Source organism: Actinoplanes aureus (genome assembly GCF_015704865.1).
Lineage (GTDB): Bacteria > Actinomycetota > Actinomycetes > Mycobacteriales > Micromonosporaceae > Actinoplanes > Actinoplanes aureus.
The window spans coordinates 284,348-340,554 of the sequence record NZ_JADQTO010000003.1; the positions used below are offsets into that span (position 1 = coordinate 284,348).

55 protein-coding genes and 1 riboswitch (2 of these 56 running past the window's edge) are annotated in these 56,207 nt (G+C 72.6%); of the genes, 41 read left to right on the forward strand and 14 right to left on the reverse strand.

Features of this window, described 5'->3' with window-relative positions; all coding sequences use genetic code 11:
- Together I4J89_RS07170 and I4J89_RS07175 are read left to right on the forward strand one after the other, a co-directional pair.
- A protein-coding gene (locus I4J89_RS07170; protein ID WP_196413043.1) for a LamG domain-containing protein crosses the window boundary here: on the forward strand, positions 1 to 492 show its end. The gene continues 1,326 nt to the left of window position 1, outside the view; 492 of the gene's 1,818 nt are visible here — the last part of the coding sequence; the start codon falls outside the window, past its left edge; the stop codon is at positions 490 to 492.
- A gap of 107 nt (positions 493 to 599) precedes the next feature.
- Positions 600 to 1,142 carry a hypothetical protein gene (locus tag I4J89_RS07175; RefSeq protein WP_230858484.1) on the forward strand — a complete coding sequence of 181 codons (543 nt, stop codon included), beginning with the start codon at positions 600 to 602 and terminating at the stop codon, positions 1,140 to 1,142.
- 319 nt (positions 1,143 to 1,461) lie between these two features.
- Here the strand turns inward: I4J89_RS07175 and I4J89_RS07180 are convergent, their stop codons facing one another.
- Together I4J89_RS07180 and I4J89_RS07185 are read right to left on the reverse strand one after the other, a co-directional pair.
- Positions 1,462 to 1,734 (reverse strand): hypothetical protein, encoded by a 273-nt coding sequence (locus I4J89_RS07180; RefSeq protein ID WP_196413044.1) that lies wholly within the window; start codon positions 1,732 to 1,734, stop codon positions 1,462 to 1,464.
- Between the two features lie 258 nt (positions 1,735 to 1,992).
- Complete coding sequence (locus I4J89_RS07185) at positions 1,993 to 3,384, reverse strand: MFS transporter (RefSeq protein ID WP_309238219.1); 1,392 nt, start codon at positions 3,382 to 3,384, stop codon at positions 1,993 to 1,995.
- Between the two features lie 67 nt (positions 3,385 to 3,451).
- On the opposite strand from I4J89_RS07185, the gene I4J89_RS07190 reads away from it, so the two are divergent.
- Positions 3,452 to 3,997, forward strand: coding sequence for a TetR/AcrR family transcriptional regulator (locus tag I4J89_RS07190; RefSeq protein WP_196413046.1), 546 nt, complete (start codon positions 3,452 to 3,454; stop codon positions 3,995 to 3,997).
- Here the strand turns inward: I4J89_RS07190 and folP are convergent, their stop codons facing one another.
- On the reverse strand, positions 3,998 to 4,798 hold the full coding sequence (gene folP, locus I4J89_RS07195; protein WP_196413358.1) for a dihydropteroate synthase: 801 nt from the start codon (positions 4,796 to 4,798) through the stop codon (positions 3,998 to 4,000).
- A gap of 262 nt (positions 4,799 to 5,060) precedes the next feature.
- Between folP and I4J89_RS07200 the strand changes: the two genes are divergently transcribed.
- The 5 genes from I4J89_RS07200 (at position 5,061) to I4J89_RS07220 (ending at position 8,801) form a co-directional block, all read left to right on the forward strand.
- Positions 5,061 to 5,903, forward strand: a complete 843-nt coding sequence (locus I4J89_RS07200; RefSeq protein WP_230858485.1) for a hypothetical protein — start codon at positions 5,061 to 5,063, stop codon at positions 5,901 to 5,903.
- Complete coding sequence (locus I4J89_RS07205; protein ID WP_196413047.1) at positions 5,900 to 6,316, forward strand: phage holin family protein; 417 nt, start codon at positions 5,900 to 5,902, stop codon at positions 6,314 to 6,316. The genes I4J89_RS07200 and I4J89_RS07205 overlap by 4 nt, the downstream gene beginning before the upstream one ends.
- Positions 6,292 to 6,921, forward strand: a complete 630-nt coding sequence (locus I4J89_RS07210; RefSeq protein WP_196413048.1) for a DUF3618 domain-containing protein — start codon at positions 6,292 to 6,294, stop codon at positions 6,919 to 6,921. Before I4J89_RS07205 ends, I4J89_RS07210 begins: the two co-directional genes overlap by 25 nt.
- An 84-nt stretch (positions 6,922 to 7,005) precedes the next feature.
- Positions 7,006 to 7,962, forward strand: coding sequence for a TIGR03557 family F420-dependent LLM class oxidoreductase (locus tag I4J89_RS07215; RefSeq protein WP_196413049.1), 957 nt, complete (start codon positions 7,006 to 7,008; stop codon positions 7,960 to 7,962).
- An 8-nt stretch (positions 7,963 to 7,970) separates the two neighbouring features.
- Positions 7,971 to 8,801: a glycosyltransferase family 2 protein gene (locus tag I4J89_RS07220; protein WP_309238221.1), complete on the forward strand. Its 831-nt coding sequence runs from the start codon at positions 7,971 to 7,973 to the stop codon at positions 8,799 to 8,801.
- Here the strand turns inward: I4J89_RS07220 and I4J89_RS07225 are convergent.
- Genes I4J89_RS07225 through I4J89_RS07235 form a run of 3 tightly spaced genes read right to left on the reverse strand, consistent with a single transcriptional unit; the run spans position 8,786 to position 10,281 of the window.
- Positions 8,786 to 9,079 (reverse strand): hypothetical protein, encoded by a 294-nt coding sequence (locus I4J89_RS07225; protein ID WP_196413051.1) that lies wholly within the window; start codon positions 9,077 to 9,079, stop codon positions 8,786 to 8,788. The two genes, I4J89_RS07220 and I4J89_RS07225, sit on opposite strands and share 16 nt — an antisense overlap.
- Before the next feature lie 34 nt (positions 9,080 to 9,113).
- Complete coding sequence (locus I4J89_RS07230; RefSeq protein ID WP_196413052.1) at positions 9,114 to 9,590, reverse strand: DinB family protein; 477 nt, start codon at positions 9,588 to 9,590, stop codon at positions 9,114 to 9,116.
- Positions 9,574 to 10,281: a nucleotidyltransferase domain-containing protein gene (locus tag I4J89_RS07235; protein ID WP_196413053.1), complete on the reverse strand. Its 708-nt coding sequence runs from the start codon at positions 10,279 to 10,281 to the stop codon at positions 9,574 to 9,576. The genes I4J89_RS07230 and I4J89_RS07235 overlap by 17 nt, the downstream gene beginning before the upstream one ends.
- Positions 10,282 to 10,507: 226 nt before the next feature.
- Between I4J89_RS07235 and I4J89_RS07240 the strand changes: the two genes are divergently transcribed.
- Entirely contained in the window at positions 10,508 to 10,717 is a 210-nt protein-coding gene (locus I4J89_RS07240) for a hypothetical protein (RefSeq protein WP_196413054.1), read from the forward strand.
- A 282-nt stretch (positions 10,718 to 10,999) separates the two neighbouring features.
- Here the strand turns inward: I4J89_RS07240 and I4J89_RS07245 are convergent, their stop codons facing one another.
- Entirely contained in the window at positions 11,000 to 12,406 is a 1,407-nt protein-coding gene (locus I4J89_RS07245) for an aldehyde dehydrogenase family protein (RefSeq protein ID WP_196413055.1), read from the reverse strand.
- Positions 12,407 to 12,578: 172 nt separating this feature from the next.
- Here I4J89_RS07245 and I4J89_RS07250 point away from each other — a divergent pair, with 172 nt between their 5' ends.
- From I4J89_RS07250 to I4J89_RS07295, 10 genes are read left to right on the forward strand one after another with little or no spacing between them, the layout of a single operon-like run.
- A complete protein-coding gene (locus I4J89_RS07250) occupies positions 12,579 to 14,213 on the forward strand; it encodes a carbamoyltransferase family protein (protein WP_196413056.1) in 1,635 nt (544 codons plus the stop codon).
- Positions 14,210 to 15,346 (forward strand): glycosyltransferase family 2 protein, encoded by a 1,137-nt coding sequence (locus tag I4J89_RS07255; protein WP_196413057.1) that lies wholly within the window; start codon positions 14,210 to 14,212, stop codon positions 15,344 to 15,346. Before I4J89_RS07250 ends, I4J89_RS07255 begins: the two co-directional genes overlap by 4 nt.
- Complete coding sequence (locus I4J89_RS07260) at positions 15,343 to 16,947, forward strand: HAD-IIIA family hydrolase (protein ID WP_196413058.1); 1,605 nt, start codon at positions 15,343 to 15,345, stop codon at positions 16,945 to 16,947. Before I4J89_RS07255 ends, I4J89_RS07260 begins: the two co-directional genes overlap by 4 nt.
- The gene (locus tag I4J89_RS07265) at positions 16,944 to 17,864 is read left to right on the forward strand and encodes a glycosyltransferase (protein WP_196413059.1); all 921 of its coding nucleotides are present in this window, start codon (positions 16,944 to 16,946) and stop codon (positions 17,862 to 17,864) included. Before I4J89_RS07260 ends, I4J89_RS07265 begins: the two co-directional genes overlap by 4 nt.
- Positions 17,849 to 19,051, forward strand: a complete 1,203-nt coding sequence (locus I4J89_RS07270; RefSeq protein ID WP_196413060.1) for a glycosyltransferase — start codon at positions 17,849 to 17,851, stop codon at positions 19,049 to 19,051. Before I4J89_RS07265 ends, I4J89_RS07270 begins: the two co-directional genes overlap by 16 nt.
- A 56-nt stretch (positions 19,052 to 19,107) precedes the next feature.
- Positions 19,108 to 19,713, forward strand: coding sequence for a D-sedoheptulose-7-phosphate isomerase (locus I4J89_RS07275; RefSeq protein ID WP_309238222.1), 606 nt, complete (start codon positions 19,108 to 19,110; stop codon positions 19,711 to 19,713).
- Complete coding sequence (locus I4J89_RS07280; protein WP_196413062.1) at positions 19,710 to 21,077, forward strand: PfkB family carbohydrate kinase; 1,368 nt, start codon at positions 19,710 to 19,712, stop codon at positions 21,075 to 21,077. Before I4J89_RS07275 ends, I4J89_RS07280 begins: the two co-directional genes overlap by 4 nt.
- A complete protein-coding gene (locus I4J89_RS07285; protein WP_196413063.1) occupies positions 21,078 to 21,758 on the forward strand; it encodes an SDR family oxidoreductase in 681 nt (226 codons plus the stop codon). It abuts the gene before it with no gap.
- Positions 21,755 to 22,684, forward strand: coding sequence for a glycosyltransferase family 9 protein (locus tag I4J89_RS07290; protein WP_196413064.1), 930 nt, complete (start codon positions 21,755 to 21,757; stop codon positions 22,682 to 22,684). Before I4J89_RS07285 ends, I4J89_RS07290 begins: the two co-directional genes overlap by 4 nt.
- A complete protein-coding gene (locus I4J89_RS07295; RefSeq protein WP_196413065.1) occupies positions 22,665 to 23,663 on the forward strand; it encodes a DNA topoisomerase IB in 999 nt (332 codons plus the stop codon). The genes I4J89_RS07290 and I4J89_RS07295 overlap by 20 nt, the downstream gene beginning before the upstream one ends.
- A 155-nt stretch (positions 23,664 to 23,818) precedes the next feature.
- On the opposite strand, the gene I4J89_RS07300 is transcribed toward I4J89_RS07295, so the two are convergent.
- The gene (locus I4J89_RS07300; RefSeq protein WP_196413066.1) at positions 23,819 to 24,367 is read right to left on the reverse strand and encodes a TetR/AcrR family transcriptional regulator; all 549 of its coding nucleotides are present in this window, start codon (positions 24,365 to 24,367) and stop codon (positions 23,819 to 23,821) included.
- An 83-nt stretch (positions 24,368 to 24,450) separates the two neighbouring features.
- Between I4J89_RS07300 and I4J89_RS07305 the strand changes: the two genes are divergently transcribed.
- The gene (locus I4J89_RS07305; RefSeq protein WP_196413067.1) at positions 24,451 to 25,620 is read left to right on the forward strand and encodes an acetyl-CoA C-acyltransferase; all 1,170 of its coding nucleotides are present in this window, start codon (positions 24,451 to 24,453) and stop codon (positions 25,618 to 25,620) included.
- On the opposite strand, the gene cydC is transcribed toward I4J89_RS07305, so the two are convergent.
- Genes cydC through I4J89_RS07320 form a run of 3 tightly spaced genes read right to left on the reverse strand, consistent with a single transcriptional unit; the run spans position 25,604 to position 31,674 of the window.
- A complete protein-coding gene (cydC, locus tag I4J89_RS07310) occupies positions 25,604 to 29,251 on the reverse strand; it encodes a thiol reductant ABC exporter subunit CydC (protein ID WP_309238223.1) in 3,648 nt (1,215 codons plus the stop codon). The genes I4J89_RS07305 and cydC overlap by 17 nt on opposite strands.
- Positions 29,248 to 30,228 (reverse strand): cytochrome d ubiquinol oxidase subunit II, encoded by a 981-nt coding sequence (gene cydB, locus I4J89_RS07315; RefSeq protein WP_196413068.1) that lies wholly within the window; start codon positions 30,226 to 30,228, stop codon positions 29,248 to 29,250. The genes cydC and cydB overlap by 4 nt, the downstream gene beginning before the upstream one ends.
- Before the next feature lie 9 nt (positions 30,229 to 30,237).
- The gene (locus tag I4J89_RS07320; protein WP_196413069.1) at positions 30,238 to 31,674 is read right to left on the reverse strand and encodes a cytochrome ubiquinol oxidase subunit I; all 1,437 of its coding nucleotides are present in this window, start codon (positions 31,672 to 31,674) and stop codon (positions 30,238 to 30,240) included.
- 90 nt (positions 31,675 to 31,764) lie between these two features.
- On the opposite strand from I4J89_RS07320, the gene I4J89_RS07325 reads away from it, so the two are divergent.
- The 3 genes from I4J89_RS07325 to I4J89_RS07335 all read left to right on the forward strand — a co-directional run bounded on the left by I4J89_RS07325 (position 31,765) and on the right by I4J89_RS07335 (position 34,281).
- Positions 31,765 to 32,118 carry a BlaI/MecI/CopY family transcriptional regulator gene (locus tag I4J89_RS07325; RefSeq protein WP_196413070.1) on the forward strand — a complete coding sequence of 118 codons (354 nt, stop codon included), beginning with the start codon at positions 31,765 to 31,767 and terminating at the stop codon, positions 32,116 to 32,118.
- Positions 32,115 to 33,026 carry a M56 family metallopeptidase gene (locus I4J89_RS07330; protein WP_196413071.1) on the forward strand — a complete coding sequence of 304 codons (912 nt, stop codon included), beginning with the start codon at positions 32,115 to 32,117 and terminating at the stop codon, positions 33,024 to 33,026. The genes I4J89_RS07325 and I4J89_RS07330 overlap by 4 nt, the downstream gene beginning before the upstream one ends.
- Positions 33,027 to 33,145: 119 nt before the next feature.
- Positions 33,146 to 33,276: riboswitch (cyclic di-AMP (ydaO/yuaA leader) on the forward strand.
- Positions 33,277 to 33,294: 18 nt separating this feature from the next.
- Positions 33,295 to 34,281: a C40 family peptidase gene (locus I4J89_RS07335; RefSeq protein ID WP_309238224.1), complete on the forward strand. Its 987-nt coding sequence runs from the start codon at positions 33,295 to 33,297 to the stop codon at positions 34,279 to 34,281.
- A gap of 92 nt (positions 34,282 to 34,373) precedes the next feature.
- On the opposite strand, the gene I4J89_RS07340 is transcribed toward I4J89_RS07335, so the two are convergent.
- Positions 34,374 to 34,832 carry a MarR family winged helix-turn-helix transcriptional regulator gene (locus I4J89_RS07340; protein WP_196413072.1) on the reverse strand — a complete coding sequence of 153 codons (459 nt, stop codon included), beginning with the start codon at positions 34,830 to 34,832 and terminating at the stop codon, positions 34,374 to 34,376.
- Positions 34,833 to 34,885: 53 nt separating this feature from the next.
- On the opposite strand from I4J89_RS07340, the gene I4J89_RS07345 reads away from it, so the two are divergent.
- The 5 genes from I4J89_RS07345 (at position 34,886) to I4J89_RS07365 (ending at position 39,856) form a co-directional block, all read left to right on the forward strand.
- Entirely contained in the window at positions 34,886 to 35,962 is a 1,077-nt protein-coding gene (locus I4J89_RS07345; RefSeq protein ID WP_196413073.1) for an epoxide hydrolase family protein, read from the forward strand.
- A 69-nt stretch (positions 35,963 to 36,031) separates the two neighbouring features.
- The gene (locus I4J89_RS07350) at positions 36,032 to 37,258 is read left to right on the forward strand and encodes an ATP-binding protein (protein WP_196413074.1); all 1,227 of its coding nucleotides are present in this window, start codon (positions 36,032 to 36,034) and stop codon (positions 37,256 to 37,258) included.
- Entirely contained in the window at positions 37,255 to 38,298 is a 1,044-nt protein-coding gene (locus tag I4J89_RS07355; RefSeq protein ID WP_196413075.1) for a tetratricopeptide repeat protein, read from the forward strand. Before I4J89_RS07350 ends, I4J89_RS07355 begins: the two co-directional genes overlap by 4 nt.
- Before the next feature lie 125 nt (positions 38,299 to 38,423).
- Entirely contained in the window at positions 38,424 to 39,218 is a 795-nt protein-coding gene (locus I4J89_RS07360; RefSeq protein WP_230858486.1) for a phosphatase PAP2 family protein, read from the forward strand.
- A 23-nt stretch (positions 39,219 to 39,241) separates the two neighbouring features.
- On the forward strand, positions 39,242 to 39,856 hold the full coding sequence (locus I4J89_RS07365; RefSeq protein ID WP_196413077.1) for a tyrosine-protein phosphatase: 615 nt from the start codon (positions 39,242 to 39,244) through the stop codon (positions 39,854 to 39,856).
- A 55-nt stretch (positions 39,857 to 39,911) separates the two neighbouring features.
- Here the strand turns inward: I4J89_RS07365 and I4J89_RS07370 are convergent, their stop codons facing one another.
- Positions 39,912 to 41,054, reverse strand: a complete 1,143-nt coding sequence (locus I4J89_RS07370) for a LolA family protein (RefSeq protein ID WP_196413078.1) — start codon at positions 41,052 to 41,054, stop codon at positions 39,912 to 39,914.
- Between the two features lie 135 nt (positions 41,055 to 41,189).
- Here I4J89_RS07370 and I4J89_RS49345 point away from each other — a divergent pair, with 135 nt between their 5' ends.
- From I4J89_RS49345 to I4J89_RS07390, 5 genes are read left to right on the forward strand one after another with little or no spacing between them, the layout of a single operon-like run.
- Positions 41,190 to 41,585, forward strand: a complete 396-nt coding sequence (locus I4J89_RS49345) for a dioxygenase family protein (protein WP_230858488.1) — start codon at positions 41,190 to 41,192, stop codon at positions 41,583 to 41,585.
- Complete coding sequence (locus I4J89_RS49350) at positions 41,582 to 41,836, forward strand: hypothetical protein (protein ID WP_230858489.1); 255 nt, start codon at positions 41,582 to 41,584, stop codon at positions 41,834 to 41,836. Before I4J89_RS49345 ends, I4J89_RS49350 begins: the two co-directional genes overlap by 4 nt.
- A 43-nt stretch (positions 41,837 to 41,879) precedes the next feature.
- Complete coding sequence (locus tag I4J89_RS07380; RefSeq protein WP_196413079.1) at positions 41,880 to 42,548, forward strand: response regulator transcription factor; 669 nt, start codon at positions 41,880 to 41,882, stop codon at positions 42,546 to 42,548.
- Positions 42,549 to 43,913 carry a sensor histidine kinase gene (locus I4J89_RS07385; protein WP_196413080.1) on the forward strand — a complete coding sequence of 455 codons (1,365 nt, stop codon included), beginning with the start codon at positions 42,549 to 42,551 and terminating at the stop codon, positions 43,911 to 43,913.
- 37 nt (positions 43,914 to 43,950) lie between these two features.
- A complete protein-coding gene (locus I4J89_RS07390) occupies positions 43,951 to 44,418 on the forward strand; it encodes a peroxiredoxin (protein WP_196413081.1) in 468 nt (155 codons plus the stop codon).
- Between the two features lie 19 nt (positions 44,419 to 44,437).
- Here the strand turns inward: I4J89_RS07390 and I4J89_RS07395 are convergent, their stop codons facing one another.
- Positions 44,438 to 44,908 (reverse strand): GNAT family N-acetyltransferase, encoded by a 471-nt coding sequence (locus I4J89_RS07395; protein ID WP_196413082.1) that lies wholly within the window; start codon positions 44,906 to 44,908, stop codon positions 44,438 to 44,440.
- Positions 44,909 to 45,125: 217 nt separating this feature from the next.
- Here I4J89_RS07395 and I4J89_RS07400 point away from each other — a divergent pair, with 217 nt between their 5' ends.
- The 8 genes from I4J89_RS07400 to I4J89_RS07435 form a co-directional block, all read left to right on the forward strand.
- Positions 45,126 to 46,355 (forward strand): L,D-transpeptidase, encoded by a 1,230-nt coding sequence (locus tag I4J89_RS07400; RefSeq protein ID WP_196413083.1) that lies wholly within the window; start codon positions 45,126 to 45,128, stop codon positions 46,353 to 46,355.
- A 106-nt stretch (positions 46,356 to 46,461) separates the two neighbouring features.
- Positions 46,462 to 47,601 (forward strand): sensor histidine kinase, encoded by a 1,140-nt coding sequence (locus tag I4J89_RS07405; RefSeq protein ID WP_196413084.1) that lies wholly within the window; start codon positions 46,462 to 46,464, stop codon positions 47,599 to 47,601.
- Positions 47,588 to 49,300 (forward strand): sensor histidine kinase, encoded by a 1,713-nt coding sequence (locus I4J89_RS07410; RefSeq protein ID WP_196413085.1) that lies wholly within the window; start codon positions 47,588 to 47,590, stop codon positions 49,298 to 49,300. Before I4J89_RS07405 ends, I4J89_RS07410 begins: the two co-directional genes overlap by 14 nt.
- Positions 49,288 to 49,935: a response regulator transcription factor gene (locus I4J89_RS07415; protein ID WP_196413086.1), complete on the forward strand. Its 648-nt coding sequence runs from the start codon at positions 49,288 to 49,290 to the stop codon at positions 49,933 to 49,935. The genes I4J89_RS07410 and I4J89_RS07415 overlap by 13 nt, the downstream gene beginning before the upstream one ends.
- Before the next feature lie 109 nt (positions 49,936 to 50,044).
- The gene (locus tag I4J89_RS07420; protein ID WP_196413087.1) at positions 50,045 to 51,607 is read left to right on the forward strand and encodes an FG-GAP repeat protein; all 1,563 of its coding nucleotides are present in this window, start codon (positions 50,045 to 50,047) and stop codon (positions 51,605 to 51,607) included.
- Positions 51,608 to 51,706: 99 nt separating this feature from the next.
- A complete protein-coding gene (locus I4J89_RS07425; RefSeq protein ID WP_196413088.1) occupies positions 51,707 to 52,891 on the forward strand; it encodes a helix-turn-helix domain-containing protein in 1,185 nt (394 codons plus the stop codon).
- Between the two features lie 43 nt (positions 52,892 to 52,934).
- Positions 52,935 to 53,423, forward strand: coding sequence for an ATP-binding protein (locus I4J89_RS07430; RefSeq protein ID WP_196413089.1), 489 nt, complete (start codon positions 52,935 to 52,937; stop codon positions 53,421 to 53,423).
- 103 nt (positions 53,424 to 53,526) lie between these two features.
- On the forward strand, positions 53,527 to 56,207 hold the 5' portion of the coding sequence (locus I4J89_RS07435; RefSeq protein ID WP_196413090.1) for a PQQ-dependent sugar dehydrogenase. Its footprint extends 118 nt past the window's final position; only the first 2,681 of its 2,799 coding nucleotides appear in the window; the start codon lies at positions 53,527 to 53,529; the stop codon falls past the right edge of the window.

The window sequence follows — 56,207 nt, forward strand, 5'->3', positions numbered from 1 at the left end:
GCCCTCCGCTTCCCGGAGAAGTGTGGCGGCGCGGAGTGCCCGCGGCTCATCCTCCAGGCCGGTGACACCGCCGACCTCAACCCCGGCGACCGGCCGCTGCGGTACGGGGCCGGGGTGCTGCTGTCCCCGGCGGAGACCGGCCGGGGCGAGAACATCCTCCAGAAGGGGTACTCGACCGGGGGCGGGCAGTACAAGCTGCAGGTCGACGGGCTGTCCGGCAAGCCGAGCTGCGGGATGGGCGACCAGGCCGGGGCGTACGTGGCGCGTAGCCGTACCTCGGTGGCGGACGGCAAGTGGCACTCGCTGGAATGCCGCCGCACCGGGCCGACCCTCGCCATCGTGGTCGACGACCGTCTCGAGGCGAGTGTCGCGGTGCCGGCGAGTCTGGCGGTGCAGACCACCCAGCCGTTCACCGTGGGCGGGAAGGGCGTCGGCGCCAACAACGACCAGTTCCACGGCACCCTGGACGACGTCTGGGTGGAGGTCGGCTGATGCGGGGCTTGACCTGTTTTCTGCTGACTTGAGCTGTCTTTCGCGGGCGGGGACTGTCCAATCCGGGGTGAGCTGGCCGGTCCGGGTGCGCGCTACCGTCGGTCGCCGTGAGGTATCGATACGTGGGCCCGGCGGACGTGGCGGCTGCCGCGACCACCGGGCCGGGCCGCGCCGTCCGCTCGGCAGCCGACTTCACCTCGTGGGCGAGTGCGGGTCCGGGGCCGTTCACCTATGTGGTGGATCTGTCCGGGGTGCTCCGGCTGGCGCCCCGGGAGAGCGAGCACGTGGCCTGCGCCGAGGGTGGCGAGGTGCTCGCGGCCGGGGAGGTCTCGTTCACCAGGGACGGCGGTGGCTGGCGGATCAGCGAGGTGAGCAATCAGTCGACGGGGTACTGCCCGGACCCGTCCTGCTGGCCCGCGGTGGCCGCGGCCGCTGAGCGCGCCGGCTTCGGGCATCCGGGTGGGTTCACCGCGGAGTTCGTGTTCCGGCGGTGCCCGGGGTGCGGCCAGATCTGTGTGGTCAAGGAGGGCGACTTCACCTGCGCCGTCTGCGGGAGCCCACTGCCGGTGTGGGTGAAGCCCCGGCTATGGGTGAAGCCCCGTTTGGGTGGGGAGTCGTCGGCTCTGAACGAGGCGCTTCATCGGGAGTGAAGCCCCCGGCGGCCGGTGCGGACGGCGGCAGGCCGCCGGGGCGGAATCGCGTGTGCCGGTCGGAGGTCCGGCACACGCCGCTTCTCGAGCCGCCGGGGTGCCCGCCGGCCGCACTCCGCCGCCGCCGGCAACAGGCCCGGCGCGGTGGATCTGACCGGCGAGGACGGTGCCGGCAGCCCCGCCGTGTCCCGGACGGTGCGGAATTGAAGGTCATCGTTGCAGTCATGTTGCGGGAGTGCAACAGGCGTTTTGCGGATCGTCGGCGGAGCCCGATCGCGGCCGGACCTGCCTACCGAGGCGGAGCTTGCGGAGGCGGTCGTCAGGATGCCGGCGGGCGTCGCCGGATGCTCCAGACGACCGCGCCTACCAGGGACAGGAGGGCGACGCCGCCGAGGGCCAGCAGCCCGGCCACCGGGCCGCTGCCCTCCTGTTCGTCGTCGGCGTCCGCGGGCTTCTCGGAGGCGAGGATCCGGCCGGAGTCGCTCTCGACAGCCGCGCTGAGGGTTCCCGGGGGCCGGGCGTTGTCGCCGGGTCCTGCGATCGCCGGCCCTGGTGCCGCCGAGAGGGCCAGAACCAGGGCCGCGACGGCCACGACATGTCTTCCTGCTACCGCGAATGAATACCTCACGTCCTATTAGAACGGTGAGAATCGTCGATCGGATCGGTCTGGATCACTGCGGAACCAGGATGGCGGGGGGATGGTGGCGGGTGACCAGCGCGCCTGCCGGAGGATGGCCGCACCGGCCAGGATCGCCGGGCGTGGGACGACCGGCGTGCCGGCCGGGGCGGTGCTGGTCAGGGCCGCGGAGGGGCGTAGGGCGACCGGCGCGCCGGCCGGGGGTGGTGCTGGTCAGGGCCGCTGGGGGAGGCGGAGGGCGACCAGCGCCCCGGCCGCGAGGATGGCCGCGCCGGTCAGGACGGCCGGGGTCACGCCGTCGACGAAGTCCTGGTGGGAGGCGAAACCGCCGTAGGTGCTGAAGATGGAGGAGAGGGCGGCGACGCCGGCCGCGACGCCGAACTCGCGGATCGTGTTGTTGGCGCCGGATGCGACGCCACGCTGGGCCTCCGTGACGCTGGCCAGGGTGACCGTGCTGATCGGGGCGAAGGTGAGGCCCATGCCGACGCCGGCCAGGACGAAGGCGCCGACCAGCCGGCCGTAGCTCACCTCCGTCGAGGTGACGAGGCCGATCCAGAGCAGGCCGGCGGCGAGGAAGAGCTGGCCCGCGAAGATCAGGTTGCGCATGCCGATCCGGGCGCCGAAGATGCCGGCGAGCGGGGCGACCACCATCGGCGCGGCGGTCCACGGCAGGGTGCGCAGGCCCGACTCGAGCGGGCTGAGGCCCTGCACCACCTGGAAGAACTGGGCGAGCAGGAAGACCGAGCCGAAGGCGCCCGCCGAGAAGGTCAGTGTGACGACGTTGACGAGGCTGAACGAGCGGGACTTGAAGAGGCTGAGCGGCAGCATCGGCGTACGGTTGCGGCTCTGCCAGAAGAGGAACCCGGTGATCAGCGCGACGCCCGCGCCCAGCATGACCGGCACCCGGCCGGTGGTCCAGCCTTTCTCCGGGCCGTCGACGACGCCCCAGACCAGCAGCAGCATGCCGCCGGCGGACAGCACCAGGCCGAACGGGTCGAGGCGGCGGGCACCGCCGCGCGACTCGCCGAGGACGATCGCCGCCAGGATCAGGGCGCCGACGCCGATCGGGACGTTGACCCAGAAGATCCAGTTCCAGGCGAGGCCCTCGGTGACGGCGCCGCCGATGACCGGGCCGAGGGCGACCCCGAGGCCGGTGATGCCGCCCCAGATGCCGATCGCGGCATTGCGCAGGCGGTCGGGGACGGCCTGGGCGAGCAGGGTCAGTGACAGCGGTGCGATGGCCGCGCCGCCGAGGCCCTGCACGGCGCGGGCCGCGGTGAGCTGCCACGGCTCGGTGGCCAGCGCGGCGGCGGCCGAGGCGGCGGTGAAGACCACGATGCCGGCCAGGTACATCCGGCGGCGGCCGATCCGGTCGCCCAGCGCGGCCGCGGTGAGCAGGAAGGCGGCGAACGGCAGCGTGTACGCGTTCACGAACCACTGCAGGTCCGAGATGGACGCCCCGAGCTCGGTGCGGATGACCGGGAGCGCGGTGCTGACGACCAGGTTGTCCAGGGCTCCCATGAAGGCCGGGATGCCGACCGCGGCGATCACCAGTCCGAACGGTCGGGTCCGGGCCGGTGGCCGGCTGGGCGCGAGGGTGGTCACTGGTTCTCCCTTAGTTGTTATCGACTGATAACTAAGCACGGTATGCATCGACTGATAACCTGTCAACGTGACCCGGACCCGTCTCACCGCCCAGGAGCGCCACGTTCAGCTCGTGGCGGCTGCCCTGCAAGCCTTCGCCCAGGGCGGTTACGCGGGAACCACCACCGATCAGGTGGCCCGGATCGCCGGCGTCTCCCAGCCGTACGTGGTGCGCCTCTTCGGTTCCAAGCAGGAGCTGTTCCTCGCGACGCTGCGCTACGCGGGGGACCGCATCGAGGCGAAATGGCGGGCCGCCGCCGCCGACGACCCGACCCTGGAGAGGCTCGGCGCGGCGTACGAGGACCTGCTCGCCGAACGGGAACTGCTCGTCGTGCTGCTGCACGGCTACGCGGCGGCCGGCGACCCGGTCATCGGCGACGCGGTGCGCGACTGCTACGGGCGGCTGTACTGGGTGGTCCGCGAGCTGACCGGCGCCGATCCGGACCAGACCCGCGGCTTCTTCGCGATGGGCATGCTGATCACCGTGCTCGGCTCGATGCGGGTGCTCGGCCCCGATCCGGTGCCGCTGCCGCCGTGGGCGACCGAACTGCTCAGCGCCTTCCCGGGGGACTGATCACTCCATGTTGTGCCGGGTGTAGGCGGGCTCCCGCCAGCCCAGCATCGCCTCGGTCATCCGGATCGCGTCGACCGCGGCGCGCACGTCGTGCACGCGCATGATCCGGGCGCCGCGCAGGATGCAGAAGACCACCGTGGCCAGGGTTCCGGCCAGCCGTTCCTGCTGCGGGCGGTCCAGGGTCTCGCCGATGAAGTCCTTGTTGCTGAGTGCCGCCAGCATCGGATAGCCGATCGCGGCGATCTCGTCCAGCCGGCGGGTGATCTCCAGCGAGTGGTGGGTGTTCTTGTTCAGGTCGTGGCCCGGGTCGATGATGATCTGGTCCGGGCGTACCCCGCGGGACAGCGCCAGCTCGACCCGCTCCCGCAGGAAGGTGCCCACCTCGGCGGTCACGTCCTGATACTGCGGCCGGGGGCAGAGGGTGCGCGGCGCGGCCAGGCTGTGACAGATCACCAGCTGGGCGTCGGTGCCGGCCACCGCGTCGGCCATCGCCGGGTCGCGCAGGCCGGACGTGTCGTTGACGACGCCGGCGCCGGCCTTGATCACCTCGCGGGCCACCTCGGGGCGGAACGTGTCCACCGAGACCACGGCGAGATCGCGGGCCGCCTCGACGACGGGCAGCACCCGGTCCAGTTCCTCGGCGACGGTCACCTCCGGGCCCGGCGCGAACGGCACCCCGCCGATGTCGATCCAGTCGGCGCCGTCGGCGGCCGCGGCGCGGACCGCCTCGGTGGCCTTCTCCAGCGCGAACGTGCGACCGCGGTCGTGGAACGAGTCCGGCGTGCGGTTCACGATCGCCATCACCGCGACCCGGCGCGAGAAGTCGAAGGTCCGGCCGCCGATGACCCGCGTACCGCTGTGCTCGCTCACGGAACGGACCCTAACAGGCGGCCTCCGGAGCCCTAACGTGAAAGTGACTCAGGAGTAGGACCTACCCCTGAACTGGGATTTTATAGATGTGCGAAGTTGCGCCATTTATCACATCCGGAGGGGAATCGACGGACCGAACTGAGGGTAGTCCCGGGGCGTGGGCACAACGGCCAACACCCCTTACGGAGGAACCATGAGTGACCGTGCGTCTGACCCGGTCGGCGTGCCGCCGCAGCCGGGCTACGATCCCGAGTACCCGACGACGCCGGCCTACCCGGTGACCGAGCCGCGGCACACCGCCGGCTACGAGACCGGTACCCCGACCGGCTACCAGACCGGCGAGGAGCCGTCGAAGCCGCGCCAGGTCGCCGAGCAGGCTCGTGAGTCGGCCGGACAGGCCGCCTCGGACGTCAAGGACACCGCCAAGGAGCAGGTGCAGCGGGTCGGCGCGGAAGCGCGCGACCAGGCTCGCGGCGTCGCCTCCGAGGTGCGCGGCAAGCTCGGCGAGCAGGCCCGCAGCCAGAACGAGCGCCTGGTCGGGAGCATCCGGCAGACCGCCGACCAGCTCGACGAGATGCGTGCGGAGCGGCAGGACTCGCCGGCCGCCGCGGTCGTCGCCAGGGTTGCCGAGGGCGGCCGCCAGTTCGCCGACTACCTGGACCGCAACGGCCCGGATGGCGTACTCCGCGAGGTCGAGGACTTCGCCCGCCGCCGCCCCGGTGCCTTCCTGGCCACCGCCCTGGCCGCCGGCTTCGTGGTGGGCCGGCTCGGCAAGAGCGTCGCCAAGGCCGACGCCGACGCCGGCAAGCCGGACACGGACACCTTCAGCTCGGGCTCCGGCTACGGCTCCGAGGCGAGCGGCTACCAGGCCCGTCCGGCCACGGAGGCCTATGCGGGCGACACGGCCGCCGGCTACGAGACCGGCTCCGTCGGGTACGTGACCCCGGCGACCACCGAGTACGCCGCCACCGGCACCGGAACCCCGGCCGTGGTGGAGGAGAACTACCTGCCGGGTAGCCCGGAGCGCCGGTCATGACGGCGCCGTACCGCAACGATCACGACGAGCAGGTCGCCGAGACCTCGATCGGCGACATCATCGGCAATATCAGCAACGACCTGTCGCAGCTGTTCCGGCAGGAGGTGGCCCTCGCCAAGGCGGAGATCCAGCAGGAGGCGACCAAGGCCGGCAAGGCCGCCGGGATGCTCGGCGGTGCCGCGTTCGCCGGCTACCTGTCCGTGGTCCTGCTGAGCTTCGCGCTGGTCTTCGCCCTCGGCAGCGTCATGCCGGACGGCTGGGCCGCGCTCATCGTCGCCGCCATCTGGGCGGCCATCGGTGCCGTTCTCTTCGTCAACGGCCGCAAGAAGATCAAGACCGTCGACCCGGTGCCGCGCCGCACCGCCGAAACTCTGAAGGAGGACGCCCAATGGCTGAAGAACCCGACCGGCTGAAGCAGGACATCGAGAACACCCGGGCCACGCTGACGCGCGACGTCGACCTGCTGGCCGAGAAGACGAGTCCGCGGCAGGCCGCCCGGCGGCGCTGGAGCGCGGTGAAGGAGAAGGTCATGGGCACCACCGAGCAGGCTCGGTACACCACACAGGAGCAGACGTCCCGCCTGAGCGACAAGGCGTCGGAGCTGACCGGCGCGGCTAGCGACAAGGCGTCGCAGCTCTCCGACGCGGCGAGCGACAAGGCCGGAGCGGCCGCCCAGAAGGTCCGCCAGGCCCCGCGTGCAGTGGCCAGCCAGACCCAGGGCAACCCGCTGGCCGCCGGCATCATCGCCTTCGGCGTGGGCCTGCTGGCCTCCAGCCTGATCCCGGTCACCGACGCCGAGCGCCGCGCCGGGCAGCAGCTGAAGGACCACAGTGGCGACCTCACCGACAAGGTGAAGGACGTGGCGAGCGACCTCAAGGACGACATCGGCGGCACCGTGCAGCAGGCCGCCGGGCAGGTCAAGGAGACCGCTCGCGACGCCGCGCAGACCACCAAGGAGACGGCGACCTCCAACGCGCAGGACGTCCGCGACCAGACCAAGCAGGCCGCGACCTCCTGATCGAACCGCTTCATCGAGGACGGGCCGGCGCGAGCCGGCCCGTCCTGGCGTTTGTGGCGGTGGCACGCGGGAATCGCCAGCATCATGAGAATCGGATACAAACTCGCCGCCGAGGCGTTCGGCCCCAAGGAGCTCATCCGGCAGGGCATCCGCGCCGAACAGGCCGGCTTCGACTTCGTCGAGATCAGTGACCACTACCATCCGTGGCTCGACGTGCAGGGCCACTCCCCGTACGCGTGGAACGTGCTCAGCGCTCTCGCCGTGCAGACCCGTACGCTCGGCCTCGCGACCGGGGTGACCTGCCCCAGCGTGCGCTATCACCCGGCGATCATCGCGCAGGCCGCGGCCACCCTGGCGATCATCTCGGACGACCGGTTCACGCTCGGCGTCGGCTCCGGCGAGCGGCTCAACGAGCACGTCGTCGGACAGGGCTTCGGAAGCGTCCGGGAACGGCAGGAGCGGCTGCGCGAGGCCCTGGAGATCATCAAACTGCTCTGGCAGGGCGGCTACCAGTCCTACGAGGGCAAGTACCTGCGGCTCGAGGACGCGCGGGTGTTCGACCTGCCGGACCGGCTGCCGGACATCGCGGTCGCCGCCGGTGGCAAGGCCGCCGCCGAACTGGCCGCCACCCACGGCAGCGGCCTGTTCGCCACCGAGCCCCGCGCCGACCTGGTCGAGACCTTCCAGGACAACGGCGGCTCCGGCCCGAAGTACGCCGAGGTGCCGGTCGCCTGGGCGCCCACCGAGGAGGCGGCGATCGCCGAGGCGCACCGCACCGCGCGCTGGTCGGTCACCGGCTGGAAGGTGATGGCCGAGCTGCCGAACCCGGCCAACTTCGAGGCCGCGTCCGCCACGGTCACCCTCGACGACGTACGCGAGCAGTTCACCGCAGGCCCGGACCCGGCGAGGTACGTGCAGGCCGTGCGCGAGTACACCGACGCGGGATACGACCACGTGGTGCTGATGAACGTGGGACCGGACCCGGACGGGTTCTTCGACTTCTTCGACAAGGAACTGCGTGAACGGCTGACCTCCCGGTGAGCGACCAGGTGACCGTAGTGGTGGCGACCCGCAACCGGCGGGACCGGCTGTTCGAGACTCTCCCGGAGCACACCGCGCCGGTAATTCTGGTGGACAACGGCTCCGACGACGGCGGGCCCGAGGCGATCGCGACGGCCTTTCCCGCCGTCGAGGTGGTGCGGCTCCCCGAGAACCGGGGAGCCGCCGCCCGCAACGAGGGGGTGCGGCGGGCCACCACCCCGTACGTCGCCTTCGCCGACGACGACTCGTACTGGTCACCGGGGTCGCTGGCCCGGGCGACCGCCTTGCTGGACCGGCACGACAGGCTCGGGCTGGTCACCGCGAAGGTCCTCATCGGCCCGGAGGGCCGCCTCGATCCGATCTCGGCGGCCATGGCCGCCGGACCGATCGGCACCCCACCCGGCGCGCCGGGTCCGTCCGTGCTGGGCTTCCTCTCCTGCGCGGTGGTGGTCCGGCGCGAGGCGTTCCTCGCGGTGGGCGGATTCGAGCCACGCCTTTTCGTGTACGGGGAGGAAGCGCTCCTGGCGATGGACATGGCCGCCGCGGGCTGGTGGCTCTGCTACGAACCGTCCCTGGTCGTCCGGCACTTCCCGCGGTCCGCGGGACGCGACGACGGCACCCGGCGGCGGATCGAGGCCCGCAACCGGATGCTGACCGCGCTGCTGCGCCGCCCGCCCGCCGTCGTGGCCCGCACGCTGGCATCGTCGGTGCGCGAGTCGCCGGCGGCGGGCTGGGACGTGCTGCGGTCGCTGCCCTGGACGCTGCGCCACCGGCGGCGGCTGCCCGCCCCGGTGGAGGCGGGCCTGGTCCGGCTGGCGGCCGGTCAGCCGCGGCTGTAACCGGGGATCTGGTTGCGCTGGGTGGCGCCGGCCGCCCAGTGCGCCAGGTCGAGCAGCCCCGCGAGGACCACCCAGAACCAGTCCCAGCTGTTCAGGCCGACGCCCGGCGTCCAGAGGACCACGTAGATCAGGGTCGCGAACGGGAAGAAGATGATGCCCAGCAGCGGGAAGATCCACGTGTCGAACGCGGAATTGACCATCGCCGGCCGGGCGATCCAGATGATGAACAGCGCAAGCCGCGGGAAGACCCCGGCGAAAAGTGCGAACAAGCAGCCCATCGCCGGATTGTCGAACGGGTCGGGCGGCGGCGAATCATTCCTGGTGGATGATCTGCTCGCGCAGGATGTCGGCGTGCCCGCAGTGCTGGGCCAGCTCGCGCAGCACGTGCAGGTAGACCCAGCGCAGCGGCAACGGGCCGCGCCGGTTGCCGGGCAGCACGTCGTCGAGCCCGAGCGGCGCGGTCGCCGTCCGGGAGTCCGCACAGGCCTCCAGGTACGCCCGCCGGACCGTGTCGATCGTGTCGCCGTCATCGAGAACGAAGCTGGTGTCCGGGTCCGCCGGGATGCCGATCTCGGCGCGGGAGCGGCCGGTGACCGCCTCGTCGAACCAGACCCGCTCCACGAAGGTGGCGTGCTTGACCAGGCCGAGCAGGGTGGTCCGGGACGGCACCAGCCGGCGGCGGGCCTGCTCCTCGGTCAGGCCGTCCAGACAGGCGGCGAGCGCCGCCCGGTGCTCGTCGAGGAACGCGTCGAACTGGGCACGCAGCGGTTGATCAAAGAGGTCGGGCATCAGCGCAGCATGCCAGGATCAGGCCGATGTCATCACCCCAGGCGTCGAGGACGTCGCCGTGGCCACACCGGCGGGCCAGGCCGGCGACGGCCGGGAAGAGTGGCAGCGCGCCGGTGGGCAGCCGGGCCGGGGTGAGGGCGGCGTTCCAGTCCTCCGGGAGCGGGTGGGTGGCCAGCTCCCAGGGCAGGTACTTGTTGTAGGGGCGCAGCCGGCCGTGCAGCGCGAAGACCGTCTCCAGGAGCCACGGGACGGCCTCGATCTCGTCCAGCTGTGCGAGCTCCGGATGGCCGTCGCGCCGGCTCTTGGCCGCCCGGTAGAGCTGGTTGACGTAGGTGTCCAGCATCTCGCGGGCCAGCCGCTCGGCCTCCTCGGCGGTGGGGACGGCCTGCCGGTCGACCAGGGTGGCGATGCCGCCGTCGAGCCGGTCGAGCAGAACCCGCGCGCCGCGGAAGCCGTAGCGGCGCCAGTGGACCGAGGTGTCGGCGAGACCGTCGACGGTGCAGACGGTCTCGTCGAGTTCCGTGGTGCGGAGCCGGTGTCGCCAGGGCACCTCCTGCTCGGTGACCACGACGGTGACGTCGAGGTCCGAGCGCGAGGTGGCCAGCCCGCGTGCGTGCGAGCCGGTCAGCACGACGCCGCGGACCGTGGGATCGGCGGCGGCCTCGGCGAGAACCTTGTCCAGCATGTCCATGCCGAAGGCATACTCGGCGCGGCGTGACCCGGCAAACCCATTACGGTAGCGGACCGACATTTTTGCGTGTCCGTTCCTGTCCGGTGAATCGGCAGTAGGATCAGCCGGAGCTACGTTCTGAGTGCGACTTCCGGCGTCGCGGCGTTTTCCGAAATAGCGGTATGAACGCTGGATCAATCGCGTCCAAAAATGGAATCGGGGAATCATGAAAAGGACCATCTGCGCGGTGTCCGCGATCGCCACCGCGCTGGCAATGCCGGTGCCGGCAGTCGCCAGCGACACCGGATCGAATGCCCGCACATCGGATGCCGCAATCAGCAGTACTACCTGGCAGGCCAGCGATGACCCGGTAGAAGAGGAAGAGGCCGAGGAGGAAGAGGTCGAGGAGGAGGACACCCAGGCCAACATGCCGGCGCAGATCTCCGGCGCCTTCTGAAAGTAGTCGAGAGGCGTCCTCGGCTGCGCATCGCTGAGGGCGCCCTTCATTTGTCGCCGGAGGGCCGTCATGAAATTGCATTTTCTCGTCACGCTCACGCTGGCCGCTTCCGGCGCGATTGTGGCCGGGCCGGCGCCCGCTTCCGCTCTGGACGCCGTTGCGAAAGGCGGGACGTTCACCCTTCTCTAAACTACGACCCGGCAACGATCAGCCAGTCGTCCCTCAACGTGCCGGGTTTGATGTTCCGCCGCTCTTCGCGAGACGGGCGGAGCGGCGGGGCGGTCACCAGCCGGACGGGGGCGCCTCGATGTGCACGGCCTTGGTCACCGTCATCTCGTCGAGCAGCTCCGGGCCGTACCCGAATCCATGGCCGGAACCGCGCCGCGGATGCGCGGCGCCGCCCGGTGCGCCACCGAAGACCGCGTTGATCTTCACGGTGCCGACCGGCAGTTCGCGCCAGGCCCGCTGGGCGTGGCTCATCGAGGGGGTGAGCACGGTCGCGGCGAGACCGTACGGTGAGTCCGCCGCCCGGGCCAGCGCCGAGGAGAACGAGTCCACCGTGACCACCGGTGCGACCGGCCCGAAGGTCTCCTCGCGGACCACCGCCATGTCGTCGGTGCAGTCGGCGAGGACGGTCGGCGGATAGTAGGCGCCCGGCGTGGACGGTGCCGTTCCGCCGCAGAGCAGCCGTGCCCCGTCGCGGACCGCGGCCTGCACCTGCTCGTCCACCGCGTCCCGCAGCCGCCGGTCGACGAGCGGGCCGATCTGGAACGCCCACTGCGCGGCCTCGGCGGTCAGGGCGTCGAGGAACGGCTCGGCCACGTCCCGGAGCACGTAGATCCGCTCGACGGCGACGCAGATCTGCCCGGAGTTCACGAACGCGCCGAGCGCCACCTGCTGCGCCGCCCACTTCGGGTCGACGCCGGAGTCGACGATCACCGGGTCGCTGCCGCCGTTCTCCAGCAGAGCCTTCGCCCCGGACACCGCGCAGGCCGCGGCGATGGCCCGGCCGGTGGCGGTGGCGCCGACGTGGGCGACCACGTCCACCTCGGCGGCGGCGAGGGCGGCGCCGACCGGCCCGTCGCCGTTGACCAGGGTCAGCACCCCTTCCGGGAAGTGCGGTGCGAGCAGCTGAGCCAGCCGCCAGCCGGTGGCCGGGGTACGTTCGCTCGGCTTGTGCACCACGGTGTTGCCGGTGACCAGGGCGGCGCCGAGCAGTCCGCAGGAGACGGCGACCGGGTCGTTCCAGGGGGTGATCACCGCGACCACGCCGCGCGGGCCGTACGCCATCAGGTCGATCGCCTCGTCGTTGCCGGCCAGCGCGCGGCCACGGTGGACCGGGCCGAGCTCGGCGTACTGGCGCAGGGTGCCGACGCCGGCCGCGATGGAGTCCCGGGCGCCGTCGACCGGCTTGCCCATCTCGGCGGACATGATCTCGGCGAGTTCGTCGGCGGCGGCCTCCACCTCGGCCGCGGCGGCGTGCAGGGCGGCGGCGCGGGCGGCGGGTGCGGTCCGGGCCCAGCCGGGGGCGGCGGCGCGGGCGGACTTCACCGCCGCGGCCACGTCGGCGCCGGAGGAGACCGGTACGCGCGTGACCGGGGCGTCGTCACGCGGGTTCGAAACGGTGAGTTCCCGGCCTTCGTTCCCGGGCGTCCACGTACCGTCGATGAGCTGCTCAACCTCGTACATGGAGGCAGACTGCCCATACTGCATCGCATGAAACCGTGACTCACAGCAAAGATCCCCTGCCAGACGGTAGCGATCAGTGCAGGTAACGGGGCAAAAACCCAGGGAGTTCGGCCGTTTGGTAGAAGTCGATGATCATGTGAGTAAGTGAAAATATCCGGGGTAAGCGCTCGCCATGCGAGTACTCGGGATCAACGCGATCTTTCATGATCCGTCAGCGGCCGTGATCGTCGACGGTCGCGTGATCGCCGCCGCGGAGGAGGAGCGGTTCAGCCGCCGTAAGCACGGCAAACGGCCGGTTCCGTTCTCCGCCTGGGAGTTGCCGGAGCTCTCCGCCGCCTGGTGCCTGGCCGAGGCCGGTCTGCGTCCGGGTGACCTCGACGCGGTGGCGTACTCATTCGACCCGGACCTCTGCCGCGACCCGGCCGAGTCGGGCATCCACGACCCGTGGGACCACCTGCGGGTCGACTACGCCCGGCGGGCCCCGCAGTTCCTGGCCACCGCGCTGCCCGGCCTCGACCCGGAGCAGGTGCGGTTCGTGCCGCACCACGTCGCGCACGCCGCGTCGGCCGGGCTCAGCGTCGACGGGCCCAGCGCGGTGCTGGTCCTGGACGGACGGGGCGAGTCGGCGAGTCACCTGGCCGGGGCGTACCGGGACGGGCGGCTCGAGACGTTCCGCAGCCAGGAGCTGCCGCACTCGCTCGGCCTGCTCTACGAGGACCTGACCCGGCACCTCGGCTTCATGCACTCCAGCGACGAGTACAAGGTGATGGCGCTCGCCTCGTACGGCAAGCCGAAGTTCATCGGCCTGCTGCGCGAGCTGGTCCGGGCCACCGGTGACGGCGGGTTCGTCGTCGAGCGCATCGACTGGGACGCGCTGGCCAAGGCCCGTACCGCCGACGGCGAGATGACCGAGGCACACGCCGACCTGGCGTCCAGTGTGCAGATCCGCCTCGAGGAGGTGCTGCTCGACCTGGCCCGCTGGACGTACGAGGCGTCGGGTGGCCTGAAGACGCTGACCATGGCCGGCGGCACCGCCCTGAACTGTGTGGCAAACGCCCGGATCGCCGCCGAGGGCCCGTTCGAGCGGGTCTGGGTGCAGCCGGCCGCCGGCGACGCGGGCACCGCGCTCGGCGCTGCACTGGCAGTCACCCAGCAGCACATCCCGTTCGGCACCGCGGCGCTGGGGCGCGGCTGGAGCGACGACGAACTGGAGGCCGAGCTGAAGCGGGCCGCGGTGCCCTACGAGAGGCCCGGGTCGATCGCCGCCGCGGCCGCCGAGGTGCTCGCCGGCAACGGCATCGTCGCCTGGTACCAGGGCCGCAGCGAGTACGGCCCGCGCGCCCTCGGCCACCGCTCACTGCTCGCCCACCCCGGCGACCAGCACACCCAGACCCGGATGAACGACGTGAAGGGCCGCGAGCAGTTCCGCCCGATCGCCCCGATGGTCCGGGCCGAACGCTTCGGGGACATCTTCGAGGGCGTCTATCCGAGCCCGTACATGCTCTTCGTCCACAAGGTGAAGCCGGAGTGGCGGGACCGGATCCCGGCGGTCACCCACGTCGACGGCACCGCCCGCGTGCAGACCGTGCACACCGACACCGAACCGCTGGTCGCCGAGATGCTCGCCGAGTTCGAGCGGCGTACCGGGCTGCCGGTGGTGGTGAACACGTCGCTCAACACGGCCGGCAGGCCGATGGTCGACACCCCGCGTGAGGCCCTGGAGCTCTTCGGCTCGGCGCCGGTGGACCTGCTCGCCATCGGCCCGTTCGCGGTCCACCGCAAGCAGGTGTTCGGGGAGGCCCGATGACGGGCGTGTCCGTCGTCATACCCACCCTCGGCCGGCCCAGCCTGATCGAGCTGCTCATGGCTCTGGGACCGCTGCACCCGGGGATTGAGCTGATCGTGGTGGACGACCGGCCGGAGCGCGGCGAGCCGCTCGACCTGCCGGGCGCGCGCGTCCTGCCGGGCCGCGCGGCCGGACCGGCCGCCGCCCGCAACGCCGGCTGGCGGGCCGCCCGGCACGAGTGGGTCGCCTTCCTCGACGACGACGTGCTGCCCGACCCGGACTGGGCGCGGCGGCTCGCCGACGATCTGCGCGACGCCGGCCCGGAGGTCGGGGGAGTGCAGGGCAACCTGCGGGTGCCGCTGCCCGGCGATCGCCGCCCCACCGACTGGGAGCGGGTCACCGCGGGCCTCGCCGACGGCGAGTGGATCACCGCGGACATGGCGTACCGCCGGGCGGCGCTGGAGCGTACCGGCGGCTTCGACGAGCGCCTGCCGCGTGCGTTCCGCGAGGACGCGGAGCTGGCGCACCGCGTGCGGGAGGCGGGCTTCGAGCTGCGGCGCGGGCTTCGCACGGTGACTCATCCGGTACGCCCGGAGGATCGCTGGGTCAGCGTACGCACCCAGCGCGGTAACGCCGACGACGCGCTGCTGCGCCGCCTCTACGGCCCGGACTGGCGTGCCGTGCTCGGCGTGCCGCCCGGCCGTCGCCGCCGGCACGCCGCGGTCACCGCCGCCGGGGCCGCCGCTCTGGGCTGCACCACCGCCGCCCTGGTCACCGGCCGCCGCGGCTGGCCGGCCGCGGCCATGGTCGCCGGCGCTGCCTGGGCGGCCGGGACCGCGGAGTTCGCCGCCGCCCGCATCGCGCCCGGCCCGCGCGATCCCCGTGAGGTCACCACCATGCTCATGACCAGCGTCGCGATCCCCCCGGTCGCGGTCGCTCACTGGGCGCGCGGCTGGTTCCGGTGGCGTGGCGCCCGGCCCGTGCCGGCCCTCGAAACGATCCTCGGCCCGCCGGCCGCCAACACGCCGGCCGCCGGCACGCCGGCCGCCGGCACGCCGGCCGCAACGGAAGCCGAGACAGCCGCGCCGGGCGGCGGGACCGCGCCGGACAGCAAGGCCGCAAACCGCGACGACCCGGTGGAGGCGCGCCGGTGAACCGCAACGCCCCCCTCTACGACGCCGTCCTCTTCGACCGGGACGGCACGCTTATCGTCGACGTGCCCTACAACGGCGACCCCGGCCTGGTCCAGCCGATGCCCGGCGCCAAGGCGGCCCTGGACCGGCTGCGCGCCGCCGGCCTGCGCATCGGTGTGGTCACCAACCAGTCCGGCCTGGCCCGCGGCCGGTTCACCGCCGCCCAGCTCGCCGCGGTGAACCGCCGGGTCGACGAACTGCTCGGCCCGTTCGACACCTGGCAGATCTGCCCGCACGACGACACCGCCGGCTGTCGCTGCCGTAAACCGGCGCCCGGCATGGTCGACGCGGCCGCGAGCGCGCTCGGCACCACCCCGGGCCGCTGTGTGGTGGTCGGCGACATCGGCCGCGACATGGAGGCCGCCCTCGCCGCCGGCGCTACCGGCATCCTGGTGCCCACCGACATCACGCTGCCGCCGGAGGTCGCCGCCGCACCGCACCGCGCCGGCGATCTGAGCGCCGCCGCGGATCTGATCCTGAGCCGGCAGGCCCTGGTCACGCCGGCGCCGCGCCCGGCACGGGGTCCGGCCCGGCCCGCAACCGTGCTGGCGGTCCGCTCCGACTCGGCCGGGGACGTCCTGGTCACCGGGCCGGCGATCCGCGCCCTCAAGGCCGGCGCGGACCGGGTGGTGCTGCTCTGCGGGCCACGCGGCCGGGCCGCCGCCGAACTCCTGCCCGGCGTCGACGAGATCATCGAGTGGCGGCTGCCGTGGATCGACCCGGAACCCGGCCCGGTCGACCCGGACGACATGCGGGCACTCACCGAGCGGTTGCGGGCCGCGAACGCCGACGAGGCGGTCGTCTTCACCTCGTTCCACCAGTCCGCTCTGCCCCTGGCCCTGCTGCTCCGCACGGCGGGAGTCGGGCGGATCACCGCGATCAGCGAGGACTATCCCGGCTCGCTGCTGGACGTTCGTCATCGCGTACCCCTGGGATTGCCGGAAGCGGAACGTGCCCGCAGCGTCGCGGCAGCGGCTGGGTTTTCGTTGCCGCGAGGCGACGACGGTGGTCTCCGGGTGAACGCCGCCCGGAGAGAGAAGCAGGGCTACCTGGTGGTTCATCCGGGAGCGAGTTGCGAGGCCCGCTCCTGCCCGCCGGAGAACCTGCGCCGGATCGTCGCCGCGCTCGCCGCCGCGGGTCACCAGGTGCTGGTCACCGGCGGCCCGGGGGAGCGGCACCTGGCCGCCTTCGTCGCCGGGGACGCCGGCACCGACGCCGGCCCGATGCCGCTCGCCGGCCTGGCCACGCTGATCTCCGGCGCGGACTGCCTGATCGTCGCCAACACCGGTCCGGCGCATCTGACCGCGGCCGTCGGCACCCCGGTGATCAGCCTGTACGCACCCACGGTGCCCTACGGCCAGTGGGGTCCCTACCGGGTGCCCGCGGTCCGGCTCGGCGACGCCGCCGCGGCCTGCCGCGACACCCGCGCCACCCGCTGCCCGGTCCCCGGCCACCCATGCCTGGGAACGGTCGAGCCGCGTGACGTCCTCGACGCGGTGCGCCGGATCGGCGTGACCGCACACCCTCCGACAACAGCCGAGACGGAAGCAGAGGCCGCGTGAACATCCTGCTCTGGCACGTGCACGGCTCCTGGACGACCTCGTTCGTCCAGGGGAAACACCGCTACCTGGTACCGGTGAACACGGAACGGGACGCTTGGGGCCGCGGCCGGGCCCAGACCTTCGACTGGCCCGACACCGTGGAGGAGTTGCCCCTCCAGGAGATCAAGGACATCGACCTCGCGATCGCCCAGCGGCCCGAGGAGCTGGACCTGATCCCGCCGCACGTCCCGGTGATCTATGTGGAGCACAACACCCCGAAGGGCGACGTGCCGAATTCCCGGCACCCCCTCGCCGACCGGGACGACGTGATCATCGCGCACGTCACGCACTTCAACGAGCTGTTCTGGGACTGCGGCGCCACCCGCACCACGGTGATCGAGCACGGCATCGTCGAGCCGAAGGCCCGCTGGACCGGCGAGCTCGAACGCCTGGCGATCGTCACCAACGAGCCGGTACGCCGTGGCCGGGTCACCGGCACCGACCTGTTCCCCCGGTTCGCGGCGGTGGCGCCGCTCGACGTGTTGGGCATGGGCGTCGCCGATCTGGAGAACGTGACGGCCTTCGACGATCCGCCGCAGCACGAGATGCACACCGAGGTCGCGAAGCGGCGCGCCTACCTGCATCTGTGCCGGTGGACGTCGCTCGGGCTGAGCCTGATCGAGGCCATGCAGATGGGCATGCCGGTGCTGGCGCTGGCCACCACCGAGGCGGTCGCCGCGATCCCGCCGGACGCCGGGGTGCTCTCCACCCGGGTCGGCACGCTGGTCGACGCCGCCCAGTGGCTGATCGACGAACCGGACGCCGCGGCCCGTCTCGGTGAACGCGCCCGGCAGGTGGCGCTCGCCCGCTACGGGCTGGACCGCTTCCTCGCCGACTGGGACCGACTGCTGGAGGAGGAGACATGCGCATCGCGATGATCTCGGAGCACGCCAGCCCCCTGGCGGCGCTCGGCGGGGTCGACGCCGGCGGCCAGAACTCGCACGTCGCCGAGCTGGCCGCGGCACTCGCCGGGCACGGCCACGAGGTACGCGTATACACCCGGCGGGACAACGCGGACCTGCCCCAGGTCGTGCCGATGGGCGAGCGGGTGGACGTGGTGCACGTACCGGCCGGGCCGGTCGAGGTGCTCCCGAAGGACGAGTTGCTGCCGTACATGGGGGCGTTCGCCGAGTGGATGGCGGCGGACTGGCGGGACGAGTGGCGCCCGCACGTGGCGCACGCGCACTTCTGGATGAGCGGGCTCGCCGCCCTGGAAGCCGGGCACGCCTGCGGCGTTCCGGTGGTGCAGACGTTTCACGCGCTCGGCTCGGTGAAGCGGCGCCACCAGGGCACCGCCGACACCAGCCCGGCCGGGCGGATCCGCCACGAGCGGGAGCTGGGCCGCGGCGTCGACCGGGTGATCGTGCAGTGCCGCGACGAGGTCGCCGAGCTGATGAAGCTGGGCGTACCGCGCTCCAGGATGGACCTGGTGCCGTCCGGGGTGAACACCGAACGCTTCAGCACCCGCGGTCCGGCGGTGCCCCGGACCGCCGGCCTGGCCCGGATCCTCACCGTGGCCCGGCTCGTCGAGCGCAAGGGCATCGAGGACTCCATCCGGGCCCTGGCCGCGGTGCCGGGCGCGGAACTGGTCGTGGTGGGCGGTCCGCCGGCGGCGAGGCTGGGCGACGACCCGTACGCCCGCCGCCTGCGCGCCCTCGCCGAACACTGCCGGGTCGGCGACCGGGTCCGGCTGGCCGGTGCGGTAGCCGCACACGAGATGCCGCAGTGGTACCGCTCCGCCGACGTCGTCGCCGCCACCCCCTGGTACGAGCCGTTCGGTCTCACCCCGCTCGAGGCGATGGCCTGCGGGGTGCCGGTGGTCGCCACCGCGGTCGGCGGTCTGACCGACACCGTGGTCGACGGGGTCACCGGCGATCTGGTCCCGCCCCGCGATCCACGGGCACTCGCCGTGGCGTTGCGGCGGCTCGTCGGGGACGAGGTACGCCGGTTCGCGTACGCCGCGGCCGCCGCCGACCGGGCCGCCTCCTCCTACTCCTGGCCGCGTGTCGCCGAGCGCCTGGCCGCTGTCTACTCCTCCGTCGCCGATCGAGAGGTCGCGGCATGAGCGACCACACCGAGCGGCACTCAGCCGCGCCGACCAACGGCCTTGGAAGGAACCGCGTGAAGAACCCCCTGGACAGTCACCTGAACGGGCTGGCGGACGCGCTCGCGCCGTACCGCGAGCAAGCCGGCGTCCTGGAGGTCTGGGGCGCCCACCTGGCCCGCCACCTCGGTGCCGGCGGCCGGCTGCTGGTCGCCGGCAACGGCGGCAGCGCCGCCGAGGCGCAGCACCTCGCCGCCGAACTCGTCGGCCGGCTGCGCGACGAGCGCATGCCGCTGTCCGCGATCGCGCTCACCCCGGACTCGTCGGCGGTCACCGCGATCAGCAACGACTACGGCTTCGAGGAGGTCTTCGCCCGCCAGGTGCGCGCACACGGCCGCCCCGGCGACGTGCTGATGGTCCTGTCCACCAGCGGTCGCAGCCCCAACCTGCTGGCCGCGGTCGAGGCCGCAAAGGAGGCCGGCCTGCACACCTGGGCACTGGTCGGCGAGGCGCCGAACCCGCTCGCCGACGCCTGCGACGAGGCGCTCTGCTGCCCGTCGCCGGACAGCCAGGTGGTGCAGGAGCTTCATCTCGTCTCGGTGCACGTGATGTGCGAGTACCTCGACCGGTACCTGCTCCCTTTCGTCGAGGCGGCACAGCGGAAGGAGATGGTCGCCGTATGAGGCTCGTGATCGTCGGCGACACGCTCCTCGACCGGGACGTGGAGGGCAGCGTCCGCCGGGTCGCCCCGGACGCCCCGGTCCCGGTCCTCGACGAGGAGCGGGTGCGCGAACGCCCGGGCGGCGCGGGCCTGGCGGCCCTGCTCGCCGCCGGACACGGTTATCAGGTCGCGCTGGTCACGGCGGTCGCGAAAGACGCCGCCGGGGCCCGGCTGACCGAGTTGCTCGCGGCGGCAGGCATCGAGGTGTACGCCCTGCCGCTCGCCGGCGCCACTCCGGAGAAGATCCGCATGCGTGCCGGTGGTCAGGTGCTGCTCCGGCTGGACCGCGGTGGCTCGCCGCAGCCGCCCGGTGACGTACCGGCGGCGGCGCTCGGCGTGCTCCGGGACGCCTCGGCGATCCTGGTCAGCGACTACGGCCGGGGTGTGGCCCGGCATCCCGCGCTGCGTGCCGCCATCGAGGAGGCGAAGGCGCCGGTGGTCTGGGACCCGCACCCGAACGGTCCGCCGCCGGTGCCGAACGTACGCCTGGTGACGCCGAACGAGAGTGAGGCGAAGCGCCTCGCCGACGACGCCGGCAACGGCTCGGGGCTGGCGGCGGCGCAGCGGGCCGGCCATCAGCTCCGGCAGCGGTGGCGGGCCGGCGCCGTGGTGGTCACCCGTGGCGCTCAGGGCGCGGTGCTCTGCCACTCCGGGCCGACCCCGCTGGTGATCCCGGCGCCCCAGGTGTCCGGTGGGGACACCTGCGGGGCCGGGGACAGCTTCGCGGCGGCGGCCGCGGCCGCCCTGGCGCGTGGTGCGCTGGTTTCCGAAGCGGTCCAGCAGGCGGTCGCCGCGGCCAGCGCCTACGTCGCGCGTGACGAGACCACCGGGCCGGACAACCTGGACAAGCCGGACCAGGCGGAGCGCGTCGGCGCCGACGAGGCCGGCCGCCTCGCCGCCCGGATCAAAACCCGCGGCGGTACGGTCGTCGCCACCGGCGGCTGCTTCGACCTGCTGCACACCGGCCACCTGGCCACCCTGCGCGCCGCACGCTCCCTCGGCGACTGCCTGATCGTCTGCCTGAACAGCGACGACTCGGTCCGCCGGCTGAAGGGCCCGGAGCGCCCGCTCACCAACCAGGACGACCGGGCCCGCCTGCTCGCCGCCCTGGACTGCGTCGACGCCGTCGTGATCTTCGACGAGCCGACGCCCGAACCGGTCCTGTCCTGGCTGCGCCCGGACGTCTGGGTCAAGGGCGGCGACTACGACACGCTCCCGGAATCCGAGGTCGTCGAACGCTGGGGCGGGCAGACCGTGATCGTGCCCTATCTGGACGGCCGCTCCACCACCGAAACCATCGCCGCAGCTAAATCTGGAGGTCAGTGAATGGACGCAGTGATCGTCACCGGAGGATCGAGCGGCCTCGGCGCCGCGGTCGTCGATGCCGTGATCAAGGCGGGCGGACGGCCCTTCGTCATCGACCGGCAGGCACCGAAGGAGGGCGTCGAGTGGGTCGAGTGCGACCTGGCCGACACCCGTGCCGCTGAGCGGGCCACCCGTCAGGCCATCGAGCTCGCCGGCGGCGGCATCGACGGCGTGGTCACCGCCGCCGGCATGGACGTGCCCGGCACCCTGGAGGACATCCCCGGCGAGACCTGGGACCGGATCGTCACCATCGACCTGCTCGCCACCGCCGCGGTGATCCGCGCCGCGCTGCCCGCGCTGAAGCAGTCGCACGGCGGGGTGGTCACCATCTCCTCGACGCTCGGTGTCAAGGCGGTCTCCGACGCCACCGCGTACTGCGCCGCCAAGTTCGGCGTGGTCGGCTTCACCCGGGCGCTCGCCGCCGAACTCGCCGGCCAGGTCAACGTCACCCTGCTGATCCCCGGCGGGATGCGGACCAAGTTCTTCGACGAGCGCGACGACAAGTACAAGCCCGGCCCCGACGCCATTCTCAACGACCCGGCCAACGTGGCCGCCGCGGTACTGTTCGCGCTCAATCAGCCCGCCGGTTGCGCGGTCCGCGAGCTGGTCGTGGCGGCGGAGACGGAGAGCTCGTACCCGTGATCCTCGTCCTGCGCGCGCTCGGCGTGGGAGATCTGGCGACCGCGGTGCCCGCCCTGCGCGGGCTCCGCGCCGCCTTCCCCGGCGAGACGCTGAGCCTGGCCGCCCCCACCTGGCTCACCCCGCTTGTCGAAACGATCGGGGGCATCGACCGGATCGTCCCGGCCCGCGAACTGGAACCGCTGGACAACGCCCCGGCCATGCCGCGGCTCGCGGTCAACCTGCACGGATCCGGGCCGGAGTCGCACCGGCGTTTACAGGCGCTGCGGCCGGGGACACTGTGGGCGTTCGCCAGCCGTGCGGCCGGCCACCACGACGGCCCCGGCTGGCACGACGACGAGCACGAGGTGCGCCGCTGGTGCCGGCTGGTCCGGTATTACGGCGTCGGCTGTTCCGAGCCGGACCTCGACCTCGCCGTCCCGCCGGAGGAGGTGCCGCAGGGCGTGACGATCATCCATCCAGGCGCCAAGTCGCCGGCCCGGCGCTGGCCCGCGGCCCGCTTCGCGGCCGTCGCCCGCCGGTTGCGCTCGGCGGGCCACCGCGTGCTGATCACCGGTTCCGGCGCAGAGCACGACCTCTGCGTACGGGTGGCCGAGCTGGCCGGGCTCGACTCGTCGGCCGTTCCGCGTACCGGGCTCGGTGAACTGGCCGCGCTGGTGGCCGGCGCGCGGCTGCTGATCAGCGGCGACACCGGCATCGCGCACCTCGCCACCGCCTACCGCACCCCGTCCGTGGTGCTCTTCGGGCCGGTCTCCCCGCGGCGCTGGGGACCGCCCGCCGACCGCCCGTACCATCGGGCGATCTGGCACGGCACCCGCGACGAGCGGGGTGACCTGCCCGGGCCGGTGCATCCGGCCCTGCTCGCCGTCACCGAGGACGAGGTCCTCGCCGCCGCCGACCAGGTCTGCCATGCGGCTTCGGCGAAGTGAACTGAGCAAGCCCGGCCTGGGGCGGCGCCGCTCCGGGAAGGGTTTTACCTATCTGGACTCGGACGGGTCCCCGCTGCGGGACCCGGAGACGGTCGAACGGATCAAGGGCCTGGTCATCCCGCCGGCCTGGAAGGACGTGTGGATCTCGCCGGACGCACGCGGCCACATCCAGGCGATCGGGATCGACGACGCCGGCCGCAAGCAGTACCTCTACCACCCGGCGTGGCGCGAGCAGCAGGACCGGGCCAAGTTCGACCACGCCCTCGAGGTGGCCGAACGCCTGCCGGCGGTACGCGACCGGCTCTGCTCCGACCTCACCAGCCGCGGCCTGACACGGGAGCGGGTGCTCGCGGCGATCGTCCGGCTGCTCGACATGGGCATGTTCCGGGTCGGCGGCGAGGAGTCTGCGGCCCGCGAGGAGGACCCATCGTTCGGCCTGTCCACCCTGCGCCCTTCGCATCTGCGCGCCAAAGGTGGCTGCGTGCTGCTGGAGTTCACCGGCAAGTCGGGCATCTCGCACTCGGCCACCGTCGGCGACGGCGAGGTGTGCGCGGTGCTACGTGACCTGAAGCGCCGGCGTCGCGGCGAGGAGCGGCTCTTCGCGTACTGGGACCCGGCCCGGCGCCGCTGGCAGGAGATCCGGGCGGACGCGATAAACGAGTACCTGCGGGAGATCAGCGGCGAGCAGATGACCGCCAAGGACTTCCGCACCTGGCACGGCACCGTGAAGGCCGCCGAGGCCCTGGCCGAAGCCGGCCCGCAGCCCACCAAGGCCAAGCGCAAGAAGGCGGTGGCGCGGGCCGCCCGCGAGGTCGCCGAACTGCTCGGCAACACCCCGACGGTGGCCCGCAACTCCTACATCGACCCCCGGGTCATCGAACACTACGAGGAGGGCCGCGTCGTCGACGTCCCGTCGGACGCGCCCCGGGAACAGGCGGAAGAGGAGGTGCTGGACCTGCTCAGCGACGACGCGAACTAGGCAGCGCCGGGCCGCCGCGCCGCGCTGGCCGCCTCGTACCGGTTCTAAAGGCTTTCGCGGTCAGGGTCCCCAAGCGGTGATCTTGCTTGGCCCACGCTCAATGCTGTCTCAACGGCCGCCAGACAGCACCCACGTTGGGCTCGGCAGGATAGGTCTCAGCGCTCCGGGCTGACGAGCTCTTTTACCCAGTCCACCGCGACGTCGGCCTGCGACGGCGGTCCCGCGTACAGCCCGTTGACGATCAGCCAGATGCGGTCGGCGAGCAGCTCGTCCCCGCCCAGCTCGCCCACCAGGCGGTCCACCTCGGCGCGGGTGTCCTCCAGATAGGCCTTCGCGGCCCGGGCCGGTGTGTCGTCGTCGCCGCGGAACTCGGTCAGGTAGTTCCGGAAGGCGCAGCCCCGGTAGCCCGGCCGCCGCACCAGGTCGGCGATCTCGCCCACCAGCGCGATCAACCGGTCCCGCGGGCCGGTCGCCCAGCGCAGCGCCTCGTCCGCGGAGCGTTCCCGTTCCCGGCGGACCAGCGCCAGGTACGCCGCCGCCAGCTCCGCCTTGCTCGGGAAGTGCCGGTAGAGCAGGTTCTTTCCGCAGCCGGCCGCCTCGACGACCTGCGCCATCCCGACGGCCCGGACGCCGTGCTCGTAGAAGAGGCCGGCGGCGGCGGTCAGGATCGTCTCGCGGCTGCCGGGGGCAGGCGTTCGTGCCATGGTGACGAGTTTAACGGACCGCTCAGTCCAACCAGACAATAGACTCGGACCGATCGGTCCGTTAAGCCCACAGGGGAGGATCCATGCGGGACGCCGTCATCGTCGACGCGGTGCGCACACCGGTGGCCAAGGGGAAGCCCACCGGTGCGTACACCGCCCTCCACCCCATTGAACTGCACGCCCACGTGCTGCGCGCCCTGATCGGACGGATGCCCGGCCTCGATTCCGCGGAGATCGACGACGTCATCGGCGGCACCGTCGGCCAGGTCGGTGAGCAGGCCGGCAACTCCGCCCGGCTCGCCGCCCTCGCCGCCGGCTTCCCCGAGCACGTCCCCGGGGTCACCGTCGACCGGCAGTGCGGCAGCAGCCAGCAGGCGATCAGCTTCGCGGCCCAGGGCGTGATCTCCGGCGGGTACGACATCGTCATCGCCTCCGGAGCCGAGTCGATGTCACGCGTACCCATCGGCAGCTCCGCCGTGGTGAACGGCGCGCGAGCCGACGTGGGCGGCCCGCTGATCGCCCGCCGCTATCCCGGCGGCCTGATCCCGCAGGGCGTCGCCGCCGAACTGATCGCCCGGAAGTGGGGGTTGAGCCGCACCCAGCTGGACGAGTTCGCCCTGACCAGCCACCAGCGCGCGGCCGCGGCGTCGTTCGACGGTCAGCTCACACAGGTGAACGAACTGGCGAGCGACGAGAACATCCGGCCGGACACCAGCCTCGAGGTCCTCGCCGGACTGCGGCCGGCGTTCGCCGATCCCCGCTGGGAACAGCGGTTCGGTGCCATCGACTGGAAGGTCACCGCCGGCAACTCCAGCCCGGTCAACGACGGTGCGGCTGCCGTACTGATCACCACCAGCGAGATCGCCCGGCGGCGCGGCTGGCGGCCGCGCGCCCGCATCCACACCGCGGTCGCCACCGGCGACGACCCGATCTACATGCTGACCGGCGTCATCCCGGCCACCGCGAAGGCCCTCGCGCGCGCCGGGCTCACCCTGGCAGACATCGACGCCTTCGAGGTCAACGAGGCGTTCTCCTCGGTGGTCCTGGCCTGGCAGGCGGAGACCGGCGCCGACCCGGCGAAGATCAACGTGGACGGCGGCGCCATCGCCATCGGCCACCCGCTCGGCGCCAGCGGCGCCCGGCTCGCCACCACCCTGCTCGGCGTGCTGGAGCGCACCGGCGGCCGCTACGGCCTGCAAACCATGTGCGAGGCCGGCGGCACGGCGAACGCGACGATCATCGAACGTCTCTGAGCTCCAGCACCCGATCAACAAGATCAAGACCTTCGGCGCGATGCGCGAGAACCAGCACGGTACGCCCGGACGACGCGTCCAGCAGGTCCGCCATCAGTTCCCGCGCACCCGCCTCGTCGATGCCCTCGGTCGGCTCGTCCAGGATCAGCAGCCCCGGGTCGGCGAGCAGCGCCCGCGCGGTGGCGAGCCGCCGCCGCTGCCCACCCGACACGGTGCTGCCGCCGGTGCCCAGCCAGGTGTCCAGCCCGTCCGGCAGCCCGGCCCACCAACTGGTGAGCCCGACCCGCGCGAGCACTTCCACCAGGTCGTCGTCGCTCGCTCCGGGCGCGGCGAGACGCAGGTTCTCCCGTACGGTCGACGCGAACACATGCGAGGTCTCCTCGCCGACCAGCACCACCCGCCGGCGGAAGAGGTCGTCCGGCATCTCGCGGATGTCCGTCCCGTCCAGCCGCACAGTGCCCGACCGCGGGTCCAGCAGCCCCCCGAGCACCGCGGCGAGCGTCGACTTGCCCGAGCCCGACCGCCCGGTGATCGCCGTCCGCGAGCCGGCCGGAAGCGTCAGCTCGAACCCGTCCAGCACCGCGCGCTCGTCCGGATCCCACCCGGCGACCAGCCCGCGGACCTGAACCGCGGCCGCCCGCTCACTCCGCCCCTCGCGGTCAGGGTCCGCCGGCCGGACTCTCTCGGCCCAACGTGAGTGTTGTCTTGAGGCCGTTGAGACAGCATTGAGTGTGGGCCGAACGAGACCCGGACCACGAAAGCTGTCTGGATCGGCTCGGACCGGATCTGTTGCCGCGGGCTGGTCCGAGGTCAGCGCCGCGACGCGCCGGGCGGCGCCGGCGGCCTGCCGCCGGGCGATCGCGGCCTCCGGCAGCGCCACGACCGTCTCACCCAGGGCGATCATCCCGAGAAGCAGCACGGCGCTCCATTCCGCGGACAGCCCAGACCGGGCGAGCACCAGCGCGGTCCCGGCCGCTGCCGCCCCCCACCCCAGGTGGGCGACCGCCGCGGCCAGTCCGGCCGCACGCGCTGCCCGCGCCTCAAGGCGGGCGAGGGTCCGGCTTCGCTCTTCCGGTACGCCCAGACGGCCCGAACCCGAGCCGAGCTCCTCGACACCGTCCACGGTCTCGACGACGGCGTCCCGCATCCGCGCCCGCGCCCGGCCGGTCGCCACCTCCAGCCGGTCCGCCTGCCGTGCGGCCACCGCCGGCGCCACCACACCGGCGACGAGCACGCCCACCGCCAGTGGCACCAGCACCGCCGGTGCGGCCAGGAGCACGGCCACCGCCGCCACCACGACGGTCACCGCCGCCGCGAGGGCCGGCAACCGCCCGCGCAGCAGCCCGTCCACCTGAGCGTCCACGTCGTCCACCAGCCTGGTCAGCAGATCCCCGCGCCGGTGGGTCAGCCGTCCCGGTACCCGCGGGATCAGGCCGGCGTAGACCTGGGCCCGCCGCGAACCGAGCCGCGCGAACGCCAGATCGTGCGACACCAGCCTCTCCAGATAGCGCAGCAGGGGCCGTGCCACCGCACTGCCCCGGACCAGCACCACCGCCGTCGACAGCGACAGGACCGGCGGCAGCGACGAGGCTCGTACCAGCAGCCACGCCGCCGCTCCGGTCAGCAACACCCCGGCCAGCGACGACGCCGCACCCAGCGCCACCGCCGTCCCCGGCCGCCGCGCCGCCACTCCGCGCCCGGCGGCATCGCGGTCCACCCGCGCGTCCACCCGGGCCGCCGTGAGCGTCACTCCGGCAGCCTCGGGAGCGTGCAGCGTGTCGCCCGGCGTTTCGGCTGGTGCTCGCACCTCGACGATTCGGTCGGCGGCGGCGAGCAGTGCTGGGCGGTGCGCGACGACGAGCACCGCGCAGCCCCGGCCGGCGAACTGCCGCAGGCGCTCGACCACCATCTGCTCCGCCACGGCGTCGAGGTGGGCCGTCGGCTCGTCCAGCAGCAGCGTCACCACCGGGCCGGACCGGGCATGCGCCGCCGCGTCAATGCCGCCGGACCCGGCACGGTGCAGCAGCGCGGCCAGCGCCAGGCGCTGCCGCTGGCCGGAGGAGATCCCACCGCCGCGCTCGGTTAGCCGCGTCGACCCGGTGACCTCACCGTCGAGGCCTACCGTGCGGAGCGCGGCCCGGATCTCACCGGCGGTCGCCTCCGGCGGGAAGACCTCGGCGACCGTCCGGGCGTGCGGCAGCGCCGGCCGCTGCGGCAGATAGAAGGTGCGGCCGGCCGCGACCGCCCCCGCCTCGGCTGGATGAAGCCCGGCCAGCACCCGCAGCGCTGTCGTCTTCCCGGCACCGGACGGCCCGCGCAGCGCCACGATCTCACCGCCGCGAACCTCCAGTTCGTCCAGTCGCAGCGCCTCACCCGAGCCACCCGGGTACCGCGCGACCAGCCCGATCGCCCGCACCCCCCAGCGTCCGGCGGCGATCGGGCTGAGCGAGAGCCGCCCGGAGCTCGGCCCACCGCGTCCGAGGGAAGAACCGTGCGTGAGGGAAGAACCGTGCGCGCGGGGAGAACCGTGCCCGAGGGCAGAACTATGCGTGACGGAAGAACCGTGCCCGAGGGCAGAGCTGTGCGTGACGGAAGAACCGTGCGCGAGGGAAGACCGGGCCGCAGGGTCGGCCGAGGGATGCGGGACCGTGCCGCCGGCCACGTCCGGACCGGAGGTGAGAATCTCATCTACATCGGCGATCACCGCTCCGGCGTCGGTCGAGGCGTGGTACCGGGCGGCCATCTCCCGCAGCGGCCGGTAGGCCTCCGGCGCCAGCAGGATCGCGAGCAGGGCGGGTGCGAGGTCCATCGAACCGGCGGCGACCCGCAGGCCGGCCTGTACCGCGATCAGCCCGACGGACAGCGTGCCGACCAGGTCCAGCGCGGTGGAGGAGAGGAACGCGACCCGCAGTACGCGCATGGTCGCCGACCGGTGCCGGTCGGTCAGGTCGGCGATCACCGCGGTCTGCCGCTCGGCCCGGCCGAACACCTTGAGCGTCGCCAGCCCGCGGACCACGTCGAGGAAGTGCCCGGCCAGCCGCGCGTCCGCCGCCCAGCGCTGTTTCGCGCGGGCCTGAGTGGCCCAGCCGATCAGGGCGCCGAGCAGCGGGATCAGCGGCAGGGTGCACAGCGCGATCACCGCGGACGCCGGATCCACCACGGCCATCACCACGACGACGAGCGGCGGCAGGACCACCCCGAGGACCAGCGCCGGGAGGTAGCCGGAGAACCACGGCCGCAGCGAGTCCAGCCCGGTGCCGAGGACCGCGGTGAGCCGCCCCGCGCCGTAGGTCGCCACCCAGGCCGGTCCGCGCCGCACGATCGCCGCGAGCAGGGACCGCCGCAGCTCGTCGGTGACCCGCGCCGCCGTACGCCGGGCCACCACCTGTTCCACCCACGCCAGTCCGGCACGCGTCCCGAACGCCCCGGCCAGCAGCGCGACCGCCGAGGGCCGGGGCGCGGTCACGATCCAGCAGAGCGCGACCGCGACCGCCAGGGTCGCGGCCGCCTGCCCGGCTCCGACGACCGCCAGCAGGGCGATACCCACCCGGCTGGTACGCGCATGCCGCAGCAACCGGCGATCCACCGGCCCTTTCGCCACGCGGCGCCCCGCGACCGGCACGACGGTCACGAGGAGACCCGTTCACTTGCCACCCGGCGCCGGAACACCCAGTACGACCAGGCCTGATACACGAGCACCCCGGGCAGGATGAGCACACCGGCCACGGTGAGCAGCCGCAACGCCTCCGGCCCCGCGGCGGCACCCTCCCGGGTCAGCGACCACGCCGGATCCAGCGTGCTCCGCAGCACCACCTCCCCGTGCACGGTGAACACCGCGAACACCGCCGCCGCGACGGCCACCGCGACCGCCGTGAAGGCCGTCGCCTCCCGCGACCGCCGGGCCTGCAACCCGGCCACGAAAACCAGGGCGGCCGCCGCGAGAACGAGCCGGGACCCCGTACCGATCCCGATGAACAGAAGGGTGACCGCCCCGCCGGTGGCCGCGTGCCGGGCTAGGTCGCGTGCCCGGCGGCGCACCGGGCCGGTGGTGCGCAGCGCGAGGAACGTCGCACCCAGCAGGATCGCCGCGAGCAGCGCGGCGAGCGCCCCGATCCCGGCCGCGGGCGTGAACAGCGGCCCGAGGCTGCGGGCCAGGCCGGTCCCGGTGACCTCGCCGCCGGCGCCGAGGGCCAGGCCGTCCACGAGGATGCCGAGCACCGCACCCCAGAGCAGCACGATGCCGGCCGAGCTGAGCGACAGCAGCCGGTCGCAGCGGCGGCGCCAGGCCGCCGAGTCGTGCTTGCCGCGGAACTCCAGGGCCACGCCGCGGACCGCGAGCAGCAGCAGAACGAGAACCATCGGCAGGTAGAGGGCGGAGAGCAGGGCGGCGTACCAGTCCGGGAAGGCGGCGAAGGTGACGCCGATCGCGGCGACCAGCCAGACCTCGTTGCCGTCCCAGAACGGGCCGACCGTACGGATGATCGCGCCGCGTTCGTGGGCGGAGCGGCCGAGGAACGGCCCCAGGATGCCGACGCCGAAGTCGAAGCCCTCCAGGACGAAGTAGAGCATCCAGGCGAGCACGAGAACCGCGAACCAGAACTCGATCATGACGCGCTCCTAGTAGGCCAGGGCGGGCTCGGCGGCCGCCGGGGAGACCGGCGGGGCGGCCAGCGGCTGACGGGACAGGTGCATGACGAGCCGGCACCAGGCCACCGCCAGCAGGCCGTAGATCAGCGTGAACCCGGCCAGTGAGGCGATCACCTCGGCGCTGGTCAAACCGGGGGAGATGCCGTCGGCCACCTTGGAGATGCCGAACGCCAGCCACGGCTGCCGCGCGGTCTCGGTGAAGATCCAGCCGAAGGTGTTGGCCGCCGCGGGCAGGGCGGGCGCGAGCAGGACGAACCGGCGCAGCCAGCGCGGCGTGCCGCTGCCAGGTTGGAGGAAGGACGGCAGGCGCCCGGTGAGCCGTGCCAGCCGGGCGGTGAAGCGGCCGGACCGGTCGGCCGTCGACCACAGGTGGAAGGCGGCGAGTGCCATGGCCAGGATCCCCGCGCCCATCATGAGCCGGAACGTCCAGAACGCCACCGGGATCATCGGCACGTAGCTGCCCGGCCCGTACTCGGCGACGTACTGCGCCTGGAGATCGTCGATCCCCTGCACGGTCCCGCCGAACGAGCCGGTACCGAGGAACGACAGCAGGTACGGGATCTCGATGCTGAAGAACGGCCGATCGTGCCCGAGCGACCCGATGGCGAAGACCGAGAACGGCGCTCCGGTGGTCGTCTCGTAGAGCGCTTCGGCCGCCGCCATCTTCATCGGCTGCACCGCGGTCATCACCTTGCCGAGGTGATCGCCGCTGATCGCCACCGCCGCGCCGCCGGCCAGCATGATCCAGGCACCGAGCCGGGACAGCGTACGGAAGGCCGCGTCCGCGGATGAGCGCCACACGCCGATCGCCATCAGCAGGCCACCTCCGGCCATCGCGCACCCGGCGATGGTGTGCGGGAAGGCGGCCAGCACCACCTCGTTGGTCAGCAGCTCGGTGAAGCTGGTCAGGTGCGCCCGCCCGGTCACCGGGTCCAGGGCGTACGCGATCGGGTTCTGCATGAACGAGTTGGCCGCCAGGATGATGTACGCCGACAGCAGCGTCCCCACCGCCACGACCACGATCGTCGCGGCGTGCAGCCGCCGGGGCAGCCGGTCCCACCCGAAGTACCAGAGCGCCAGGAACGTCGCCTCGAGGAAGAACGCGAGCATCCCCTCGATGGCCAGCGTCGGCCCGAACACGTCGCCGTAGAACCGGGCGAACGCGCTCCACCCGAGCCCGAACTGGAACTCCTGGACGAGGCCGGTCACCACACCGACGGCGAACGTGACGATCAGCAGCTTGCCGACGAACTTGGTGAGCAGCAGGAACCGCTCCTGCCCGGTGCGCATCCAGGCCAGCTGGAGCCCGGCCGCGGCGGCGGACAGGCAGATCGACAACGGGACGAACAGATAGTGGTAGATCGTCACGACCGCGAACTGCAGCCGGGTCAGGTCAAGCACATCCACGAGAGGCCCCCCTACGACACGGTTCTAATACGACACCGTGTAGTAGATACTACGCCCTGTAGTACGACGCCGTGCAGTAGAGTGGCCCACATGGCGATGGGCGACCTCGAACGCGAGGTCATGACGAAGCTGTGGGACGCGGGTGAGCCACTCACCGTCCGGCAGGTGCACGAGCTGCTCAGCCGGGACCGCGACCTGGCGTACACGACCGTGATGACCGTGCTGGACCGGCTCGCCAAGAAACGCCTGGTCACCCAGCAGAAGGCGGACCGCGCCTATCGGTACGCGCCGGCGCAGACCCGCGAGGAGATGACCGCCGGCCTGATGCTCGACGCGCTCAGCTCCACCCCCGACCGCGACGCCGCGCTGGCGTATTTCGTCGGTCAGCTGCCCCCGGACGCCCTCAAGGCGGCTATCGAAGCGGCACGTAACCCCGAGCGGTGACCGCCCTCCTGCTCGGCGCGCTCGGGCTCACACTCTCCCTGGTCGCGCCCGGGATCCTGGCGAACGCCCGGTGGCCGGACCGCGCCCCGGTGGCCGGCGTGCTGCTCTGGCAGGCGCTGACGCTGACCGCGGTGCTCTGCGCCCTGGGCGTCGTGCTGGCCGCCCCGGAGGAGGTGGCCCGCGCCGCCGGTGCCGGCCATCCGGAGACCGTGGCCGCGCTGATCTTCTCCCTCGCGGTGGCCGCGACCATCGTGGTCCGGCTGCTCATCTCGCTCGGCCGGGTGAGCTACCGGGCCCGGGCCCGGCGCGCCCGGCACCGCATGCTCGTCGATCTGCTCGACCGGGTCGAGCGCCGGGAGCAGATCGAGGGCGGCGAGGTACGGGTACTCGACGGCCCCCTGCCCATGGCGTACTGCGTGCCCGGCCGCAAACCACGTGTGGTCCTCAGCGACGGCGTGCTCCGGGTGCTCGACTCCGAGCAGGTCGACGCGGTCCTCGCCCATGAGCGCGCCCATCTGCGGCACCGGCACGAGCTGGTGATGGAGTCGTTCACCGCGTTCTACCGGGCGGTACCCGGCCCACTGCGCAGCCGGGCACCGCTGGACGCCGTACACCTGCTTCTGGAGATGGTGGCGGATGACGCCGCGAGGCGCCGCACCGGGCCCGCGCCGCTGCGGGCCGCGCTAACTCGTCTCGCCGACGCCGTCCCCCTGGCGGAGGAGGTGACCGCCGACCCGGAGGGTGAATCCCGGCGGCGCCGGCTGGCCCGCCTGGACGGTCCGGACCGTAGCTCCACGGCGCTGACGGTGGCCGCTTGCGCTGCCGCCGTAGGCCTCCTGGTGCTACCGACCGTAGTCCTGGTCGTCCCCTGGCTCGCCAAAGCCCTCAACGCCTGGCCGTTCCGGTAACGCTCAGTGACCGGCACCGTGCAAACGGTTTCGCCGCGTGGGCAAGCTTCAGTTACCGGGATCATCCGAGTACGGTGATCCCCGGTTCGGCAGCCCCCCATCGTCCACCCGGCCGATCTGGCGAACCACCGCCTAATCGCATCCGCGAGCCGGGGAACCAGGTACCGGGGGTGAAGCCGCGGCGACGCGGCCGGGCGTTCTTCCCGCCCGAACCCGACAGCTAACCCGGTCGGCGGCTGGATGAGGAAGAAAGGACAACGCACCTAACGTGAAACGGATTGGCGCGCGGCGCGCCGGCCTCATGCGTGGCCTCATCTGCGCCGTGGCCGCGTCCGGGCTCGTTCTCACCGGACCGGCAGTTGCCCACGCCGAGCCCACGCCCTCCAGCATCGAGAAGCAGATCGATACGGAGTGGAACAAGCTCGAGCCCGTCATCGAGCAGTACAACGACGTGCACGGGAAGCTGACCAAGCTGCGCAAGCAGCAGAAGCAGCTGGAGAAGACCCTGGCGCCCCTGCAGGCCCAGGTGGACGCCGCCATGGTCGAGGTCCGTGGCCTCGCGGTCGACGCCTACATGCAGGGACCCCCGAGCACGCTGAACGCCATCGTCAGTGGCGACCCGGACAGCCTGACCGAGAAGCTCACCCTTCTCGACCAGCTGGCCTACAACCAGGAGCAGTCCATCGCCGACGTCGCCCGGCTGCGCGACAAGTACGCCGCCGACAAGGCCAAGGTGGACCAGCTCGCCTCCGAGATCGCCGTCCGCGACACCGATCTGGCGTCGAAGAAGACGGCGATCGAGAAGGAGATCGGCAACCTGCAGAAGTTGCGGATCCAGGCGTACGGGACGGCGGACGTCGACGACGGGCCGCTGCGGACCGGGCCGTGCCCGGTGACGTACACCAACGACAAGGGTGGTCGCGCGGCCCAGAAGGCGTGCGACCTGATCGGCAAGCCTTACGTCTTCGGCTCCAACGGCCCGAACAGCTACGACTGCTCGGGTCTGACGCAGGAGGCGTGGGGTTCGGTCGGCGTGCACCTCGAGCACTACACGAAGGACCAGTGGGGCTCGACCACGCCGGTCAGCCGCGACGAGTTGAAGCCGGGTGACCTGGTCTTCTACTACTCCGATCTGCACCACGTCGCCCTCTACATCGGCGGCGGCAAGGTGGTGCACGCCCCGCACACGGGAGACCACGTGCGGATGGCGTCGATCGATCGCGGTCCGATCGCCGGCTATCGCCGGCCCGGTTAGGGCATCGCACGAACGGCCGCTGTCAGCTTCGGGCAGCGGCCGTTTCGTCTTTTCCGGTACGGGTGACGAAAGGTCCCCGGGCTACCCCGCGATCAGCTGCCCGCTCCCGGCCGCAGCGCGGCCGCCGGGCCGGTGCGGTCCTGATGGTGCCGCAGCACCCGGCCCAGCAATGCCACCAGCCGCGCACGCTCGTCCGCGTCCAGCGGCTCCAGCAGCTCGTCCTGGATCCCCTCGACCCGGGCCGCCAGCTCCGCCGCCCGCTCCCGGCCCGCCTCGGTGACCGTGATGACGTTGCGCCGCCGGTCGGCCGGGTCGGGGGAGCGGCCCACGTACCCGTCCGCCTCCAGCTCGTTGAGCGTGCCGACCAGGTCGCTCAGGTGAATGCCGGTCCGCCGCCCGAGCGTCGCCTGACTGGCCGGCCCGTCGGCGAGCAGCGACCGCAGCAGCCGGTAGTGATAGCCGCGCGCTCCGACCGCGCCGAGCCCGTCGGCGACCAGGCGGTGCGCGTGCACGGCGGTCTGGGTGAGCAGCCAGCTCGGGAGATGATCCACGTGACCAGCCTAACATTGGACGGGCTAACGTTAGAGCGCCTAACGTTAGCCGTATGAACGAATTCGCGCTCCACATCCCGCAGTCCGATCTCGACGACCTGCACGACCGGCTGGCGCGTACCCGGTGGCCCGGCGAGATCCCGGGCGCAGGCTGGGACCACGGCATCCCGCAGGACCGGGTTCGTGCCCTGGCCGAGCACTGGGCGAAGTTCGACTGGCGGGCACACGAGGCCGAGCTGAACGCCCTGCCGCAGTACGTCACCGAGATCGGTGGCGACCGGGTGCACTTCCTGCACCTGCGCAACCCCGACCCGAAGGCCCTGCCGCTCGTCCTGACGCACGGCTGGCCCGGCTCCACCGTCGAGTTCCTCGACGCCGTCGGCAAGCTGTCCGAGCACTTCCACCTGGTCGTCCCGGCCATCCCCGGTTACGGGCTGTCCGGCCCGACCACCCGGCCCGGCTGGGGCCTGGACCGGGTCGCCCGCGCCTGGGCCGAGCTGATGGACCGGCTCGGCTACCGGCGGTACGGCGCGCAGGGCGGCGACTGGGGCTCCGGCATCTCCCAGGCGCTCGCCGTGGCCGCTCCCGACCAGGTGGTCGGCGTGCACGTGAACTACCTGCCCACGCCGGGCGCCGCCGACGGGCTCGGTGACGCGGACCGGGCCCGCCTGGAGAAGACCATGCGGCTGGCCGCCAACCGGCACCCGCACCAGATCCTGTTCGCCGCCACCCCGCAGACCCCGGCCTACGCGCTCAACGACTCACCGGCCGGCCAGCTGGCGTTCCTCGCCGAGAAGTTCCACACCTGGGCCGATCCGGCTACGCCCGTACCCGACGACCGCATCGTGGCGAACGTGGCCCACCACTGGTTCATGGGCACCGCGGGCTCGGCGGCTCGCCTGATCAAAGAGAGCGGGCTGGCCGGGGTGCGGCCGCCCTGCCCGGCACCGCTCGGCGTCGCGGTCCTGCCCGGCGACATCGTCCAGTCGGTGCGCCCGCTCGCCGAACAGCGCCTCGACATCCGGCACTGGACGGAATTCGAGCGCGGCGGCCACTTCGCGGCCCTGGAGGTCCCGGACGCGTTCGCCGCCGACGTGACCACGTTCTTCCGTACCCTCACCAACCGCTGACCGGCACCGGCGGGCCGGGGGTGACCGCCCACCGATCATCCCTGGCCGGCCGGGGCATAATCGCCTCCTATGAGCGACGCGTTGATCGACAGCCTCACCGCCGCGGTGCAGGCCCGCCCCGACGACCTGCCGCTGCGGCTGCACCTCGCCGAGATGCTGGTGGCCGCCGGCCGGGGCGCCGAAGCGATCGCGCACGCCGCCCAGGTGCTCGCCCGCGAGCCCGGCAACACCACCGCCCAGCAGCTGATGGCCCGGGCGCTGGGTCCGGCCGAGCCGCCCGCGGAGCAGCCCGCGGAGCCGCCCGCGACGGGCGCAGGCGTCGACTGGGCCGCCCTGGAACAACAGTTCGGCGACGTCGTCCCACCACGCTTCGCCCGCGCCGACGGCGAGCCCGACCCGGTGCACGGACACGCCGACCGCGCTTTCGACGTCGAGCGTTCGACCGTCACCCTGGCGGACGTCGGCGGGATGGCCGACGTCAAGAAGCGCCTGGAGGTCTCCTTCCTCGGCCCGCTGCGCAACCCGAAGCTGCGCTCGCTGTTCGGCAAGAGCCTGCGCGGCGGCCTGCTGCTCTACGGCCCGCCCGGCTGCGGCAAGACGTTCCTGGCCCGGGCGGTCGCCGGTGAGATGGGCGCCGCGTTCATCTCGCTCAGCATCACCGACGTGCTGAACATGTGGATCGGCAGCTCCGAGCGCAACCTCCACGACCTGTTCGAGTCGGCCCGCGGTCACGCGCCCTGCGTGCTGTTCCTGGACGAGATCGACGCGCTCGGGCACAAGCGCAGCCAGTTGCAGTCGTCCATGCGTACCGTGGTGAACCAGCTGCTCACCGAGCTCGACGGGGTGGACGGCGGCAACGACGGGGTGTTCGTGCTGGCGGCGACCAACGCGCCGTGGGACGTCGACGCGGCCCTGCGCAGGCCGGGACGGCTGGACCGTACCGTGCTGGTCCTGCCGCCGGACGCACCGGCGCGCGCGGCCATCCTGGAGTACCACCTGCGCGACCGCCCGGTCGCCGGCATCGACCTGGCGCAGGTCGCCGCGGCCACCGAGCACTACTCCGGCGCCGACCTGGCCCACCTGTGCGAGACCGCCGCCGAGTACGCGATGCGCGACTCCATCGCCACCGGCGAGGTCCGCATGATCAACCAGTCGGACATGCTGGCCGCCGCCCGCGAGGTGCGCCCGTCGACCGACGCCTGGTTCGGCACCGCCCGCAACGTCGCCATGTTCGCCAACGAGAGCGGCGAGTACGACGACCTGGCCGCGTACCTGAAGAAGCGCAAGGTGCGGTGACCGCCGCCGCGCGTGCGCGGGTGCTCGCCGACGTGGGCCGTCTCCGGGAGGCCGAGGAGGCCGTCCGGGCCGGCCTGATCGACGTGCCCGCCGACCCGGAACTCCTCGCTCTGCTGGCCGGCCTGCTCCGCCTGCAGGGCCGCCGGGCGGACGCCCTCGCCGCCGCCGGTGCCGCGGTGGCCGCAGCCCCGCACCTGTCCGGCACCCACATCGAGCGGGCCGAGTGCCTCCTGCTGCTCCCGGACGGCGGCCGGAAAGGCCGGTCCCGCGCGGACGAGGAGCGCCTGGCCGAGGCCCTGGGCGAGGCCGAGGAGGCGGTCCGGCTGGACCCGGCACACCCGCCCGCGCACCGCGTGCTCGCCCGGGTGCTCACCCTGCGCCGCGACTTCGGCGGGGCCCGGGAGGCGGCCCGCCGCGCTCTGGAACTCGCGCCGGAATCGGTCCCCGACCTGCTCACGCTGGCCGAGATCGAACGGCAGGCCGGCCACCGGGACCCGGCGCGCCAGGCGGTCCGCGACGCCCTCGCCCGGGACCCGGACAACCCGGACGGCCGCTGGATGATCGCGCTGCTGGACGCCGAGCGGCTGCGGGTCGGCCGGGCGATGCGCGGGCTGCGCGACCTGGCCGCCGACCATCCGGCCCGGCTCGACGCCGCGACCATGACCTGGCCGATCCGTGGCCTGCTCAGCGGCCTGCACCGGGGGCTGGCGGCCGGGGTGGCGGTGACCGGTCTGCTGGTGGTGGCCGCCTCCTGGTGGCCGGGCGCGGTGCTGCTCGCCCGAGCCTCGGCGGTGACGGTCGCGGTGGTGCTGCTCCTGTTCATGGCCCGGGTACTGATCCCGGCCGGCCTCGTTCCCTGGCGCTGCCTGGCCCTGCTGCCGGCGCGTACGCGCCGGGCGGTGCCCGGCGGCCTGATCGCGGCCGGCGCGACGGTCGCGCTCCTCCTGGCGTACGCGGTGACCGCGCGATGGCAGGCGATGGCACTCGCCTTCGCGGCCCGGATGGTGCTTCTCGTGATCCGGCGGGCCGACCCGGTGTGACAGCCGTGTTTCAGATGCGCGATAGATCACTTTCGCCCTGATGAATCTTGCACTACCTGCAAGATCCCCGGATGCTGGCCCGAGTCCAGAATACGGGGGAGAGTCATGGCGAATTCAGGCGCCGCTTGACCGGCCGCAACCCGGCGCCGGCAGGCGTACGGGTTCCGATCCTCGCCGCGGCACGCGAACTCGGCCTCGTCGCGGTGCTGTTCCTGGTCTACAAGGTGGCCCGGCTGGCGGCGAACGGGCACGTCGACGAGGCGTTCCGCAACGCGGACGCGATCTGGGACGCCGAACGGTGGCTGCGTATGCCCGGCGAACTGGCCGTGCAGCGCGCCGTGCTGGACTGGCCCGCACTGGTGACCGCGGCGAACTGCTATTACGCGTACGTCCACTTCCCGGCCACCGCGGCCTGCCTGATCTGGCTGTACCTGCGGCGCCCGGCCCACTACCGCTGGACCCGCAACGTCCTGGTGCTGCTGACCTCCGGCGCGCTTGTCGTCCACTTCCTGATCCCGCTCGCGCCGCCCCGGATGCTCACCGCGACCGGCATGCTGGACCTGGGCCGCCTGTTCGGCCCGGCCGTCTACGGCGCCCCCGAGACCGACCAGCTCTCCAACCAGTACGCCGCGATGCCCTCGCTGCACGTCGGCTGGGCCATCGTGGTCGCGATCGCGCTGTTCACCGCGATCCCGGCGGCTCGATGGCGGGGCCTCTGGCTGCTGCATCCCGTGGTGACCCTGCTGGTGGTCGTCGCCACCGGCAACCACTACTGGCTGGACGCGATCGCCGCCGGCGCGCTGGTCGCGGCCGCTTACGCGCTGCTCCGCCCGCAACGTCCCGCCGCACCCCGGCCGCAAACCGTCCCGCCGCTGCCACGGCAGCGTACGGCCGGCAGCCGTCACGCACCCGTCGGCTGAACCTTCCGGTTACGCTGCCTCCCGTGGGACTGGACTGGCCGGACTGCAGCAACGCCCGCGACCTCGGCGGCACCCCGACCCGCGACGGGCGCCGGATCCGCTCCGGTGCGCTGATCCGCTCGGACAGCCACGGGCTGCTCACCACCGCGTCGGTCGCCGCCGTGCGGGCGCTGCGCCCGGCGCTGATCCTGGACCTGCGGTGGCCCCGCGAGTGCGAGCTGGACCCGAGCCCGGTCGCCGCCGACCCGGCCTACCGCAACCTGCCGCTGCTGAGCGACCCGATCGGCTACGACCCGCCCGAGCACACGTACGCGCCGCTGCTGGACCACAACGGGGAACGGATCGCCGACGCCTTCCGGGTGATCGCGGCCGCCCCGCCGGGCGCGGTGCTCGTGCACTGCCGCGGCGGCCGGGACCGGACCGGGGCGCTGATCGCGCTGCTGCTGGGCGCCGCCGGGGTGGCACCCGAGACGATCGCGGCGGACTTCGCGCGTACTCCCGGAACCGAGGCCGTGGCGATGCGCAACACGCTGACGCACGCCGAGCAGCGATACGGCGGCGTGGAGGCCTACCTGCGGCAGGCCGGGGTTCCGGACGAGGGTCTCGCGGCGATCCGCGAGCGCCTGGTCGAGCCGTAGGACGCGGACGGACCCCGCCGCTCAGAGGAGCGACGGGGTCCGTTCGGTGCGTGGATCAGGCGACCGCGTACAGGGCGTCCGCGGTGACCGCGCCGGCGAAGACCCGGCCGTCGTCGGTGAGCAGGACGGTGAAGAGCGCACCGCTCAGCAGGCGCCCGCTGCCCCACTCGCCGCTGACCTTCGGCATCGTGTCGAGGAAGCCCTTGGCGAACTCGGCTCCCTCGCCGCTCTCGGCGGCGGCGTCCGCGGGGGACTCGGGCAGCTTGGCCGTCACGATCGACGTCCAGCCCTCCCCGATCACCTTCGGCTCGCCCTCGGCCCCGGCCGGCTTGCCGGCCTGCGGCTTGATCGCCCCCGGCTTGGCGCCCTCCGGCTTGGCGGCGTCCGGTCCGAAGACCGAACCGGCCTCGTCGACCTTGGCGCCGGGCGGCGGGTTGAAGGCGAACTGCTCGGCGTCCGGCACGTCGAAGCTGACCTGCTCGAAGGCCACCCGGACGGACGGCTTCGTGGCGTTCTTCGCGTACACGTCCACCCGCAGCGGGATGTGCTCGGCCGCGTCGATCGCCAGCCGGACCTGGCCGACGAGCGACTTGGTGTCGCGCGGGGTGAGCACCAGTTCGTACGCGTCCCGCCCGGCCACCTCGGCAGCGCCGGTGGTGGCCACCTCGGTGGTGGGGTCGATCGCGGCGAGGGCCGCGTCGGCCGCCTCCTTCGGCGTGGACGGCAGGCCGCTCGGCAGGGCCTTCGGGTCCTGCTTGTCGGCCGGCAGGGTCGCGTGGGTGCCGGTGTTCTTGGTGCTGTTCCACGCCCAGACGTCCGACCCGTTGCGGATGAAGTCGGTCTCGCCGTCGGTGCCGAGCAGCGCGAGCCGGACCTTCTCCTCACCGGCGTACCAGACGCGAGCGGTGTTGCTGCCGGCGATCAGGCTGGTCAGGCCGCCGCCGCTGGGTGCCGCCTTGCTCAGCAGCCCGGCGACGCCCGGCAGACCCAGGTCGGAGCTCTGCACCACGGTGCCGGAGAGCCCCTTCGGGTCGGCGTTCTGTAGGTCGACCAGCAGTTCGGCGGCGGTGCGCTCGGGCAGTGCCGGATCGGCGCTGGCCACTATCGTTCCGGCCGCCGCGCCGCCTCCGATGACCGCCACCGCGGCGGCCGACGGTACGAGCCAGCGCAGCGCCGGCCTGGACCTGAACACGGACACTATGTCCACCTCCTGTTGTCTGGGACCCATCCTGCTCCGGCGCCGCTGTGATGGCGCTGAGAATGTCCCTTAAGGGAGGTCCCCGCCGGGTCGGTCAGATAGCCTTATATCCGGCTTAAAGGACAATAATGGAGAATGGATGGACCGGCCCATCTACCGGGGCGACCGCTGCCGCGGCCGTACCCCGGCGACGGCTCGAACGGGCCGAACGTGCTGACCGAGAGCAGCATCGTGCGCAAGGACATCCGGTCCAGCTTCGGCACGGCGAGCGGGACCGCCGAGGGCATCCCGATGACCCTCACACTGACCGTCAAGGACCTGGCCAACGCCGGCGCGGCCTTCGCCGGAGTGGCCGTCTACGTCTGGCACAGCAACCGCGCCGGCGAGTACTCGGAGAACATCACCGAGCAGAACTACCTGCGCGGCGTAAAGATCGCCGACGACGCCGGCAAGGTGGAGTTCACCAGCATCTTCCCGGCCTGCTACAGCGGGCGGTGGCCGCACATCCAACCGGCTACGAGAGCTCGGTGACCAATCTCCAGCAGGTCTCGCTGGACGGCGACAACGTGTTCGGCGAGGACTCCGGCGCCCTTCAGCTGGCCACCGTCACCGGCGACGCCACGGCCGGTTACGCGGTCTCGCTCGTGGTCGGGGTGGACACCACGACCACGCCGACCGGCGGCCAGAACACCGGCGACGGGGCACCGTCCGGCGCGCCGATGGGATCCGGCGGACCCGGTGGACCGGGGCGGCCCGCCGCCGAGCCGCTGAGAAGTCGCTGAGAGCCGGTGCCGTCACCGGACCCCGGCATGCCAAGGTGTGGAGGTGCGGTTGCTGGTGGTGGAGGATGAGGCACGGCTCGCCGCGGCGTTGCGCCGCGGGTTGCAGGCCGAGGGCTTCGCGGTGGACGTCGCCGCCGACGGGCAGGACGGCCTGGAGATGGCGCGTCACGGCGGTTACGACGCGATGATCCTGGACGTGATGCTGCCGCGGCTGTCCGGTTACCGGGTGGTGCGGCAGCTGCGGGCCGAGCGGCACTGGCTGCCGGTGCTCATGCTGAGCGCCAAGGACGGTGAGTACGACCAGGCCGACGGGCTGGACTGCGGCGCCGACGACTACCTCACCAAGCCGTTCTCGTACGTCGTGCTGCTCGCCCGCCTGCGTGCCCTGCTGCGCCGCGGCGCCCAGGCCCGCCCGGTCGTGCTCAGCTTCGGCGACGTCGAACTCGACCCGGCGGAACGCCGGGTGCTCGTGGCCGGCGACGAGGTCACCCTCACCGCCCGCGAGTTCGCCCTCCTGGAGTACCTGATGCGCCGCCCCGGCCAGGTGGTGTCCAAGACCGAGCTGCTCGACCACGTGTGGGACGCGGCCCTGGAGACCGCGCCGAACGCGGTCGAGGTCTACGTCGGCTACCTGCGCCGCAAGATCGGCCGGGACCGGCTGGAGACGGTCCGAGGCGCTGGGTACCGGCTGGCCGCCGCTCCGGCCGCCTAGATGCGGCGCATCCGCGAGCTGAGCCTGCGGGCCCGGCTGCTGCTGGTCTCGGCCGCCGGGCTCACCCTGGGCCTGGCCGCCGGCGGGGTCCTGCTGGTGTCGGTGCTCGGGTACGCGCAGACCCGCTCGGTGCACTCCGAGTCGATGGACACCGCGCAGGGCGTACGCCGGCTGGTCGACCAGGGCGTACTCACCAACCCGATCCCGGTCACCCCGGGCGTGCAGGTCCAGGTCCTGGACGCGGACGGCCGGGTGATCGGGTTCTCCGCCACCGCCGACCGCCTGGTGTCCATCCTGTACGCCGACGAGCTGCGCGACCTGCCGGACGGGCGCAGCGTTCCGATCAGAGGCAGCCGGATCGGCTACGTCGGCGAGGCCCGGGTCGTGAAGGTCACCGCCGGACCGCCGACCGCCCCGGTACGCATCCTGGTGGCCCGCTCCACCGACCAGATCACCCAGAGCGTGCACCTGCTCCGGATCACCCTGGCGGTCGTCTACCCGCTGCTGGTGGTGCTGCTCGCGGCCATCCTGTGGCGGGCGCTCGGTGCGGCGCTGCGCCCGGTCGACGCGCTGCGCTCCGGCGCCGAGGAGATCACCGGCGGGACCCGGGCCGGCCGGCTGCCGCTGCCGGACTCCCGTGACGAGATCCACCGCCTCGCCGTCACCCTCAACGACATGCTGCACCGGCTCGACGCGGCCCGCGCCCGGCAGCGGGCGTTCGTCGCCGACGCCGCGCACGAGCTGCGCAGCCCGCTCACCAACATGCGTACCGAGCTGGAGGTGGCGCAGCGGCTGCCGGACGACACCGACTGGCCGGCGCTCGCCGACGACCTGCTCGCCGACGTGCAGCGGCTCTCCCGGCTCGTCGACGACCTGCTGCTGCTCGCCCGGCAGGACGACGGGACGACCCGCGCGGTCACCGGCCGGGTCGAGCACCTCGACCTGGCGCAGCTGGCCGGCGAGACCGCGGAACGCTACCCGGACGTCGATTACCGGGACCCCGGCGTGCCGCTGCCACTGGTCGGCGAGCCGGACGCCCTCGCCCGGGTGGTGGCGAACCTGCTGGACAACGCGGTACGCCACAAGCGCGAGCGGGTCACGCTGAGCACCGTGGCGGACGGCCCGGACCTGCTGATGGTGGTCGCCGACGACGGCCCGGGCATCCCGGCCGTCGACCGGGAGCGGGTCTTCCACCGCTTCACCCGCCTCGACGACGCGCGCGCCCGCGACGCCGGCGGCTCCGGCCTCGGCCTGGCCATCGTCCGGGAGCTGGTACGCCGGCACGGCGGCACGGTCACTCTCGGCGACGCGGAGCCGGGCCTGCGGGTCGAGGTACGGCTACCCGCCGGCCGCGGATCCGCCTGACAGCGCGAGGATTTCTCGCTTACGTACACTGCCTCGGATGAGCATCGGTAAGGGTGACATCGCGCCTGACTTCGAACTGCCCGACCAGGACGGCACGCAGCGCCGGCTGACCGAACTCCTGGCCGACGGGCCGGTCGTTCTCTTCTTCTATCCCGGGGCGATGACCAAGGGATGCACCGCCGAGGCCTGCCATTTCCGTGACCTGGCGGCGGAGTACCGCGCGGCCGGCGTGCAACGGGTGGGGATCAGCCGGGACCCGGTCGAGAAGCAGAAGCTCTTCGCGGAGACCTACACCTTCGACTATCCGTTGCTGTCCGACCCGGAGTCGGCGACCATCGCGGCGTACGGCGTGAAACGCAAGCTGAACCTCGGCCCGTTGAGCACCAAGCGGATGACCTTCGTGATCGGGACGGATCAGCGGATCCTCGACGTCATCCACAGCGAGCTGGACATGAACCAGCACGCGGCGCAAGCGCTGAGTGTGGCGTCAGCCGCCAAGTCCTGAGGGCCACCGACCCGGCCCGTCAGGCGGCGACGTGGATGTAGTAGCCGGCGAAGGCGTCCGGCTGGAAACCCTCGGCCCGGTACAGAGCCTGCGCCGCGTGGTTGTCCGGCGCGGTCTGGAGCTGGACGGCCACGGCGCCGGCGGCCCGCGCCTCGGCGACGCAGGCCCGCACCAGGGCCCGCCCGGCACCGGTGCGCCGGGCGACCGGCGCGACGAAGAGGTCGTTGAGCGTCCACACCGGCGCCATCGACAGCGAGGAGAAGGTCGGGTAGACGTTCACGAAGCCGGCCGGCGTACCGTCCCCGGTGCGGGCCAGCAACAGCACCGATTCGCCGCGCTCCAGCCGCTCGCCGAGGAACGCCAGGACCCGTTCCGCCGGCGCCGGCCGCTGGTAGAAGTCGAGGTACCCGGCGAACAGGGCCGCCACCTCGGGCAGATCGCCGGGGCCGGCGCGGCGCACCGTGGTCAGGTCGGCCGGTGTGCTGGTCATGTCGAGGTCCCCTTCGATTCGGTGAGGCCGGCGCCCGACCATACCCGGGGGGATCGGAGAGCTCGATGCGGTCTACCGGGCGAGATCAACATCTGGCACGATGACTCCTCCTTCGAAGTTTGATCGATGGGACGGGCAACTTTTCGAGCCTCAGTCGCGTCTTTGTCTTCGCAGGGCCATTGATGGCGCCGACCGGGATCCCTCGATTGTGAGAGTCATGATTCAGCGACGTAAGGTGATCATCGGCGCGGTGGGCATGGCCGCGGCCGCCACGGCCGCCGGGTGTTCCTCGCCCGGCAAGGCGAGTGGCGACACCAACACCTGGGTCGATCCGGTGGCGAACGTCGGCCAGCCGGTTGCCGCACCGGTCCGGCTGACCGTGACGCCGGCGGCCGGGACCACCGACGTGTCGCCGGTGACACCGATCGTCGTCACCGCCGCGGACGGCACTCTCAAGTCGGTCACCGTCACCTCCGGCAAGGTGAAGATCGACGGCAAGATGCAGGCCGACGGGACCTGGCAGTCGACCGAGGACCTCGACTACGGCAAGAACTACAAGGTGACCGTCACGGCCGCCGACAGCGCGGGCGTGACCACCACCGAGGACACCACCTTCACCACGCTGAAGCCGGAATCCGTCGCGAAGGTCACCTTCCAGGCCAACGGGATGCTCGCCCTCAAGACCGGCAGCACGTACGGCGCGGGACAGCCGGTGATCGTCGCGTTCAGCCGCGCGGTCAACAAGAACGCGGCGGAGAAGGCCATCGAGATCACCACCTCGCCGGCCGTCGAGGGCAAGTTCTTCTGGAAGGACAGCAAGACCGTGCACTGGCGGCCGGCGAAGTACTGGGCCGCCGGCACGACGATCAAGGTGAGCGTCAACGCGTTCGGGCTCAAGCTCGGCAAGGAGACGTACGGGGCGAAGAACGCCTCGACCCACTTCAAGATCGGCCGGCAGCTGATCGCGATCAGCGACAACCGGACGCACCTGACGAAGGTCTACATCGACGGCAAGCTCGTCCGCACCATGAAGTGCAGCCTAGGCAAGGGCGGCGGCACCATCGGTGCGAACGGCGAGCGCATCAGCTACTGGACGGCGGGCGGTCCGCACGTCGTGCTGGGCAAGAAGCGCAAGCACACCATGAGCTCGGCGAGTTACGGCGTCACCGACCCGAAGGACCCGAACTACTACGTGTCGGAGAACATCGAGTACTGCACCCGGATCAGCTACTCCGGCGAATACCTGCACGCCGCGCCGTGGAACGGCTCGCTGGGCCGGGCGAACCTGTCACACGGGTGCATCAACCTCAGCACGGCCGACGCCAAGTGGGTCTACAACACCTTCCTGGTCGGCGACATCGTCGACGTCAAGAACAGCCCGCGAGAGCTCCCGATCTGGAACGGCCTCGGCGACTGGACGGTCCCGTTCGACAAGTACGGCCGCTGAAGCAGGGGGTCACGCTTCTTCTCCGGTACGCGGGACCGGCAAGCAGACCTCGCGCCTGGCATTTATTTGATACCGATCATCGCCTGGCTGGCTGCACGATATTCCGATGAATGCCGGCCGGTCAGGCGGACCGGCCGTCGGGCTCGTCACCGCGGCCGGCCTGATCGCTGCCGCTCTCGTGCCGGCCGGGCTGTGGCTGGGCACCGCCGCCTGGATCCTCGGCGCGCTCGCCGCGATCGCGGCCTTGCTGGGCCGGCAGCTGCGGCGGCGGCTGGTTCTGGCGTCGGTGAGTGATCTGGTACGCCGGCTCGAGTCGGCGAACGCCGAAATGATCGAGTCCGTGCTGGCCGACGTGCTGCATGATCCGGCACTGCGCGTCGCGTTCCCCACTGCCGCGGGCTGGGTCGACGTGGAGGGCCGGCCCTATCGGCCGCCGTCGGACGGGTCCCGCACGCTCACGCCGCTCGGTGATCCGCCGGACGCTGTTCTGGTGCACCGGCCGCAGCTGGCCGAGGTCGACGCCGTGGCGTCGGCGGCGCGGCTGGCGCTGGAGAACGCGCGGTTGCGAGCGCAGGCACGGGCGCACCTGGAGGAGGTACGCGCGTCGCGGCAGCGCCTCGCCGGGGCGGCGGACCGGGAGCAGCAACGGCTGGAACGGGATCTTCGCGACGGGGCCGAGCAGCACCTGTGGGTGATCGCGCGGCTGCTCACCACGCTGCGGGCCCGGTTGGACGGCCCGGCTGACCGCCGGCTGGTGGACGAGTTGCAGCGGGAGGTCGGCCAGGCGATCGACGAGCTCCGTGCTACCGGCCGGGGCCTGCGGCCCGCGGTGCTCACCGAGCACGGGCTGGGCCCGGCGCTGGTGGACCTGGCGCGCCGGGTGCGGATCCCGGTCACGCTTGACCTCCGGCCGCTCGGGCGCACCGACCCGGCGGTGGAGGCCACCGCGTACTACGTGGTCAGTGAGGCCCTGCAGAACGCGGTCAAGCATGCCGCTGGTGCGTCGGCGCGGGTTCAGGCCGAGGTCCAGCACGGATGGCTGTGTGTCACGGTGGCCGACGACGGGCCGGGCGGTGTGACGACCGGGTCCGGCTCGGGGCTGCACGGTCTGGCCGATCGGGCGGCCGCGGTGGGCGGATGGCTGCGGGTGGTCTCGCCGCCGGGCGAGGGCACGGTGGTGTCGGCGCGTCTGCCGTACGCCGAAGCGCGCGCCCCGACGACGCCTGCCGTCCATGCGCTCAGCTGAGTGGCCCCGCCCCGGATGGCACCTGCCCGCCCTCGGTGGGCTGGTCGTGCTGCTCGCCGCCGGCGACGTGTGGCTGGGCCTGCTGATCGACGAGCGGCACCGCGGCTTTCTGGCCTCCGACGTCGGGCTGGGAGTCTGCTTCGCGATCCCCGGGCTGGTCGCGATGTGGCTGCGCCCGCACACCGCGACCGGCGGCTGGATGCTGATCCTCGGCCTGACCATTCTGGTCGAGACCCCGTACGGCTTCGTCTATCCGCCGGACCTGCCCGGCGCCCCGCTGATCGCCGTCGTGGGGGAGCCGACCTACTGGTTCCAGTTCGCCATCGCCGGCCGGCTGCTCCTCGGATATCCCTCCGGGCGGCTGCCCGGCCTGCGGGAACGCCGGCTGGTCCGGCTCGGGTACGGGCTGGCCGCGACCGGCAGCGCCGCCGCCCTGCTGGCGTTCGCCCGGGGCGGACCGACCGGCCGCGCGTACGTGACGGTCACCGTCGTGCTGATGGTCGCGTGGATCCTGCTCGCGGTGCCGGCGGCCACGCTGGTGGTCGGCCGCCTGGTGCGCGCGCGGCCGCGCCGGCGCCGGGTCGAGGCGTTCCCGGTGGCCACGGCGGCGCTGGCGATCGGCGTCTTCGCGGTCGCGTTCGGCGTCTTCGTGACCTACGGGTACGCCACCGACGAGGTCACCACGGCCGTGCTGTACGCCGTGATGGCCTGGACGATCGTCGCGGCGATCCCGCTGGCCTACTTCGTCGGACTGCTGCGCGAGCGGCTCGCACTGGCCGCGGTCGGGCATCTGGTCCGCCGGCTCGAGCACGTCGGCGCGCAGCGGGTGGAGGCCGCGCTCGGTGAGGCGCTGCGCGATCCGGCGCTGCGGGTCGCCTTCCCCACCGACGGTGGCCTGCTGGACGTGACCGGGCAGCGGATCAGGGTGGCCGACGGCCTGGCGCAGACCCCGCTCGGCGAGCCACCGGTCGCGGTTCTCGTGCACGACCCGTGCCTCACCGAGGAACCGCTGTTGCCGGCGGCCGCCAACGCGGCCCGGCTCGCGCTGGACAACGCCCGCCTCTACGCCGAGGTACAGGCCCAGCTCATCGAGATCCGCGCCTCCCGCCAGCGCCTCGTGGCCGCGGTGGACCGGCAGCGCCGGCGCCTCGAACGCGACCTGCACGACGGTGCGCAGCAGCGACTGCTCGGCATCGGCTACATCCTCGCCGTGCTGCGATCCGGTCTCAGCCGGCCCGCCGATCGCGAGTTGGTGGCCGAGATCGACGCCCGGTTGCGCCGGACCATCGCCGAGCTGCGCGGCGTCGCCCAGCTGTTGCGCCCGCCGGTGCTCACCGATCAGGGGCTCGGGCCGGGGCTGGCGTGGCTGGCGCGGCGCGCCCCGATGAGTGTCGGTGTGGACGTACGGCTCACCGAACGCCCGGACCCGGTCGTCGAACTGACCGCGTACCACGTCGTCCAGGAGGCGCTGCGCAGCATCGCCGAGCGCGACCCCGGTGCCGAGGTCAGCGTGCACGCCACGCGGCAGGCCGGGCAACTGCTGGTCGAGGTGTCCGCGCCGGGCGGACGGCCCGCCCTCACCGCGGCCGCCGCCGACGTGGCCCTGTGCGATCAGGTCGGCGCCGTCGGCGGCCGGCTCGTGGTCACCGCGCGACCGGACCGCCAGCTGCTGCGGGCGGAGCTGCCATGCGGGTCCTGATCGTGGACGACTCGATCATCGCCCGGGAGGGGCTGCGGCGCCTGCTGGAAGCCGAGGGGCACCGGGTGGTGGACGCCGTCGGCCGGCCGGACCAGGCACCCGGCCGCGTCGCCACGGAACACCCGGACGCGGTGATCATGGACATCCGGATGCCGCCGACCTTCACCGACGAGGGCGTGGCGCTGGCGCTGGCACTGCGGCGCACCACGCCGGCCCTGCCGGTGCTGGTGCTCTCCCAGTACGCCGTGCCCGAGTACGCCACCCGGCTGCTGGAAGGAGGCGCGGACGGCATCGGATACCTGCTCAAGGACCGCATCCTGGAGCCCATGCAGCTCAGCCACGCGCTGCACCGGCTCGGCGCGGGCGGGACGGTCGTCGACCCGGACGTGGTCGGTGAGCTCATCCTGGCGCGCCGCGCCGGCGACGTGCTGAGCCGGCTGAGCGCCCGTGAGCTGGAGGTGCTGCGGCTCATGGCGGAGGGGCTGTCGGACAAGGGCATCGCCGAGCGGATGTGGGTCTCCACGAACACCGTCGGCACGCACGTCCAGCACATCTTCCAGAAGCTCGAGCTGCCCGGCACCCCGGCCAGCAACCGGCGCGTCCTCGCCGTGCTGGCCCTGCTCCAGCGCCGGTGAGCAATCGTGCGGCCGGTGACCCGGACTCACGACTTTCCGTGAGGCCGAGGTGGCACGCCCGGGCGCACGCTGAGCCGCAGGTATTCATCTCCTGACGGGGGGCTCTGCCATGAAAAGGCGCATCGTCATATTCATCTCGCTGGTGTCGGCCATCGTTCTCTGGTGGGCGTCGGCGGCCTACGCCCTGCCGGACACCGCCGAGCAGGACGACCGGTTCGGCAGCTCGGCCGCTTCCGGCGACTTCAACGGGGACGGCTACGCCGATCTCGCGGCCGGGGTTCCGTACGAGGACGTCGGCGCGGCCACCGATGCCGGTGCCGTGAACGTCACGTACGGTTCCGCCGGTGGGCTTGCCGCGGCCGGCGCCCAGCTGTGGCACCAGGACAGCGGAACGGTCCTCGACGACGCGCAAGAAGGCGACCTGTTCGGCGCGTCGGTGGCCGCCGCCGACTTCAACAAGGACGGGTTCGCCGACCTGGCCGTCGGCGCGCCGGGCGAGGCCGTACTCGCGAGCAACGGCTTCGACGCCGGGTTCGCCGGCGCGGTGCAGATCCTGTACGGCTCGGCGGCCGGCCTCACCGACGCCGGCAACCAGTTCTGGCATCAGGACAGCGGCACCGTCGCGGACGCCGTGGAACTCGGCGACGCCTTCGGGTCGGCGCTCGCCGCCGCCGACTTCGGTGGCAGCTCGCACGCCGATCTGGCGGTCGGGGTGGTGCACGAGGAGCTGGGCTCCGGGTTGTTCCAGGCGGGTGCGGTGAACGTGCTGTACGGCTCGGCCGGCGGCATCACCGACGCGGGCAACCAGTTCTGGCACCAGGACAGCCCGGGCATCGCCGACACCGCGGAGCACTCCGACAGCTTCGGCGCCCGGTTGACCGCCGGCAACTTCGGATCGGACTCGCGGGCCGACCTGGCCGTAACGGTGTTCAACGAGAGCATCGGCGGCGTCGCCGGCGCCGGCGCGGTGCACGTGATCTACGGATCCTCCTCCGGGCTGACCTCCAGCGGCAGCCAGCTCTGGCATCAGGACTCGTCCGGCATCGCGGACAGTGCCGAGACGTGGGACCACTTCGGTGACTCGCTGGCCGCCGCCGACCTCGGCAAGGGCACGCAGGACGATCTGGTCGTCGGTGTGCCGTACGAGGACGTGGGCACCGTCGCCGACGCCGGCGCGGTCCACGTGATCTTCGGCTACTCGTCCGGGCTGATCTCCAGCGGCAGCCAGCTGTGGCACCAGGACTCGTCCGGGATCCAGGACACCGCGGAACCGGGTGACCTGTTCGGATCGGCGCTCGCCGCGGCCGACTTCGGCAAGAGCACGAAGGCCGACCTGGCCGTCGGCGTCGCCGCGCAGAACGCCGCCGGCGGCATCGTCGACGCCGGCGCGGTGCACGTCATCTACGCCGCTTCCGACGGCCTGGCCGCCACCGGCAACGCGGTCTGGGACCAGGACAGCCTGGGCATCGCCGACGACGCGGAGCTGTACGACTTCTTCGGCTCCGTGCTCACGGCCGGCCGGTTCGGCCTGGCCAACCAGGCCGACCTGGCTGCCGGGGTGACGACCGAGGACGTCGGCGCGGTGAGCGACGCCGGAGCCGTCAACGTCCTGTACGGCGCCGCCGACGGTCTGGCCTCCGCCGGTAACCAGTTCTGGCACCAGGATCCGTGATCCGGTACGCCTCCCGCGTCGCGACGCACAGGGTGTCCGCCCCGTCGCGGCCGGGAGGCGTTCTGCTGGGCAGACCGCCACCGGCCGGACGGGGACGCCGTGGACAGTGACCAGGTAGGCGCCAGGCTGCGGCGCTGGCGCCTGCGCCGGGGGCTCACCCAGCGCGTGCTGGCCGAACTGGCCGGCTTCAGCCAGGGGTACGTCGCGCAGATCGAGAACGGGCGGGCACCGCTGGACCGGCGCGCCGCCCGCGAGGCGCTGGCGCGGGCCCTGCAGATCTCGGTGGGTGAGCTGACCGGCCGGCCCGACGAGGAGCCGCCCGGTCTCCCGGTGAGCGCCGGGGCGATCGCTGGTCTCCGGTCGGGCGTCATCGCGCTGGCCGTACCGATGGTCACGACCGGCGACGACCCGCCGTGCGGCGAGGTGGACACGGCGGTGCTCGACCGGTACTTCGACGCGTGCCGGTACGACCTGCTCGTACCCGCGCTGGCCGGGGCGCTGACCGCCCTCGGGGCGCGGTCCCGGATCGTCACCGGCCGGGCGAAGCGGCTGCACCAGCGCCGGACGGTGGAGGTCTGCTCGACCACCGTGTCCACCTGCGTCCAGCTCGGACATCCGGACATGACCCTGGCCGTGGCCGGAGTGGCGATGCGGACGGCGGAGGACCTCGCCGAACCGGCCTTCCTCGGGCTGGCGAACTACGCCCGCATCCGGGCGGTGTCCAGCACGCCCGGCGTGGTACGGGTCGCGAGTGAGGGGATCGAGCGCCTGTCCCCGTACGTCGGCACGGACCCGGCGGCCGCCAGCACGTACGGCATGCACCACCTGATCAGCGCCGAGCTGGCGGCCCGGGAGGGCCGTGCCGCGGTGGCGTCGGCCCACCTCGACGAGGCGGCGGCGGTCGCCGCGCACACCGGTGAACGCCCGGACGACTGGTTCAGCTTCGGGCCGACCAACGTGGAGATCTGGCGGATCGCCGTTCTGGTGGCGCTCGGGGACGGGCCGGCCGCCCGTACCGCGCCGCCGGGATTCCGCCCGGACACCCTGCCGTCGGCTCACCGCCGGGCCACCTACTTCATCGACCTCTCGCGTGCCCTGTTGCAGGGCCGGGGCATGGACGAGGCGGCGGCCACCGCCCTGTACCGCGCCGAGACGATCGCACCGCAGCAGGTGGCCGCGTCCGACGGCGCCCGGGACGCCCTGCGGGTCCTGCTGTCCCGGCCCCGTTACGGCCGCGACGGCCGGTTGCGCGGACTGGCCCGGCGGGCCGGGATCCGTGATTAATTCCGGTAATCTTTCGCGCCGCCGGGCGCCTTAGCGTTTGACCATGACCCAGACATCGAGCGGCGCACCGGGGGAGCCGCCGTACCTGACGGTGGCGCTGGCACCGGAGCCGGACGCCGCGAGCCTGGCCGGCACGCTGGTGGCCGACGCGTGCCTGGCCTGGCGCCTGCCGCACCTGCTGCACCCGGCCCGGCGGGTGATGTCCGAGCTGGTCCTCAACGCGGTCGAGCACGCCGGCACCGACCTGCTGGTCACGATCACCCGGCGGTGGAACGGCCTGCACCTCGCGGTCGCCGACGGCGACCCGCGGTTGCCGCGGCTGCGGGTGATGGCCCGGGTACGCCGGGACGCGCCGCTCGACGAGCGTGGTCGCGGACTGCGGGTGGTGCAGGCCGCGGCGAACGGGTGGGGAGTGCTGCGGACGCCCGCCGGCAAGGTCGTCTGGGCGGTGGTTCAGCGTCCCGCCGGTTCCGGACTTTTGCCGACGTCGATGAAAGTATGGACAGCTTCATCGAAAGTCATTAACGTCTGAGAAACAGTGCGAGACCCTTCCCTCGGTCCCGCTTATTCCGCCAGGGTCGGTGTGTCGGCGCAGGTCCCCGCACTTGGCAACCGTGCAGAAAAGTGGACCTGCCATGCCCCTGAAACGCGGCTTCGCCGTGCTCGGATCGCTGATCCTCGCCCCCTCGCTGATGCTGGCCGCACCCCGGCCCGCCCTCGCTCACCCCGTCGACCCAGCCGACTTCCAGCAGGTCACGCTCGCCAAGGGCGTCGCCGAGGTGGGCGAGCCGATGGCCATCGCGGTACTACCCGACCGATCCGTGCTGCACACCGCCCGTAACGGCACGCTGCGGCGTACCGACGCCGGCGGCACCACCACCGTGATCGGCACGCTGCCGGTCTACACCCATGACGAGGAAGGCCTGCAGGGCGTCGGGGTCGACCCGGGCTTCGCCACCAACCGGCAGATCTACCTCTACTACGCGCCGCCGCTCTCCACGCCGGCCGGCGACGCGCCCGCCACGGCGACGGACTTCTCCGCGTGGAACGGCGTCAACCGGCTGTCCCGGTTCAGCCTCAACGCCGACTACACGCTGAACACCGCGAGCGCGGTGACCGTGCTCGACGTGCCGGCCACCCGGGGGATCTGCTGCCACGTCGGCGGGGACATCGACTTCGACGCGGCCGGCAACCTGTACCTGTCCACCGGCGACGACAGCAACCCGTTCGACTCGGCCGGCTACTCACCGCTGGACGAGCGCACCAACCGCAACCCCGCGTACGACGCGCAGCGCACCGCGAGCAACACCAACGACCTGCGCGGCAAGGTGCTGCGGATCAAGGTGAACGCGAACGGCGGCTACTCGATCCCGAGCGGCAACCTGTTCCCGCAGGGTACGGCGAACACCCGTCCGGAGATCTACGCGATGGGCTTCCGCAATCCGTTCCGGATGAGCGTCGACAAGACCACCGGCGTCGTCTACCTCGGCGACTACGGCCCGGACGCGGGTTCCACCGATGCGAACCGCGGCCCCAGCGGGCAGGTCGAGTTCAACCGGATCACCAGCCCGGGCAACTACGGATGGCCGTACTGCACCGGCACGAACACCACCACCGAGACCTACAACGAGTGGAACTTCGCCACCGGCACCACCGGGGCCAAGTACAACTGCTCGGGCGGGGCGACCAACAACTCGTTCCGCAACACCGGGCAGACCACGCTGCCGCCGGCCCGGCCGGCCTGGATCCGGTACGCCGGTGACGCCGGCAGCCCACCCGAGTTCGGCGGCGGCTCCGAGTCGCCGATGGCCGGGCCGGTCTACCGGTACAACGCCTCGCTGAACTCGCCGACGAAGTTCCCGCAGTCGCTCGACGGGCACTTCTTCGCCGGTGAACTCGGCCGGGGCTGGATCAAGCCGATCCACGTCGGCACCGACGGCTCGGTCGGCGCGATCGCCGACTTCCCTTGGGGCGGCAAGCAGGTGATGGACATGGCGTTCGGGCCGGACGGCTCGCTCTACGTCCTGGACTACGGCACCGGCTACTTCAACGGTGACGCCAACTCCGCGCTCTACCGCTACGACTACGTGGGCGGCGGCAACCGGGCGCCGACCGCGGTCGCTGCGGCCACCCCGACGACCGGGCAGGCGCCGCTGGCCGTCACGTTCTCCTCCGCCGGATCGTCCGACCCCGAGGGCGGGGCGCTGACCTACTCGTGGAACTTCGGCGACGGCACCACTTCCACCGCGACCAACCCCACCAAGACGTACACGGCGAACGGCACCTACAACGTGACGCTCACGGTCACCGACCCGCAGGGCGCGACCGGCACCGCGAGCGTACAGATCGGGGTGGGCAACACCGCGCCGTCGATCAGCATCGGCACACCCGGAAACGGGCAGCTCTTCTCGTACGGCGACGCCGTACCGTTCACGTTCACCCCGAGTGACCCCGAGGACGGCACGATCAACTGCGCGAGAGCCAAGATGACGTACGTGCTGGGCCACGACAGCCACGGCCACCAGATCACCTCGGTGAACGGGTGCACCGGCGTCATCACCATCCCGGTCGACGGCGAGCACGACGACGCGGCGAACATCTTCGCGGTCTTCGACGCCGAGTACACCGACGCGGCCGGGCTGACCACGCACAAGCAGCACATCCTGCAACCCCGGCACCGGCAGGCCGAGCACTACAAGACCTCGTCCGGGATCAACACGTTCAGCAAGACCCCGGCCGAGGGCGGCAAGACGGTCGGCGACATCCACAACGGCGACTGGATCGCCTTCGACCCGTACCAGCTGGGCAACGTCACGTCGTTCACCGCGCGGGTCTCGTCCGGCGGGGTCGGCGGGACGCTGCAGATCCGGGCCGGGTCAGCGACCGGGACCGTGCTCGGCTCGGCCACCGTACCGGTGACCGGCGGCTGGGAGACGTTCACCAATGTCAGCGGCACGGTGACCGGCGCACCAGCCGGCACGACCACGCTGTACCTCACCTTCGCCGGCGCCGCCGGCGCCCTGTTCGACCTGGACGCCTTCACCCTCAACGGCTCGGCATCCGGCCCGATCAAGGGTCTGGCGGGCAAGTGCGTCGACATCGCCGGCGCGGCCACCGCCGACGGCACGAAGATCCAGCTCTACACCTGCAACGGCACCGCCGCGCAGCACTGGAGCCGGCAGGGTCAGACCTTCCGCGCTCTGGGTAAGTGTCTGGACGTGGCCGGTGGCGCCACCGCCAACGGCACGAAGGCGCAGTTGTGGACGTGCAACGGCTCGGCCGCGCAGAACTGGGTGCCGCAGGCCGACGGCACGAT

Excerpts from the sequence above, each read along its gene's own strand:
- folP (WP_196413358.1), bottom strand. The coding sequence starts at position 4,798 with ATGGCGATCGTGAACCGCACGCCGGACTCGTTCCACGACCGCGGTCGC.
- I4J89_RS07200 (WP_230858485.1), top strand. The coding sequence starts at position 5,061 with ATGAGTGACCGTGCGTCTGACCCGGTCGGCGTGCCGCCGCAGCCGGGC.
- I4J89_RS07205 (WP_196413047.1), top strand. The coding sequence starts at position 5,900 with ATGACGGCGCCGTACCGCAACGATCACGACGAGCAGGTCGCCGAGACC.
- I4J89_RS07210 (WP_196413048.1), top strand. The coding sequence starts at position 6,292 with ATGGCTGAAGAACCCGACCGGCTGAAGCAGGACATCGAGAACACCCGG.
- I4J89_RS07215 (WP_196413049.1), top strand. The coding sequence starts at position 7,006 with ATGAGAATCGGATACAAACTCGCCGCCGAGGCGTTCGGCCCCAAGGAG.
- I4J89_RS07225 (WP_196413051.1), bottom strand. The coding sequence starts at position 9,079 with ATGGGCTGCTTGTTCGCACTTTTCGCCGGGGTCTTCCCGCGGCTTGCG.
- I4J89_RS07230 (WP_196413052.1), bottom strand. The coding sequence starts at position 9,590 with ATGCCCGACCTCTTTGATCAACCGCTGCGTGCCCAGTTCGACGCGTTC.
- I4J89_RS07235 (WP_196413053.1), bottom strand. The coding sequence starts at position 10,281 with ATGGACATGCTGGACAAGGTTCTCGCCGAGGCCGCCGCCGATCCCACG.
- I4J89_RS07245 (WP_196413055.1), bottom strand. The coding sequence starts at position 12,406 with ATGTACGAGGTTGAGCAGCTCATCGACGGTACGTGGACGCCCGGGAAC.
- I4J89_RS07250 (WP_196413056.1), top strand. The coding sequence starts at position 12,579 with ATGCGAGTACTCGGGATCAACGCGATCTTTCATGATCCGTCAGCGGCC.
- I4J89_RS07255 (WP_196413057.1), top strand. The coding sequence starts at position 14,210 with ATGACGGGCGTGTCCGTCGTCATACCCACCCTCGGCCGGCCCAGCCTG.
- I4J89_RS07270 (WP_196413060.1), top strand. The coding sequence starts at position 17,849 with ATGCGCATCGCGATGATCTCGGAGCACGCCAGCCCCCTGGCGGCGCTC.
- I4J89_RS07280 (WP_196413062.1), top strand. The coding sequence starts at position 19,710 with ATGAGGCTCGTGATCGTCGGCGACACGCTCCTCGACCGGGACGTGGAG.
- I4J89_RS07285 (WP_196413063.1), top strand. The coding sequence starts at position 21,078 with ATGGACGCAGTGATCGTCACCGGAGGATCGAGCGGCCTCGGCGCCGCG.
- I4J89_RS07295 (WP_196413065.1), top strand. The coding sequence starts at position 22,665 with ATGCGGCTTCGGCGAAGTGAACTGAGCAAGCCCGGCCTGGGGCGGCGC.
- I4J89_RS07300 (WP_196413066.1), bottom strand. The coding sequence starts at position 24,367 with ATGGCACGAACGCCTGCCCCCGGCAGCCGCGAGACGATCCTGACCGCC.
- I4J89_RS07305 (WP_196413067.1), top strand. The coding sequence starts at position 24,451 with ATGCGGGACGCCGTCATCGTCGACGCGGTGCGCACACCGGTGGCCAAG.
- cydB (WP_196413068.1), bottom strand. The coding sequence starts at position 30,228 with ATGATCGAGTTCTGGTTCGCGGTTCTCGTGCTCGCCTGGATGCTCTAC.
- I4J89_RS07325 (WP_196413070.1), top strand. The coding sequence starts at position 31,765 with ATGGCGATGGGCGACCTCGAACGCGAGGTCATGACGAAGCTGTGGGAC.
- I4J89_RS07345 (WP_196413073.1), top strand. The coding sequence starts at position 34,886 with ATGAACGAATTCGCGCTCCACATCCCGCAGTCCGATCTCGACGACCTG.
- I4J89_RS07350 (WP_196413074.1), top strand. The coding sequence starts at position 36,032 with ATGAGCGACGCGTTGATCGACAGCCTCACCGCCGCGGTGCAGGCCCGC.
- I4J89_RS49345 (WP_230858488.1), top strand. The coding sequence starts at position 41,190 with ATGGATGGACCGGCCCATCTACCGGGGCGACCGCTGCCGCGGCCGTAC.
- I4J89_RS07385 (WP_196413080.1), top strand. The coding sequence starts at position 42,549 with ATGCGGCGCATCCGCGAGCTGAGCCTGCGGGCCCGGCTGCTGCTGGTC.
- I4J89_RS07390 (WP_196413081.1), top strand. The coding sequence starts at position 43,951 with ATGAGCATCGGTAAGGGTGACATCGCGCCTGACTTCGAACTGCCCGAC.
- I4J89_RS07395 (WP_196413082.1), bottom strand. The coding sequence starts at position 44,908 with ATGACCAGCACACCGGCCGACCTGACCACGGTGCGCCGCGCCGGCCCC.
- I4J89_RS07400 (WP_196413083.1), top strand. The coding sequence starts at position 45,126 with ATGATTCAGCGACGTAAGGTGATCATCGGCGCGGTGGGCATGGCCGCG.
- I4J89_RS07405 (WP_196413084.1), top strand. The coding sequence starts at position 46,462 with ATGAATGCCGGCCGGTCAGGCGGACCGGCCGTCGGGCTCGTCACCGCG.
- I4J89_RS07410 (WP_196413085.1), top strand. The coding sequence starts at position 47,588 with ATGCGCTCAGCTGAGTGGCCCCGCCCCGGATGGCACCTGCCCGCCCTC.
- I4J89_RS07415 (WP_196413086.1), top strand. The coding sequence starts at position 49,288 with ATGCGGGTCCTGATCGTGGACGACTCGATCATCGCCCGGGAGGGGCTG.
- I4J89_RS07420 (WP_196413087.1), top strand. The coding sequence starts at position 50,045 with ATGAAAAGGCGCATCGTCATATTCATCTCGCTGGTGTCGGCCATCGTT.
- I4J89_RS07430 (WP_196413089.1), top strand. The coding sequence starts at position 52,935 with ATGACCCAGACATCGAGCGGCGCACCGGGGGAGCCGCCGTACCTGACG.